The 56,256-nt window shown below is 75.1% G+C and carries 51 protein-coding genes and 1 pseudogene (2 of these 52 running past the window's edge); 33 read left to right on the forward strand and 19 right to left on the reverse strand.

All coding sequences use genetic code 11. The annotated features are described in order from the left end of the window. A protein-coding gene (locus tag AB0953_RS17645; RefSeq protein WP_366860382.1) for a helicase crosses the window boundary here: on the forward strand, positions 1-1,522 show its 3' portion. It extends 812 nt beyond the left edge of the window; 1,522 of the gene's 2,334 nt are visible here — the last part of the coding sequence; its start codon lies off the left edge, out of view; it ends in the stop codon at positions 1,520-1,522. Positions 1,523-1,586: 64 nt separating this feature from the next. On the opposite strand, the gene AB0953_RS17650 is transcribed toward AB0953_RS17645, so the two are convergent. After that, positions 1,587-2,444: a helix-turn-helix transcriptional regulator gene (locus AB0953_RS17650; protein ID WP_366860383.1), complete on the reverse strand. Its 858-nt coding sequence runs from the start codon at positions 2,442-2,444 to the stop codon at positions 1,587-1,589. Between the two features lie 203 nt (positions 2,445-2,647). Here AB0953_RS17650 and AB0953_RS17655 point away from each other — a divergent pair, with 203 nt between their 5' ends. The 4 genes and pseudogenes from AB0953_RS17655 to AB0953_RS17670 all read left to right on the forward strand — a co-directional run bounded on the left by AB0953_RS17655 (position 2,648) and on the right by AB0953_RS17670 (position 6,858). Continuing rightward, positions 2,648-4,027, forward strand: a complete 1,380-nt coding sequence (locus AB0953_RS17655; protein WP_366860440.1) for an MFS transporter — start codon at positions 2,648-2,650, stop codon at positions 4,025-4,027. 328 nt (positions 4,028-4,355) lie between these two features. Then, positions 4,356-4,563: pseudogene (locus tag AB0953_RS17660) on the forward strand (cytochrome P450); the annotation flags it as partial. A gap of 56 nt (positions 4,564-4,619) precedes the next feature. Then, positions 4,620-5,234, forward strand: a complete 615-nt coding sequence (locus AB0953_RS17665; RefSeq protein ID WP_366860384.1) for a TetR family transcriptional regulator — start codon at positions 4,620-4,622, stop codon at positions 5,232-5,234. Continuing rightward, the gene (locus tag AB0953_RS17670; protein ID WP_366860385.1) at positions 5,218-6,858 is read left to right on the forward strand and encodes an isovaleryl-CoA dehydrogenase; all 1,641 of its coding nucleotides are present in this window, start codon (positions 5,218-5,220) and stop codon (positions 6,856-6,858) included. The genes AB0953_RS17665 and AB0953_RS17670 overlap by 17 nt, the downstream gene beginning before the upstream one ends. A gap of 79 nt (positions 6,859-6,937) precedes the next feature. Here the strand turns inward: AB0953_RS17670 and AB0953_RS17675 are convergent, their stop codons facing one another. Continuing rightward, complete coding sequence (locus AB0953_RS17675) at positions 6,938-7,519, reverse strand: hypothetical protein (protein ID WP_366860386.1); 582 nt, start codon at positions 7,517-7,519, stop codon at positions 6,938-6,940. A 112-nt stretch (positions 7,520-7,631) separates the two neighbouring features. After that, complete coding sequence (locus AB0953_RS17680) at positions 7,632-8,543, reverse strand: trypsin-like peptidase domain-containing protein (RefSeq protein WP_366860387.1); 912 nt, start codon at positions 8,541-8,543, stop codon at positions 7,632-7,634. Positions 8,544-8,578: 35 nt separating this feature from the next. Here AB0953_RS17680 and AB0953_RS17685 point away from each other — a divergent pair, with 35 nt between their 5' ends. Next, positions 8,579-9,841, forward strand: a complete 1,263-nt coding sequence (locus tag AB0953_RS17685) for a S8 family peptidase (RefSeq protein WP_366860388.1) — start codon at positions 8,579-8,581, stop codon at positions 9,839-9,841. Positions 9,842-9,853: 12 nt separating this feature from the next. Here AB0953_RS17685 and rox read toward each other — a convergent pair whose 3' ends face one another. Continuing rightward, positions 9,854-11,317, reverse strand: coding sequence for a rifampin monooxygenase (gene rox, locus AB0953_RS17690; RefSeq protein ID WP_366860390.1), 1,464 nt, complete (start codon positions 11,315-11,317; stop codon positions 9,854-9,856). Positions 11,318-11,702: 385 nt separating this feature from the next. On the opposite strand from rox, the gene AB0953_RS17695 reads away from it, so the two are divergent. The 11 genes from AB0953_RS17695 (at position 11,703) to AB0953_RS17745 (ending at position 25,594) form a co-directional block, all read left to right on the forward strand. Beyond that, on the forward strand, positions 11,703-11,975 hold the full coding sequence (locus AB0953_RS17695; RefSeq protein WP_366860392.1) for a DUF6225 family protein: 273 nt from the start codon (positions 11,703-11,705) through the stop codon (positions 11,973-11,975). A 122-nt stretch (positions 11,976-12,097) separates the two neighbouring features. Further along, entirely contained in the window at positions 12,098-13,624 is a 1,527-nt protein-coding gene (locus tag AB0953_RS17700; protein WP_366860393.1) for a glutamate synthase subunit beta, read from the forward strand. A 56-nt stretch (positions 13,625-13,680) separates the two neighbouring features. Next, positions 13,681-15,696, forward strand: coding sequence for a prolyl oligopeptidase family serine peptidase (locus tag AB0953_RS17705; RefSeq protein ID WP_366860394.1), 2,016 nt, complete (start codon positions 13,681-13,683; stop codon positions 15,694-15,696). Positions 15,697-15,760: 64 nt separating this feature from the next. Further along, on the forward strand, positions 15,761-17,101 hold the full coding sequence (locus tag AB0953_RS17710) for an MFS transporter (RefSeq protein ID WP_366860395.1): 1,341 nt from the start codon (positions 15,761-15,763) through the stop codon (positions 17,099-17,101). Positions 17,102-17,478: 377 nt separating this feature from the next. After that, complete coding sequence (locus tag AB0953_RS17715) at positions 17,479-18,066, forward strand: sigma-70 family RNA polymerase sigma factor (protein ID WP_366860396.1); 588 nt, start codon at positions 17,479-17,481, stop codon at positions 18,064-18,066. A 917-nt stretch (positions 18,067-18,983) separates the two neighbouring features. Then, complete coding sequence (locus tag AB0953_RS17720) at positions 18,984-19,745, forward strand: IclR family transcriptional regulator C-terminal domain-containing protein (protein WP_366860441.1); 762 nt, start codon at positions 18,984-18,986, stop codon at positions 19,743-19,745. A gap of 212 nt (positions 19,746-19,957) precedes the next feature. Continuing rightward, positions 19,958-20,902: a calcium-binding protein gene (locus AB0953_RS17725; RefSeq protein ID WP_366860397.1), complete on the forward strand. Its 945-nt coding sequence runs from the start codon at positions 19,958-19,960 to the stop codon at positions 20,900-20,902. A gap of 231 nt (positions 20,903-21,133) precedes the next feature. After that, on the forward strand, positions 21,134-22,288 hold the full coding sequence (locus AB0953_RS17730) for a type III polyketide synthase (protein WP_366860398.1): 1,155 nt from the start codon (positions 21,134-21,136) through the stop codon (positions 22,286-22,288). A gap of 108 nt (positions 22,289-22,396) precedes the next feature. Further along, complete coding sequence (locus tag AB0953_RS17735) at positions 22,397-23,650, forward strand: cytochrome P450 (RefSeq protein ID WP_366860399.1); 1,254 nt, start codon at positions 22,397-22,399, stop codon at positions 23,648-23,650. A 67-nt stretch (positions 23,651-23,717) separates the two neighbouring features. Beyond that, positions 23,718-24,281, forward strand: a complete 564-nt coding sequence (locus AB0953_RS17740; protein WP_366860400.1) for a cupin domain-containing protein — start codon at positions 23,718-23,720, stop codon at positions 24,279-24,281. Next, positions 24,278-25,594: a cytochrome P450 gene (locus AB0953_RS17745; RefSeq protein WP_366860401.1), complete on the forward strand. Its 1,317-nt coding sequence runs from the start codon at positions 24,278-24,280 to the stop codon at positions 25,592-25,594. The genes AB0953_RS17740 and AB0953_RS17745 overlap by 4 nt, the downstream gene beginning before the upstream one ends. A gap of 68 nt (positions 25,595-25,662) precedes the next feature. Here the strand turns inward: AB0953_RS17745 and AB0953_RS17750 are convergent, their stop codons facing one another. Both AB0953_RS17750 and AB0953_RS17755 read right to left on the reverse strand, forming a co-directional pair. Further along, complete coding sequence (locus tag AB0953_RS17750; protein ID WP_366860402.1) at positions 25,663-28,065, reverse strand: Orn/Lys/Arg decarboxylase N-terminal domain-containing protein; 2,403 nt, start codon at positions 28,063-28,065, stop codon at positions 25,663-25,665. 205 nt (positions 28,066-28,270) lie between these two features. After that, positions 28,271-29,587 carry a pyroglutamyl peptidase gene (locus tag AB0953_RS17755; protein WP_366860403.1) on the reverse strand — a complete coding sequence of 439 codons (1,317 nt, stop codon included), beginning with the start codon at positions 29,585-29,587 and terminating at the stop codon, positions 28,271-28,273. Between the two features lie 174 nt (positions 29,588-29,761). Here AB0953_RS17755 and AB0953_RS17760 point away from each other — a divergent pair, with 174 nt between their 5' ends. Next, on the forward strand, positions 29,762-29,983 hold the full coding sequence (locus AB0953_RS17760) for a chaplin (protein ID WP_366860442.1): 222 nt from the start codon (positions 29,762-29,764) through the stop codon (positions 29,981-29,983). A gap of 126 nt (positions 29,984-30,109) precedes the next feature. Here the strand turns inward: AB0953_RS17760 and AB0953_RS17765 are convergent, their stop codons facing one another. The 4 genes from AB0953_RS17765 to AB0953_RS17780 all read right to left on the reverse strand — a co-directional run bounded on the left by AB0953_RS17765 (position 30,110) and on the right by AB0953_RS17780 (position 35,101). After that, positions 30,110-31,411, reverse strand: a complete 1,302-nt coding sequence (locus AB0953_RS17765; protein WP_366860404.1) for an MFS transporter — start codon at positions 31,409-31,411, stop codon at positions 30,110-30,112. Next, on the reverse strand, positions 31,408-32,799 hold the full coding sequence (locus AB0953_RS17770) for a GH1 family beta-glucosidase (protein ID WP_366860405.1): 1,392 nt from the start codon (positions 32,797-32,799) through the stop codon (positions 31,408-31,410). The genes AB0953_RS17765 and AB0953_RS17770 overlap by 4 nt, the downstream gene beginning before the upstream one ends. Positions 32,800-32,957: 158 nt before the next feature. Further along, a complete protein-coding gene (locus AB0953_RS17775; RefSeq protein WP_366860406.1) occupies positions 32,958-33,782 on the reverse strand; it encodes a class I SAM-dependent methyltransferase in 825 nt (274 codons plus the stop codon). Positions 33,783-34,162: 380 nt separating this feature from the next. Continuing rightward, on the reverse strand, positions 34,163-35,101 hold the full coding sequence (locus AB0953_RS17780) for an amidohydrolase family protein (protein ID WP_366860407.1): 939 nt from the start codon (positions 35,099-35,101) through the stop codon (positions 34,163-34,165). Positions 35,102-35,383: 282 nt separating this feature from the next. On the opposite strand from AB0953_RS17780, the gene AB0953_RS17785 reads away from it, so the two are divergent. Further along, positions 35,384-36,292: an RNA polymerase sigma-70 factor gene (locus AB0953_RS17785; protein WP_366860408.1), complete on the forward strand. Its 909-nt coding sequence runs from the start codon at positions 35,384-35,386 to the stop codon at positions 36,290-36,292. Positions 36,293-36,782: 490 nt separating this feature from the next. Then, positions 36,783-38,753 (forward strand): choice-of-anchor R domain-containing protein, encoded by a 1,971-nt coding sequence (locus tag AB0953_RS17790; RefSeq protein WP_366860409.1) that lies wholly within the window; start codon positions 36,783-36,785, stop codon positions 38,751-38,753. 41 nt (positions 38,754-38,794) lie between these two features. Here AB0953_RS17790 and AB0953_RS17795 read toward each other — a convergent pair whose 3' ends face one another. Then, the gene (locus tag AB0953_RS17795; protein WP_366860410.1) at positions 38,795-39,556 is read right to left on the reverse strand and encodes an SDR family NAD(P)-dependent oxidoreductase; all 762 of its coding nucleotides are present in this window, start codon (positions 39,554-39,556) and stop codon (positions 38,795-38,797) included. 169 nt (positions 39,557-39,725) lie between these two features. Next, the gene (locus tag AB0953_RS17800) at positions 39,726-39,878 is read right to left on the reverse strand and encodes a DUF6126 family protein (protein ID WP_366860411.1); all 153 of its coding nucleotides are present in this window, start codon (positions 39,876-39,878) and stop codon (positions 39,726-39,728) included. 120 nt (positions 39,879-39,998) lie between these two features. Between AB0953_RS17800 and AB0953_RS17805 the strand changes: the two genes are divergently transcribed. The 5 genes from AB0953_RS17805 to AB0953_RS17825 all read left to right on the forward strand — a co-directional run bounded on the left by AB0953_RS17805 (position 39,999) and on the right by AB0953_RS17825 (position 44,323). Beyond that, positions 39,999-40,583 (forward strand): WHG domain-containing protein, encoded by a 585-nt coding sequence (locus tag AB0953_RS17805; RefSeq protein ID WP_366860412.1) that lies wholly within the window; start codon positions 39,999-40,001, stop codon positions 40,581-40,583. Positions 40,584-40,591: 8 nt separating this feature from the next. Further along, positions 40,592-41,497, forward strand: a complete 906-nt coding sequence (locus AB0953_RS17810) for an alpha/beta hydrolase (RefSeq protein WP_366860413.1) — start codon at positions 40,592-40,594, stop codon at positions 41,495-41,497. A 176-nt stretch (positions 41,498-41,673) separates the two neighbouring features. Then, positions 41,674-42,396 carry a DedA family protein gene (locus tag AB0953_RS17815; RefSeq protein ID WP_366860414.1) on the forward strand — a complete coding sequence of 241 codons (723 nt, stop codon included), beginning with the start codon at positions 41,674-41,676 and terminating at the stop codon, positions 42,394-42,396. After that, entirely contained in the window at positions 42,396-43,688 is a 1,293-nt protein-coding gene (locus tag AB0953_RS17820; protein ID WP_366860415.1) for a sensor histidine kinase, read from the forward strand. The genes AB0953_RS17815 and AB0953_RS17820 overlap by 1 nt, the downstream gene beginning before the upstream one ends. Continuing rightward, positions 43,688-44,323, forward strand: coding sequence for a response regulator transcription factor (locus tag AB0953_RS17825; RefSeq protein WP_366860443.1), 636 nt, complete (start codon positions 43,688-43,690; stop codon positions 44,321-44,323). Before AB0953_RS17820 ends, AB0953_RS17825 begins: the two co-directional genes overlap by 1 nt. Positions 44,324-44,345: 22 nt before the next feature. Here AB0953_RS17825 and AB0953_RS17830 read toward each other — a convergent pair whose 3' ends face one another. Then, entirely contained in the window at positions 44,346-45,029 is a 684-nt protein-coding gene (locus AB0953_RS17830; protein ID WP_366860416.1) for an HAD family acid phosphatase, read from the reverse strand. 128 nt (positions 45,030-45,157) lie between these two features. Continuing rightward, on the reverse strand, positions 45,158-45,916 hold the full coding sequence (locus AB0953_RS17835) for a 3-hydroxybutyrate dehydrogenase (RefSeq protein ID WP_366860417.1): 759 nt from the start codon (positions 45,914-45,916) through the stop codon (positions 45,158-45,160). Positions 45,917-46,063: 147 nt separating this feature from the next. Here AB0953_RS17835 and AB0953_RS17840 point away from each other — a divergent pair, with 147 nt between their 5' ends. From AB0953_RS17840 to AB0953_RS17865, 6 genes are all read left to right on the forward strand, one after another. Next, positions 46,064-46,549: a DUF2975 domain-containing protein gene (locus AB0953_RS17840; RefSeq protein WP_366860418.1), complete on the forward strand. Its 486-nt coding sequence runs from the start codon at positions 46,064-46,066 to the stop codon at positions 46,547-46,549. Continuing rightward, a complete protein-coding gene (locus AB0953_RS17845; protein WP_366860419.1) occupies positions 46,549-46,770 on the forward strand; it encodes a helix-turn-helix transcriptional regulator in 222 nt (73 codons plus the stop codon). The genes AB0953_RS17840 and AB0953_RS17845 overlap by 1 nt, the downstream gene beginning before the upstream one ends. A 334-nt stretch (positions 46,771-47,104) precedes the next feature. Next, the gene (locus AB0953_RS17850; RefSeq protein ID WP_366860420.1) at positions 47,105-48,331 is read left to right on the forward strand and encodes a sensor histidine kinase; all 1,227 of its coding nucleotides are present in this window, start codon (positions 47,105-47,107) and stop codon (positions 48,329-48,331) included. Further along, a complete protein-coding gene (locus AB0953_RS17855; RefSeq protein ID WP_366860421.1) occupies positions 48,328-48,993 on the forward strand; it encodes a response regulator transcription factor in 666 nt (221 codons plus the stop codon). Before AB0953_RS17850 ends, AB0953_RS17855 begins: the two co-directional genes overlap by 4 nt. A gap of 176 nt (positions 48,994-49,169) precedes the next feature. Further along, positions 49,170-49,457, forward strand: coding sequence for an SHOCT domain-containing protein (locus tag AB0953_RS17860; RefSeq protein WP_366860422.1), 288 nt, complete (start codon positions 49,170-49,172; stop codon positions 49,455-49,457). 161 nt (positions 49,458-49,618) lie between these two features. After that, complete coding sequence (locus AB0953_RS17865; RefSeq protein WP_366860423.1) at positions 49,619-50,350, forward strand: carbonic anhydrase; 732 nt, start codon at positions 49,619-49,621, stop codon at positions 50,348-50,350. A 76-nt stretch (positions 50,351-50,426) separates the two neighbouring features. On the opposite strand, the gene AB0953_RS17870 is transcribed toward AB0953_RS17865, so the two are convergent. Beyond that, positions 50,427-51,113: a beta-glucanase gene (locus AB0953_RS17870; protein ID WP_366860424.1), complete on the reverse strand. Its 687-nt coding sequence runs from the start codon at positions 51,111-51,113 to the stop codon at positions 50,427-50,429. Between the two features lie 177 nt (positions 51,114-51,290). After that, entirely contained in the window at positions 51,291-51,725 is a 435-nt protein-coding gene (locus AB0953_RS17875) for a DUF5997 family protein (protein ID WP_366860425.1), read from the reverse strand. A gap of 37 nt (positions 51,726-51,762) precedes the next feature. Here AB0953_RS17875 and AB0953_RS17880 point away from each other — a divergent pair, with 37 nt between their 5' ends. Beyond that, positions 51,763-52,581, forward strand: a complete 819-nt coding sequence (locus tag AB0953_RS17880; RefSeq protein ID WP_366860426.1) for a LysR family transcriptional regulator substrate-binding protein — start codon at positions 51,763-51,765, stop codon at positions 52,579-52,581. An 84-nt stretch (positions 52,582-52,665) separates the two neighbouring features. Here the strand turns inward: AB0953_RS17880 and AB0953_RS17885 are convergent, their stop codons facing one another. From AB0953_RS17885 to AB0953_RS17895, 3 genes are all read right to left on the reverse strand, one after another. Beyond that, positions 52,666-53,406 carry a PP2C family serine/threonine-protein phosphatase gene (locus tag AB0953_RS17885; RefSeq protein ID WP_366860427.1) on the reverse strand — a complete coding sequence of 247 codons (741 nt, stop codon included), beginning with the start codon at positions 53,404-53,406 and terminating at the stop codon, positions 52,666-52,668. A gap of 42 nt (positions 53,407-53,448) precedes the next feature. Continuing rightward, on the reverse strand, positions 53,449-54,585 hold the full coding sequence (locus AB0953_RS17890) for a site-2 protease family protein (RefSeq protein WP_366860428.1): 1,137 nt from the start codon (positions 54,583-54,585) through the stop codon (positions 53,449-53,451). A gap of 110 nt (positions 54,586-54,695) precedes the next feature. Further along, positions 54,696-55,043, reverse strand: coding sequence for a hypothetical protein (locus tag AB0953_RS17895; protein ID WP_366860429.1), 348 nt, complete (start codon positions 55,041-55,043; stop codon positions 54,696-54,698). Positions 55,044-55,395: 352 nt separating this feature from the next. Between AB0953_RS17895 and AB0953_RS17900 the strand changes: the two genes are divergently transcribed. Continuing rightward, positions 55,396-56,256, forward strand: the 5' portion of a protein-coding gene (locus AB0953_RS17900; protein ID WP_366860430.1) for a hypothetical protein. 1,311 nt of this gene lie beyond the right edge of the window; 861 of the gene's 2,172 nt are visible here — the first part of the coding sequence; the start codon lies at positions 55,396-55,398; its stop codon lies beyond the right edge, outside the window.

A 56,256-nucleotide genomic window follows, 5' to 3' on the forward strand; every position in this document is an offset into this window, starting at 1 on the left:
CGTGCTGCTCGCCACCATGGGGGAGCTGTACCCGGGCATCCGCGCCACCGGCACCGACCGGCCCGGCGCCGCCGCCGTGAAGGGCCGCGCCGAGATGGCCGAGGTCCTCGCCCGGGTCGTAGGCGACCGGCAGACCCTGCCGGAGGACGTGCCCGCCGGCAGCGGAGAGGACAGCTCCGTGGTCCCCGAACCGGCCCTGGAGATTGACCACGACGAGTACGGGACCCTGCTGCTGGACCGCACCATGGCGCACGCGGCCCGGGACCGGGCGCGCGCCACCGGACTGCCCCACAACCTGGCCCGCCCCACCTTCGCGTTCGCCGTCATCGACGCCCTCACCGAACAGCTCGCCGACCGGCTCGGCGCAGACCCGTACGGCGGCCCCAACCTGCTCGGCCCGGACGACATCGCCCAGCTCGGAAAGGAGATCGCGACCAGCGCCGAGGTGCACTCCGCGATCGACTTCCTGTGGCCGCCGCTCACCCCGCAGGGCCTGGTCGCCGACTTCCTCGCCGATCCCACCCACCTCCCGGAGGCGGACGCCGAGTTGATCCGCCGCACCGGCGGCGACTGGACGCCCGCGGACATCCCGCTGCTCGACGAGGCCGCCGAACTGCTCGGCGTCGACGACAGCAGGCAGCGCATCGCCGAGGAGCGCGCCCGCCAGGAGCGCATCGCCTACGCGCAGGGCGTGCTGGACCTGTCGGCCGGCTCGGAGTCGTACGAGTTCGAGGACATGGAGAACGAGTTCCTCGCCGCGCACGACATCATCGACGCCGAGCGGATGGCGGAGCGCCACGAGGAGGCCGACCACCGCAGCACCGCGGAGCGGGCCGCCGCCGACCGCACCTGGGCCTTCGGGCACGTCATCGTCGACGAGGCGCAGGAGCTGTCCGCCATGGCCTGGCGGCTGCTCATGCGGCGCTGCCCGACCCGCTCCATGACCCTGGTGGGCGACCCCGCCCAGACGGGGGACGAGGCGGGCTGCGGCTCCTGGAAGGAGATCCTGGACCCGTACGTCGGCGACCGGTGGGAGCTCGTCCGGCTCGGCGTCAACTACCGCACGCCCGCCGAGATCATGGACGTCGCGGCCGCCGTGCTGCGGGCCCGCCACCCCGGGTTCGAGCCGCCGAGCTCCGTGCGCGCGACCGGGCGGCGGCCCTGGGTGCGGGCCGCGCAGGACGTCGCCGCCGCGGTCGCCGAGGCCGTCGGCGGCGGCGTGCCCGCCGAGGGCCGGCTCGCGGTGATCGCCCCGCGGGCCCTGCACGGGGCGCTGGCCGCCGTACTGCCGGACGTGCGGGCGGGCGCGGAGCCCGACCTGACCCGTGCGGTGGTCCTGCTGGACCCGCGCCAGGCCAAGGGCCTGGAGTTCGACTCCGTGGTCGTCGTCGAACCGGCGGACCTCCTGCCGAGCGACCTGTACGTCGCCCTGACCCGGGCCACCCAGTCCCTCGGGGTGGTGCACACCGGCCGGCTGCCCGAGGGCCTGGCGGACGGGGGCGGGCGGACCGAGCTCCGGTAAGCCCGGCGGACCGGGCAGGCCCGGCAGGCGGCCGTCGGGCAGGCGGCCCTCAGGCGGGGCCCCCTCAGGCGGGGGCCGGCGCCGCCGACGCCCGGAGCAGCTCCAGGCGCCGGCGGGTCTCCTCGTCCAGCGGTACGTACGTCACCAGGCGCGGTCCCGCCGCCGGGCCCAGCCACATGTTGGTGTGCTCCAGGTGCAGCAGCCCGACGTGCGCGTTGCGGATGTACTTCGCCCGCCCGCCCTGGCCGACCACCTCGTGCCGCGCCCAGAGCTCCCGGAACTCGGCCGACTCCGCCTCCAGCCGGGCCAGCAGGTGCTTCCAGGCGGGGTCGGCCAGGTGCTCGGCCATCGAGGCCCGGAACTTCGCCGCCATCGTGCGGACCAGCTCCTGGTGGTCGGCCACGGCCGCCCGCCAGTCCGCGTTGGTGAAGGACAGCCACAGGCAGTTGCGGTCCTCCGGCGCCAGGGCGTCCAGGTCGCACAACAGCCGCCCGTACGTCGCGTTGTAGGCGAGGATGTCGTACCGGCTGTTCTGCACGCAGGCCGGGAACGGCGCCAGCTGGTCCAGCATCGCCTGCACCGCCGGGGTCACGGTCGAGCAGACCGCGGGGACCGCCGGGTCGGTGCCGCCGGCCAGCGCGAACAGGTGCGCCCGTTCGCTGGAGTCCATCCGCAGGGCGCGCGCCAGGGCGTCCAGCACCTGCGCGGAGACCTGGATCTCGCGGGCCTGCTCCAGCCAGGTGTACCAGGTCACGCCGACCGCGGAGAGCTGCGCGACCTCCTCGCGGCGCAGCCCCGGGGTGCGACGGCGCCGGCCGCGCGGCAGTCCGACCTGCTCGGGGGTGATCCGCTCGCGGCGGCTGCGCAGGAAGTCGGCCAGCTCGTGCCGGCGTACGTCGCTATCGGGCGCCACAGTGGTCATGGAACCAGCCTGCCGCAGGGCTCATCCGGTTGCCAGGTACTCCTGGTACCAGGATAAGGAGACTCTGGTACCAGGCTGAGCGGGCGGTGATCGTTTCCTGTGTGAGTGAGACAACCATCCGCAGGACCCACCCCGCCACCGACCGCCCCGGCGCCGCGGCGCCAGCCGCCCCCGCCCCCTCTGCCCCTGCCTCTGCCGCCACCGTGCCGATCGGCCCGCTCGGGCTCTTCACCGTGCTGCTCGGCGCGGCCCTGCCGCTGATCGACTTCTTCATCGTCAACGTCGCGCTGCCCGCCATCGACCGGGACCTCGCCGCCGGCACCGCCGTGCTGGAGCTGATCGTCGCAGGCTACGGGGTCACGTACGCGGTGCTGCTCGTCCTCGGCGGCCGCCTCGGCGACACCGCCGGCCGCCGCCGGCTCTTCCTGACCGGCATGGCCGCCTTCGGCCTCACCTCGCTGGCCTGCGGCCTCGCCCCCACCGCCTGGACCCTCGTGGCCGCCCGGGTGGCCCAGGGCGCCGCGGCCGCGCTCATGCTGCCGCAGGTGCTCGCCACCATCCAGGCCACCACCCAAGGGGCCCGCCGGGCCCGGGCGATGAGCCTGTACGGGGCCACCGCCGGGCTGTCCATGGTCGCCGGACAGGTGCTGGGCGGCGTCCTGGTGGCCGCCGACGTGGCCGGCCTCGGCTGGCGCTCGGTGTTCCTCGTCAACGTGCCGGTGGCCGTCGCCGGCCTGCTCCTCGCCGTCCGCGGCGTGCCGGAGACCCGCTCGGACCGGCCCGCCGGCGTGGACGTCCCCGGCACGCTCCTCCTCGCCCTCTCGCTCGTCTCGCTGCTGCTGCCCCTGACCGAGGGGCGGGCCACGGGCTGGCCGCTGTGGACCTGGCTGCTGCTCGGCGCCTTCCCCTTCGCCGCCGCCGGGTTCTTCGTGGTCGAGCGGCGCGCCGACCGCCTCGGGCGGAGCCCGCTCGTCCCGCCGAGCCTGCTGCGGCTGCCCTCGCTGCGGCGGGGGCTGGTGATGCTGGTGCCGTTCTCGCTCGGCTTCAGCGGGTTCATGTTCGTCGTCGCCGTCGTCCTCCAGCAGGGCCTGCGCATGGGCCCGGTCGCGGCCGGGCTGGCCCTGGCGCCGATGGCCGTGGCCTTCTTCGCGGCCTCGCTCGCCGGACCGCGGCTGACCGGCCGGTTCGGCAGCCGGGTGGTGACCGCGGGCGGTGTCCTCCAGGCCGTCGGCATCGGCGCGCTGCTGCTCACGCTGCGGTACGGGTGGCCCGACCTCGGCCTCGCCGAACTCGCCCCCGGCGTGGCGGTCGCGGGGCTCGGACAGGGGCTCCAACTGCCGGTGCTGATGCGGCTGATGCTCTCCGATGTGCCGGCGGACCGGGCCGGGGTGGGCAGCGGGGTCGTCACCACCACCCAGCAGTCCGCGCTCGCCCTCGGTGTCGCCACCCTGGGCAGCCTCTTCCTCGCCGTGGCGGCCTCGGAGGACCTGCGCGATGCCGCGGTGATCACGGTGCTGGTCCAGCTGGGGCTGATCGCCCTGACCACCGCCCTGAGCCTCCGGCTCCCCCGCACCCTCCACTGACACCGCCGAGCCACCGCCGAACCTCCGGCCCCGCCGCCGCCCGAAACGAGGGCCCGGCACCCTACGGTCCTGCCGACACCTGAGGCGGCGGGGGCGGCGAATCAGCCTCGCCGGCGCTTGAGGCGCGGGTCCGGGCGGAGCCCGGCGTGCCCGGCGGAGCCGGGATCCTGCCTGTGCGGCCCCCCTTTCGGAGCCGCGGCGGCAGGAAGCGGCCACCGCCGCCGGGGCGGGGTGTCACGGAGCGGCCCCGGTCCCGTACAGTCCGTGAGGCCGATGGCTCCGCCGGGGCCCGTCGCGGGAACCGCGGCGCTTCACCGCCCCGCAGGGCCGGCCGGCGGAGCAGGGCGCCTACCTGCCCTTCGGGATGGGCCCGCGGGCTTGCCTCGGCCTGCAGTTCGCGCTGCGCGAGTCCACGCTCCTGCTCGAACGGCTCCTGCCCGCGCACACCCCCGACTTCGACTCCGTGCCGGACCGGACCGCGGCTCACCGTCCGGCCCGACGGGCCCGCCCGCGCCACCCTCGCGGCCCGCCGCTGAGCCCCGCCCCCGCCCCACCCTGGCATGAAGCAATGAATCAGTGCTTCAATCCTTCCATGCCCTACCGCCGCCCCCCTGCCGTGCAGGCCCGCCTCGACGCCCGCCGCGACCGGGTGCTGGAAGCCGCCGTCCGCCTGCTCTCCCGGGAGGGGTACGCCGGCTGCTCCGTCGCCGCCATCGCCGCCGAGGCCGGGATCTCCACCGGCAGCGTCTACCAGTCCTTCTCCGGCAAGTCCGAACTGGCCGCCGCCCTCTTCCGCACCCTCGTGGCCCGCGAACTGGAGGCGGTCGCCGCCGCGGCCGACCGCCCCGGCACCGCCGCCCGGCGCGTCGCCGCGGCCGTGGAGACCTTCGCCTCCCGGGCCCTGCAGGCGCCCCGGCGGGCCTTCGCCCTCCTGGCGGAGCCCGCGGACCCGGCCGTGGACACCGAGCGGCTCGTCTTCCGCCGCGCCTTCCGCGACGTGTACGCCCGGCGGATCGCCGAGGGCGTGGCCACCGGCGAACTGCCCCCGCAGACACCCGAGCTGACGGCCGCCGCCCTCGTCGGCGCCATCGCCGAAGCGCTCGTCGGACCGCTCGCCGACGGCGACGCCGCCCCCGGCGACGTCATCCCGGGCCTGACCGCCTTCACCCTGCGTGCCCTTGGAGGACACGATGCCGCAGACGCATGAGGTCACCAACCAGGTGCCGCCGCACCACGGCTACGACGCGGCCGCGGACCCGGCCCTGCTGGAGGCCCTCGTACGCGAGGGCGCCGGCTGGGCGGCGCCCGAGCTCCACCGCCTCGGGGTCCTCGCCGGATCCGAACAGGCGGCGGAATGGGGCCGCCTGGCCAACGAGAACCCGCCCGTGCTGCGCACCCACGACCGCTACGGCCACCGCATCGACGAGGTCGAGTTCCACCCGCACTGGCACGACCTGATGCGCACCGCCGTCACCCACGGCCTGCACGCCGCGCCCTGGGCGCAGGACCAGGACACCCCGGGCGCGCACGTCGCCCGCGCCGCGAAGTTCCTCGTGTGGAGCCAGGTCGAGGCCGGACACACCTGCCCCGTCTCCATGACGTACGCCGCCGTCCCGGCGCTGCGGGCCGCGCCCGACCTCGCCGCCCGGCTGGAGCCGCTGCTCGCCTCCCGCACGTACGACTTCGGGCTGCGCCGGCCCGACACCAAGCACGGCCTGATCGCCGGCATGTCGATGACCGAGAAGCAAGGCGGCTCGGACGTCCGCGCCAACACCACGACCGCCGTACCGGCCGGCGACGGCACGTACCGGCTGACCGGGCACAAGTGGTTCACCTCGGCCCCGATGTCGGACGTCTTCCTGACCCTGGCGCAGGCGCCGGGCGGGCTGTCCTGCTTCCTGCTGCCCCGGGTGCTGCCGGACGGCAGCCGCAACAGCCTGCTCCTGCAGCGGCTCAAGGACAAGCTGGGCAACAAGTCCAACGCCTCCGCCGAGATCGAGTACGACGGGGCCTTCGGCTGGCTGGTCGGCGAGGAGGGGCGCGGCGTCGCCACCATCATCGAGATGGTCAACATGACCCGCCTCGACTGCGTCCTCGGCGGCGCCTCCGGCATGCGCCTCGGGCTGATCCGGGCCGTCCACCACGCCACCCACCGGCGCGCCTTCGGCAAGGCCCTGGTCGACCAGCCGCTGATGCGCAACGTCCTGGCCGACCTGGCGCTCGAGTCCGAGGCCGCCACCGCCGTCGCCCTGCGCCTCGCGGGGGCCACGGACCGGGTCGCCCGCGGCGACGGCGACGAGGCGCTGCTGCGCCGGCTCGGGCTCGCCGTCACCAAGTACTGGGTCTGCAAGCGCGCCCCCGGGCACGCGGCCGAGGCCCTCGAATGCTTCGGCGGCAACGGCTACATCGAGGACTCGGGCATGCCCCGCCTCTACCGGGAGGCCCCGCTCTCCTCCATCTGGGAGGGATCGGGGAACGTGGCCGCCCTCGACTCGCTGCGGGCCATGGCCCGCCAGCCGGAGACCGTCGAGGCCTTCTTCGCCGAGGTGGGCCGGGCGGCGGGCGCCGACCGGCACCTGGACACCGCCGTGGCCGGCCTGCGCAAGCAGCTCGCCGACCCGGCCGAGGCCGAGTACCGGGCCCGGCAGCTCACCGAGACGATGGCGCTCGTTCTGCAGGCCGCGCTGCTCCAGCAGCACGCCCCGGCGGCGGTCGCCGACGCCTTCTGCGCCTCCCGGCTGGGCGGTGAGCACGGCGGCGCGTACGGGACCCTGCCGACCGGGGTGGACACCGACGCGATCCTCGCGCGGGCCCGTACGGTCTCCGTCTGACGCTGCAACAGCAGGCCGCAGCCTGACGCCGGTTGTCCGACGGCGGGCCGCGGCCGCCACGCTGCGGGCCGAGCCCGGATCAGGGGTGCCAGACCTCCTTGATGGTCTTGATCTTGCCCTCGCCGTCGACCGTGATGTCGTAGATGTTGCCGGAACAGCTGTACGGGGCCTTCACCGCGGCCTGGTTCGTCATGCAGTCGCCGGCGTGCATCCACAGCTCGCCCACCGGGACCGACTTGGTGGAGCCGGATCCGGTGGCCAGCTCGGCCTTCACCTCCTCGGCGAAGAGGTAGTACTTGGCCTCGCCCTTGCCGTGGTAGATCCAGTCGTTGGGGGTGCAGGTGGGCTGCGCGTCCTTGGCGGACATCGAGCCCTTCGACGGCGGCACCGCGGGCTCCACCATCTTGTGGCCCGCCGGGAGCTTCGGCGGCTGCCCGCAGTCGCTGCCGGGCTCGCCCGTGGAGCCGCCGCCCGGCTTCGCCGAGGGCTTGGCCGACGGCTGGGCGGCAGAGCCGGCGGAGGCGCCCGCGGAGGCGCCCGCGGAGGCGCCGGAGGAGCTGCCGGAGCCGCCCGCCGAGGCCTCCTCGGGCCCGCAGGCCGCGATGGTGCCCAGCGCGGCGACGAGAGCAAGAGTGGCGCTGATGCGTCGAACTGATGGCATGTCACATCCCCCGATGACTGAAAAATGTCGTGATCATGGCCGATCGGGATGTGTTTCTACACCAGGTGGTGGTTGAAGATCCAATCGCCGGGCCGGCCCAGGGGAGGGGGCCTCAGGAGGCGAGGTGGAAGCCTGCGCCGATGCCGCCGGACGCGTTCAGCTCCTCGATGATGCTCAGGATCGGCGAGCTGTGCTGGGCGCCCCACGCGTTGCCGACCAGCGTCTGCCCGTCGACCACGGGGGAGCCGGAGTCCCCGCCGTCGGTCCAGATCAGGTGGGTGAACCACATGCCGTCGGTACCCAGTTTGATCCCGCAGGTGAGGCCGGTCCGGTGGCCCTGCTTGCACATGCGGGTGCCGTTGGCGGGCGGGGCGCCGATCGAGGTGATGGTCGTCGAGCCGACCGTGGCGGTGGGGGCGACCCGGCTCTCGTCCAGCGCGATCACCGCGTGGTCCAGGCCCTTGGGGCCGCTGGCCAGCAGGTTGTTCGGGGTGCCGACGTACGCGACGGTGCCGATCGGCCCCGTCGCCAGGTCGGGCCGGCTGGCGGGGACCGGCGCCGGGGCGAAGGCCGTACCGGCGGGCGAGGCGTCCCGGTAGACCGCGGCGCCGACCAGCTTGTTGCCCTGTTCGTCGATGAAGCAGTGGGCGTTGGTCAGGGCCACCAGCCGCCCCTCGCGGTCGCGGCCGACGGCGGTGAGCGTGCAGATGTGGTAGCTCGTCGGCGCCTCGGGAGAGGGGCTCAGCCGGAAGATGATCCCGGTGCCGCCGCCGACGGGCGTGAGCGGTCCGGCCGCGGCGGGGACCGCGGGTGCCGGAGCGCCGCCCGGTGCCGCGGTGGCGGCCGGGGCCGCCGCGAACGTCAGGCCGGCCAGGAGCGCGGCGAGGCCGAGGGTGCGGAAGGTGGTGCCGAGCGTACGTAACATGCGGTCACTTCCCTTGTAGGAGCGGGCGGCCCGCAGCCGCCACGGCCCGGGCCGGTCGCCGTCGTCGGCGACCATGCCCAGGGGAGCACAGCCGCGCATCCGGTCAGGGCGGAACCCGTACGGACCGGGCGAACATGGCCGGACTCCGCCTGCTGCGGCCGGCGGTCCGGCAGCCGGATCCCTGCAACCGGTACCCCACCGTCCGCGTCTGTGCCTTCGACGGCAGGAAGCCGCAGCAGCGACGGGGGACGGACATGGGACGGGCGCGCAGCAACCCGGTGCTGGCCACGGCGGTGGCGCTGGCGGCCCTGGGCCTCTCGGCATGCTCCCCGACCGAGGACCCGGGCCCCGCATCGCCGGGACACCCCTCGGCCGGATCCGCGCACCCCGCCCCGTCCGGCCCGTCCGGCCCGTCCGCCCCGTCCGGGGCCCCGCATCCGGGCGGCGGCCCCGCGGGCGGCCCGGCACCCTCCGGGCCGGCCGCCCCCGGCCCGGTGTCCCGCACCGGGGCCCCGTGGAACCTGGACCGCATCGACCAGCGCACCCTGCCCCTCGACGGCACGTACACGGCGGCCGCCGACGGCAGCGGGGTATACGTGTACGTCCTGGACACCGGCATGGAGGTCAAGCACGCGGAGTTCGGCGACCGCGCCTCCCTCGGCGCCGACTTCGTCGGGGACCCCGACGCCGGGGACTGCCTCGACGGCGGCGGGCTGGGCCACGGCACCTTCGTCGCCGGCATCATCGGCGGCCGCACCCAGGGCGTCGCCCCAAAGGCCCGGCTCGTCCGCGTCCAGGCCATCGCCTGTGAGGAGGGCGGCAGTTCGGCGGGGGCCCGGGACACCGCAGCGGGCGCCGACGCCTCCGTCATCCAGGCCGTCGAGTGGGTGACCGCCCACGCCCGCCGCCCCGCCGTGGTCAACATGTCCCTCAACCTCAAGACCCGCTCCGCCGCCCTCGACGCCGCCGTCCAGCACATGGTGGAGTCGGGGATCACCACCGTCGTCGCCGCCGGCAACTTCGCCGACGACGCCTGCGGGCACTCGCCGGCCGGGGCGCACGGCGCGATCGTCGTCGCCGCGGCCACCGACGGCGACCGGCACTGGAGCGACACCGACACCTTCGGCTCCGGGCACGGGCCCTGCGTGGACCTCTACGCACCGGCCGGGAGGATCACCTCCGCGGCGGTGGGCGGGGGCACGGTCACCAGCGACGAGACCGCCACCTCGTGGGCCGCCCCGCACGTCGCCGGGGCGGCGGCCCTCTACCTCTCGGCGCACCCGGCCGCCACGCCCGCCCAGGTCCGCGCCTGGGTCACCGGCCAGGCCTCGCGGGACGTCCTGACGGGAGTCCCGGCGAAGACCCCGAACCGCCTGCTGAACGTGGGCGGGCTGTGACGGGCCGGGCGCTCAGCCGGCGGCGGCGCCGAACCACTCCCGCAGGCGGCCGAGCAGCTCCTGCTGGTCCTCGCCCACCCACGCCACATGGCCGTCCGGCCGCAGCAGCACCGACGGCACGCCCAGATCCCGCAGTTCCGCGCTGACGCCGACGACGTGGTCGACCCGGTCCGCCCAGCCCTCCACCGAGAGTCCGCCGGCCTGGTCGAGCAGCAGCCCGCGCCCGCCGTGCATCAGGCCGTACAGGCGGCCCTGCCCGAGCTGCACGTCCCGCAGCCGCCGGCCGAGCAGCCCGTGGCCCTCGCCGAGGTCGTAGCGGACGTCCACCGCCGTGATCATGCCGGTGACGTACCGGTTCACCTCCTCGAAGTCCATCAGCTCCGACAGCAGCTCCCGCAGCGCGGTCGGCCCCGGCTCGGTTCCCAGCAGCGTCATCTGCGCGCGCGTGTTCCGCAGCACGCGGGCGCCCACCGGGTGGCGTTCGGCGTGATAGCTGTCGAGCAGCCCTTCCGGCGCCCAGCCGGCCACCGCGCCGGCCAGCTTCCAGCCGAGGTTGAAGGCGTCCTGCACGCCGAGGTTGAGGCCCTGCCCGCCGGTCGGCGGGTGGACGTGCGCCGCGTCGCCGGCCAGCAGCACCCGGCCGACCCGGTAGCGCTCGGCCTGCCGGGTGGCGTCCCCGAACCGGGAGAGCCAGCGCGGCGAGTGCACGCCGAAGTCGGTGCCGCCCAGCTTCCGCAACTGCCGCCGGAACTCCTCCAGGGTCGGTGCGGCCGCACGGTCCTCGGCCACTCCCGCGGCGGGTACGACGATCCGGTGCAGCCCGTCGCCGAGGGGGATGACGCCGAACCGCAGCTGGGTCCTGCGGACCTCCTCGACGACGGCGGCGACCGTCTGCGGGTCCGCGGTCAGCTCCATGTCGCCCAGCAGCGTCTCGACCGTGGAGGGCTCGCCGGGGAATCCGACGCCGAGCTGGCCGCGCACCGTGCTGCGGCCGCCGTCGCACCCGACGAGGTAGCGCGAGCGCAGCCGGGTGCCGTCCGCCAGCAAGACGTCCACGCCGTCCTCGTCCTGGCCCAGCCCGACCACCTCGCTGCCGCGCCGGATCCGGGCGCCGAGTTCGAGGGCGCGCTCCTCGAGCAGCCGCTCGGTGGCCGGCTGCGGGACGGAGAGGCCGTACCGGTGCGCCGTGTCCAGCCGCTCCGGCCACGGTGTGACGATGCCGCCGAAGAACCCGCCGACCTCGAACTTCCCGCCCTCCGCGAGGAACCGGTCCAACAGGCCGCGCTGGTCCATGATCTCCACGCTGCGCGCGTGCAGGCCGCGACCGCGGGACTGCCCGCTGCGCTCGGCCAGCCGCTCCAGCACGACCACGTCCACCCCGTGCAGCCGCAGCTCCGCGGCCAGCATCAGGCCGGTCGGTCCCGCGCCGACCACGACCACGTCCACGACGTCCACCCCGTTCCCCACGCTTCCCATATCCCCCACGCTCCCCATGCGACGCCCCCGGATGGTCCGATTCCCGCGGGCCGCAACCGGCGCAAACACGCCGATATACCGTGAACCACGGATTCCCGCAGTTTCCGGCTGCGGCTGAAGATTCTGCGACACCGAGGGGGCCTTGCCGCAAGACCCCCCGTGCGCTATATGTTGAAAAGGGCCAGGAGCGGACCGCTCCTCGCCTTTTCTTTTTGTCGCCTTTTCCTTATGTGCCGCCCGCAGCGCCGCCCTGCCGCCCGCTGCCCGGCGCGCGCGGCTGCCGCCGGATATCCCCTAACCCGCCCGGAAAAGGCACCTATGCCCGGGAAAAAGAGTTTCGGCGCGGCGCGGCCCCACCGGTCCCGCCTGCCTCTACTGTCTCCGCATGGCTGAGATGTTCGATCACAACCCGCAGGTATGGACCGCCGGCCGGCTGCGTGAGGTGCTGGCCGGGCTGCCCGAGGAGACCCCGATCCACATCGGCGTCGCCGATGGCCCCGGGGACTTCGAGAGCTACGGCGAGTACGTGCTCGTGGACGCCGAGCCGGTGGAGCTCGACGTGGAGGGCGAGGGGGACGGGGCCGCGGGCGGGCCCCACGTGCAGTTCACGCTCTTCGCCGACGTCGCGGCCGGCGCCTACCACCTCGACCTGGACTGACGGTCCACCCACCGCAGCGGCCCCCGCAGACCGGGGGCCCGCCGTCCGCCGGGACGTCCCGGATCCCGCGGCGTAGCCTGGTCTGAACGCCGGATCCGCCCCGTGAGCCAGGGAGGCGGCGCATGACCGACCCGCACGGCTTCCTCCGCACTCCGCGAAGCCCCGTCCCGGCCCGCCCCGCCGACCAGCGGCTCGGCGACTGGCGCGAGGTGTACGCCGGGCAGGCGCTGCTGCCCCTGGTGTCCGCCCAGGCCAACCGGTGCATGGACTGCGGCGTCCCCTTCTGCCACAGCGGCTGCCCGCTCGGCAACCTCATACCCGAATGGAACGCGTACGCCGCCCACGGCGACTGGCGGGCGGCCTCGGACCGGCTGCACGCGACCAACAACTTCCCCGAGTTCACCGGCCGGCTCTGCCCCGCCCCCTGCGAGGACGCCTGCGTCCTGGCGATCAACGACGACCCGGTCACCATCAAGAACGTCGAGCAGGCCATCGCCGACCAGGCCTGGGAGCACGGGTGGACGCCGCCGCTGCCGCCCGTCCGGCACAGCGGCAGGGCCGTCGCCGTCATCGGCTCCGGCCCGGCGGGGCTCGCCGCCGCCCAGCAGCTGACCCGGGCCGGTCACACCGTCGTCGTCTACGAGCGCGACGACCGCATCGGCGGACTCCTGCGCTACGGCATCCCCGCGTTCAAGATGGAGAAGGTGCACCTGGACCGCCGCATAGCCCAGATGCAGGCCGAGGGCACCGTCTTCCGCACGGACTGCGACGTCGGCGGCCGCCTCGACGCGGCCGCCCTGCGCAGCCGCCACGACGCGGTCGTCGTCGCCGTCGGCGCCACCGAACCCCGCGAACTGCCCGTACCGGGCCGGGAACTGCACGGCATCCACCAGGCCATGGAGTACCTGACCTGCTCGAACCGGGCCGGGGAGGGCGACACCGAAGCCCCGGCGCTCACGGCGGCCGGACGGCACGTGGTGGTCGTCGGCGGCGGGGACACCGGCTCGGACTGCGTCGGCACCGCCCTGCGGCAGGGCGCCCTCTCGGTGGTCCAGCTCGACATCAACCCGGAGCCGGGGCCCGAGCGGCGCGACACCGAGCCCTGGCCGGTGCACCCCAAGGTGTACCGGATCTCCCACGCGCACGAGGAGGCGCGGGACCGCGACGGCGCCGACCCGAGGGTCTTCTCGAGCGCGACCGTGCACTTCGAGGGGGACGCGGCGGGCCGCGTCCGGGCCCTGCACCTGACCGCCGTGGAACCGGCCGCCCGCCGGCCCCTCCCGGGAACCGACCGCGTGCTGGAGGCCGGGCTGGTCCTCCTCGCCCTCGGCTTCTCCGGCCCGGCCCGGGCCTCGCACCTCGAGGAGCAGCTCGGACTCGTCCGCGACGCCCGCGGCGGCTTCGCCCGCACCCCTGACTTCGCCGCCCTCGCCCCCTGCGCCCAGGGCCCCCCGGCCCCGTCCGGCCCCGGACCCGCCCCCGCCCCCGGCGGGGTGTTCGTCGCCGGCGACGCCGGGCGCGGCCAGTCCCTCGTGGTGTGGGCCCTCGCGGAGGGCCGGGCCGCGGCCGCCGCCGTCGACCGCTACCTGACGGGCACGACCGCGCTCCCCGCCCCGGTCCGTGCCGACGACCGCCCGCTGACGGCCTGAGACCGGAACGCGGGGAGCCGCTGCAGGCCCGGTCCCGCGGACGGCACAATCGTGAGGTGACTGCTGAAGATCGTTTCCTGTGGCTGGAAGACGTGACGGGCGGGGCCGCACTGGCCTGGGTGGCCGAGCGCAACGCCGAGACCGCCGCCGCGCTGACCGGCGACCCCCTCTTCGAGACGCTGCGCGGCGAACTGCGCGAGGTCCTCGACGACGCCGACCGGATCCCCTACACCGTGCGCCGCGGCGCGTACCTCTACAACTTCTGGCGGGATGCGGACCGGCCCAAGGGCCTGTGGCGGCGCACCACGCCCGAGCAGTACCGCAAGGACGAGCCCGCCTGGGAGGTCCTCCTCGACGTCGACGCCCTCGCGGCCGCCGAGGGCGAGGAGTGGGTGTGGGCCGGAGCCGCCGTGCGCTACCCCGACCACCGGCGCGCCCTGGTCATGCTGTCCCGGGACGGCTCGGACGCGGTCGTGGTGCGCGAGTTCGACGTCGACGCCCACGCCTTCGTCGAGGGCGGCTTCACGGTGCCGGAGGCCAAGACCCGCATCGCCTGGCTCGACGAGGACACCGTGTTCGTCGGCACCGACACCGGGCCCGGCTCGCTGACCGCCTCCGGCTACCCCCGCACGGTCCTGCGCTGGCGCCGCGGCACCGCCCTCGCGGACGCCGAGCCCGTCTTCGAGGCCGAGCACGGCGACGTCTCCGCCGTCGGCTGGCACGACGCCACGCCCGGCCACGAGCGCTCCTTCGTCTCCCGCAGCACCGACTTCTTCCACGACGAGCTCCACCTGCTGGCCGACGGCGACCGGCTGGTCAGGATCGACGTGCCGGACGACGCCGGCAAGTACGCGTACCGCCGGTGGCTGATCGTCACCCCGAAGAGCCCGTGGCTCGGCCACCCCGCGGGCTCGCTCCTCGCGTTCGACTTCGAGGCCTTCCTCGCCGGCGACCGCACGGCGCACGCGCTGTTCACCCCGGACGGGCGCACCGCCCTCGCCGGGCACGCCTGGACCCGCCACCACCTGATCGTGGAGTCCCTCGCCGACGTCGCCACCCGGATCGAGGTCCTCACGCCCGGCCCGGACGGCTGGAGCCGCCGGCCGCTGGCAGAGGTCCCGCCGCTGTCCTCGGCGTGCATCACCGACACCGACCCGGACAGCAGCGACGAGTACTTCCTCGACGTCTCCGGCTTCCTCCAGCCCTCCACCCTCAGCTTCGGCCGCATCGGCGCCGACGCGGAGGTCCTCAAGCAGGCCCCGACCCGCTTCGACGCCGCGGGCCTGGCCGTCCGGCAGCACTTCGCCCGGTCCGCGGACGGCACCGCCGTGCCCTACTTCGTCGTCGGCCCCGCCGAACGGGACCGCCCGGGGCCCGCCCTGCTCTACGGGTACGGCGGCTTCCGGGACCAGGAGACCCCCGGCTACGACGCGCTCACCGGCCGCGCCTGGCTCGCCCGCGGCGGCACGTACGTGGTCGCGAACATCCGCGGCGGCGCCGAGTACGGCCCCGCCTGGCACCAGGCCGCCCTCGGCGCCCACCGGGTCCGGGCCTTCGAGGACTTCGCCGCCGTCGCCGCCGACCTCGTCGCACGGGGCATCACCACGCCCGACCGGCTCGGCATCACCGGCGCGAGCAACGGCGGACTGCTGATGGGCGCCATGCTCGTGCGCCACCCCGAGCTCTTCGGGGCGGTCGTCGCCCGGGTCCCGCTCCTCGACATGCTCCGCTACCACCGCCTGCTCGCCGGCGCGTCCTGGATCGCCGAGTACGGGGACCCCGACAGCGAGGCCGACCGCCCCCACCTGGAGGCCCTGTCCCCCTACCACAACCTCGCCGCCGACCGGCCCTACCCGCCCGTGCTGCTGATGACCTCCACCCGCGACGACCGGGTCCACCCCGGCCACGCCCGCAAGGCCGCCGCCCGGCTGCGCGAGCTCGGCCACCGGGTGCTGTTCCACGAGAACACCGGCGGCGGCCACGGCGGGGCCTCCGACAACGAGCAGGCCGCGCACAACGAGGCCCTCGCCCACACCTTCCTGTGGCAGCACCTCGCCGGCGAAGCGGAGTGACGCCGGCGGCAGGCAGGGAAAATGCTTTGCCGCGCGCCGGCGCGGTCACCCACGATGAACCGCTGTGAGTACCGCCCGACGCCTTCGCGACCTGCTGCCCGACCTCTCCCCGTGGCGCTCCTCCCGCGACTTCCGCACGCTCTTCTTCCAGGGCGCGGTGACGTTCTTCGCCTCCTTCATGGCGATGATCGCGCTGCCGCTCCAGATCAAGGAGCTGACGCAATCGCCGCTCGCGGTCGGCGCGATGGGCGCGGTGGAACTCGTACCGCTCGTGGTCTTCGGGCTGTACGGCGGCGCGCTGGCCGACGCCCTCGACCGGCGGCGCCTGATCCTGCTGAGCGAGGCCGGGCTCGGCGTCCTCGCCCTGCTCCTGCTGGTCAACGCGCTGCTCCCGGACCCGCTGCTGTGGCCCCTGTACGTGGTCGCGGCCGGCGTCTCGGCGCTGTCCGGGCTGCAGCGCCCGGCCCTGGACTCGCTGATGGCGCGGATCGTGCCGCACGACCAGATGACCGCGGCCGCCGCACTCAACGCCCTGCGCTACCAGATCGGCGCGATCGCCGGACCGGCCCTCGCCGGACTCGTGGTCGCCTACGCCGGCTACGCCGCGGCCTACGCGGCCACCGTGGCCGGCTTCGCCGTGTCCGTGGCCCTGTGCGCACGGCTGTCCCCGGCGCCGCCCTCGCCCGGCGCGGAGCGGCCCTCGCTGCGCGGGATCGCAGAGGGGGCCCGCTACGCGTGGAGCCGGCCGGTCCTGCTGGGGACCTACGCCGTGGACCTGGCGGCGATGTTCTTCGCCTTCCCGAACACGATCTTCCCCTTCCTCGCGGACGAGCTCGACGCCGTGTGGGCGCTGGGCCTGATGTACTCCGCGGGCGCGGTGGGCTCCCTGCTCCTCGGCGTCACCAGCGGGTGGACCTCCCGGGTCCGCCGCCACGGCCTGTTCGTGGTGTGCGGGGCGGCGGTCTGGGGCCTGGCCGTGGCGGGGGCGGGCTGGTCGGCGAACATCTGGGTCGTCCTCGCGTGCCTGGCGGCCGCGGGCGCCGGCGACATGCTCAGCGGATTGGGCCGGGCCACGATCTGGAACCAGACCATCCCCGAGGGGCTGCGCGGCCGGCTCGCCGGGATCGAGGTCCTCTCTTACAGCGTGGGCCCGCAGCTGGGCCAGGTCCGCGCCGGCGCCATGGCCGGCTGGACCGGCACCCGCCCGGCGTTCTGGGGCGGCGGCCTGATGTGCATGGCCGCGGTGGGCGCGCTCTGCGCACTCCTGCCGTCGCTGGTGACGTACGACGCGGAGACCGACCCGGACGCCCTGCGCCGCCGCGGGGAGCGCGAGGCGGCACAGGCGCAGGAGGCACAAGGGGCGCAGGGGGCGCAGGGGGCGCGGGAAGCGGGCACCGCCGCCTGATACGGCCCCGCCGCCCGAGCCGGCCGCGCCGACCGTTGCGCCCTGTCGGAGGGCACCGGCGCATGCCGGGTGCAAGGGGGCGCGTACGGGAGCGGATGCGCCATTTCCGAAGAGAAATCGCGAGGCCGCGTGCACAAACGGGCGCCCGGTGCGATGGGCTGGAATGGGGAGCCCTTGGTGCTCTCCGGGTGCCGGAGCGGGGGAAGGCACCCCGACCGTTGCCGCACCTCTCACCGGAAGGGTTCACGCCGACGTGAATGCCGCCCAGACAGTTGCCCTCGTGCTGATAAAGGCCGCCGCCGCAGAGCTGGTCGGCCCCGTCATCGTGAGGTACCCGCCGCACCCGTCCGCGGCGACGAGCAACCGTGGGGGAGTGCATGAACGAGGGTGACTTCGACCCATCCGGTGACCAGGCGGTCTCCAGCGAACTGGCCGGCGTGCTGCCGGTGGACTTCACGGCCTTCCATTCCCAGCACCACCGCGCCTACCTGCGCTACGCCCACCTCCAACTGGGCACCCGCAGAGACGCCGAGGACACCGTCGACGACGTGTTCACCTTCCTGCTGAAGGTCTGGCAGCACGCACTCAGACAGGAGAGCCTCCACGGCTTCGCCTGGGCCGTCCTGCGCGAGCACGTCGAGCGCCGCCTCGCCGTCCTCGGCCGCCCGGTGGCCATGGTCGAAACGGCCTGGTTCGCCGCCCTGCGCCGCGCGTCGCGCGAGCGCCTGGAGCTGTTGGAGTCCAAGCTCGGGCTGTACGCGGCGATCGCAGAACTGACCGAACGGCACTACGACGTGGTGCTCCTGGCCTTCCTGCTGGGAAACGACTACGACACCGTAGCCCGGATGATGGGGATCTCCCCGGCGACGGTCCGCTCGCACATCCGCGGCGCCCGCCGGACCCTGTCCCGCAAGCTCGGGCTGGACTGGGCCCCCGGAGAGGAGAAGAGCCAATGGGCGACATGATCCGAGACCGTGACGCCATGGGCTGCGCCCTGGACGCCGCCCTGCAGGACGCCCAGGTGCTGGCGGAGGAGTACGCCGGCTACGACGAGTACGCGGCCCGGCGAAGGATCGCCCGCCGCGTCGCGGCCGACCGCGCCCGCGCCCTGCCCCGGCGGGGCGCGGGCGCCGCGCCGGGGCAGGGCGTACCGGTGCCGGGTCCCGCCGGGCCGGCCGAGTCCGACCACCTCGTCCTGGACGCCGCCTGCCACGTACGGGCCGCCCGGGCACTGGACTGCCTGGCCGGGCACCTCGTGGACAGCCGGGCCTTCGCGGAGCTGGCCCTCGCCCCGAACTCCTGGCCGCACCACCCGCGCTCCGCGCTGCTGTTCGGCTGCCTGCTGCACCTGTCGGGCCGGTCCGAGGGCGCCCGGTTCTGGTTCCAGTACGCGGCGGGCGCCGACTCCCGGTCCGCCGCGCAGTGCCTGTACCTCTACCACCTGGCCCGCGCCGAGGTCGCCACCGCCCGGCACTGGAAGGAGCAGGCCGACGCCCTGGAGCCGGACCCCGGCCTGCCGGCGCTGCTGCCGCTGCCCGACAACCTGGAGGGCGCGCTGGCGGCCTCGGTCATCTGGACCTCGCCGCCCATCACCACGCAGGACCTCACGGCCCTGTCCGCGCCGGGGTGCCTCGGTGCGGACCGCTACCGGTTGGCCGCCCGGCTGCGGCGGGCCGTCACCGGCCTCGTGCCGGAGGAGGACCCGGACCTGGGGGAGGTGTTCGCGCCCGGCCCCCAGGTCGCGGTGGCCGTCGCCCGCCACGCCCGCCTCGACCCCTTGCACCTGACGGAGGAGGCGAACGCCTGGGCGCTGGCCCCGCCGCGGCCCGCACCGCTCCCGCCCGCCCCGCGCCGCCCGGTCCCGGAGCGGCCGACGGCGGCCGTGCTGGAATCGGCGCACCAGGCCCTGAGGGTCCTGGAGGTCGTCAACCGGTTCTCGGGCGGGGTCAGCCTCACCCAGATCGCCCGGCGCACGGGCCTGCCGCAGCTGGCGCTGGCGCGGGTGATGGAGCGGCTCGTGCGGGCGGAGCTCGCCACGCCGGTGGGGCCGGGCGCCTACGCCGCCGGCACGGCGTTAGCGTTGACCGGAGCCGTCGACGGCCCGGGCCGGCTGAGCCAGACCCTGGCCTGGGTCCGTGACGCGGTCGGCGCCGCCGTGTACGTCGCCCGCTACACCGACGGCGAGGTCTCCATCACCGAGTACGCGGACTCGCCCACGGCGCCGCCCGTGGAGGAATGGGTGGACTTCCGGGCGGCCGCGCACGCCTCCGCGGTCGGCAAGGCCCTGCTGACGCAGCTCGCGTACGAGGCGCGCAAGGACCATCTGGCCCGGCACCGGCTCGCCCGGCTCACGCCCCACACCCTCACCAGCGAACGGGAGCTGTTCCGGCAGCTCGACGACCGGCTGCCGGGCGAACCCCTGCTGGACCTGGAGGAGTACGCCCTCGGCACGGTGTGCGCGGCGGTACCGATCACGGCCGGCCCGAACGCCGAATGCCTGGCCCTGTCGATGCCGGCCGGTCCCGATCCGCAGCTGCTGCGCAGGGCGGCCCGGATCCTGCAGAGCGAGGCGGCCGCGGTGCTGCTCGCGCTGCTCGTCTCCGGAGGCGCCGACCGGTCCGAGAGGTGCGGAACGGGGGTGTAGCGCGGGCCCGTCCGAGGCGGCCACGGCCGGGCGTCCGCCCGTCCGCGGCCGCCTCGGCACGTGTGGGGCCTGCCGTGCGCCCCTGCCGCGCGCCCCCGCCTTTGGGGGCCAATCGAAGGTAATGGGCGTCAACATCCAGGCATTTGATTGATTCGGTCGCATATGTCCCCATATGGTCCCCAGGCGTTCACCGTCGACGACCGGAGGTCCCCATGCCTGGCCGAAAATCCCTCACGCTGCTGGCAGCAGCCGCGCTGTTCTCCCTCGGCTTCCCGAGCCTGGCCGCGGACGCGGCCGAGGAGGCGACCTGTTTCGGGCGCCCCGCCACGATCTCCGGATCGGGAAAGATCACCGGCACCGAGGGCAATGACGTCATCGTCGGATCGGCCGGCGTCGACACCATCGACGCCCTGGGCGGCGACGACCTGGTCTGCGGTCTGGGCGGCGACGACACCATCGCCGGCGGCCTGGGCAACGACCAGGTCGACGGCGGCGAGGGCGGGGACATGGTGCGCGGTGACCTGATCAGCACCAGGGCCAACGTGGACGGCGGCGGCAACGACATCGTCTTCGGCGGACCGGGCAACGACCGCATCGGCGGCGACAGCATCGCCTTCGGCGGCACCGCCTCGGGCGGCGGCAACGACATGGTCTTCGGCGGCGACGGCGACGACCACATGGTGGGCGACAGCCGGGGCGGCATCAACGCCTCCGGCGGCGGCAACGACATCCTCGACGGCGGCAACGGCGACGACGCCATCACCGGCGACTCCTCCGCCGAGGTCACGGCGACCGGCCAGGGCAACGACGTCCTCGTCGGCGCCGCGGGCACGGACACCATCATCGGCGACAGCAACTCGGGCCACGCCTCCCACGGCCGCGACGACGGCGGCCGCCAGTCCTCGTCCTCCTCCCCGGCGTCCGCCTCCCGGCCCGACTCCTCCCGCCCGTCCAACACGCGTCCCGACTCGCCCCGTCCCTCCGCGGACCCCGCGGCTCCGGCCGCCCCCGCCGCGGCGCCCGGCCAGAGCCCGACCGCCGCGACGGACGGCGGCAACGACGTCATGGACGGCGGCGAGGGCGTGACCGACAACTGCGACGGCTCGGGCGGCTCCGACGTCGGCCTCGGCTGCGAGACCCTGGCCAACGTCCCGTAACCGGCCGAGAACCTCCCGGTCCTCCGTGGGCCCCGGACTCCGGTCCGGGGCCCTTCCGTCGAGCGGCCCCGGGGGCCGCGCCCCCGCCGTCAACCTCCGTACAACAACACCAATGTGAAAGTAGTACCGGTTTGCTCAAATGATCGCGATCGGTGACGATCCTCCCGGGCTGCCCAGCGCCCCGCTCGGCCGGTCGGCCGGGCGTCCCCTCCACCACTCGGGATGTCCCCCATGGCCACCCTGTGCCGACCGGCCGTCGCCGTCCCCGAACACGTCATCACGCTCGACCAGACCCTCGCCCTGGCGCGCACCCTCCACGCCGGACACCCACAACTCCCCCTCGCCCTACGGCTGATCGAGAACACCGGCGTCCTCACGCGCCACCTGGTCCGGCCGATCGAGGAGGTCCTGCACCACGAGGGCTTCGAGGCCCGCAACAGGGTGTACGAGACCGAGGCCAAGCGGCGCGTCCCCCATGTGGTCCAACAGGCCCTGGCCGCCGCGGAGCTGGCGGCGCCGGACATCGACCTGATCGTCTACGTCTCCTGCACCGGCTTCATGATGCCCTCGCTCACCGCCTGGCTGATCAACACCCTCGGCTTCCGGCCCGGCACCCGGCAGCTCCCCATCGCCCAGCTCGGCTGCGCCGCGGGCGGCAGCGCCATCAACCGCGCCCACGACTTCTGCACCGCCTACCCCGGTGCCAACGCCCTCATCGTCGCCTGCGAGTTCTGCTCGCTCTGCTACCAGCCCACCGACCTCGGCATCGGCACCCTCCTGTCCAACGGCCTGTTCGGCGACGCCGTCGCCGCCGCCGTGGTGCGGGGCACGGGCGGCACCGGTATCCGGCTGGAGGCCAACGCCTCCCACCTCGTGCCGGACACAGAGGACTGGATCGCGTACAGCGTCCGCGAGACCGGCTTCCACTTCCTGCTGGACAAAAGAGTCCCCGGCACCATGGAGCCGCTCGCACCCGTCCTCGCCGGACTCGCCGGCGCCCACGGCTGGGACGCCTCCGACCTGGACTTCTACCTGGTTCACGCAGGCGGCCCGCGCATCCTGGACGACCTGGGCACCTTCCTCGGGGTCCGGCCGGAGGCCTTCCGCTTCAGCCGGGCCACGCTCGCCCAGTACGGAAACATCGCCAGCGCCGTCGTCCTGGACGCCGTCGCCCGCTTCTTCGACGAGGGCGGGGCCGCCGACCGGGCCAAGGGGCTGATCGCCGGATTCGGGCCGGGCATCACCGCCGAGATGTCCCTCGGCCGCTGGACCGCGCGGACCTCCGCGGGCCCGGCAGGCGGGGCGGCTGCGGCGGGTACGGGCCGGGCCCCGGGCATCGGCCGGCAGCGGTCCGCCGGCCCGGCCCTCCTCGGCCCGGCCCGCTGACGTACCGCCATCCCGCTGACGTACCGCCACCCCGCCAGAACCTGCCCGCTCCGCCGGCCTTGCCCCCCGGATGCCGACCGCCCCCTTTCCCGACCGACCGAGGACCCCATGCCCACCACGCCCCGGACCGACGCCACGGTCCACTTCTGGAGCCCGCCCGACCTGCCCGGCCTCGATTTCGACCCCTTCCTCGCCCGCATGCTCCACGAGGAGCCGGTCGCCCGGATCCGGCTGCCGCACGGCGAGGGCCACGCCTGGCTGGTGACCCGGCACGCCGACGTCCGGTTCGTCTCCGCCGATCCCCGCTTCAGCCGGCGGGCGGTCATGGGCAACGACGTCACCCGGGTCGCCCCTCACTTCATCCCGATGGACGGCGCGGTGGGCGTGGCCGACCCGCCCGACCAGACGCGGATGCGCAAGGTCGTCGCGGGAGCGTTCACCGCACGCGCCATGCGCCGGCTGCGCGAGCGCGCCCAGCAGGTGATGGACGGGCTGCTCGACGCGATGGAGCGGCAGGGCCCGCCCGCCGACCTCATGGCCCTCGTCCACCGCCCGTTCCCCCTCGCCATGGTCGGTGAACTCCTGGGCGCCCCGGCCGAGGACCGGCCCCGACTGGCCCGCTGGTCGGACACCATCCTGTCCGCCGGCGCCGGACGGGAGGCGAGCGAGCAGGCCAAGGCCGAGATCGCCGAGTACTTCCGGGAGCTGATCGGCGGCCGCCGCGGCGGCGCCGCCCACCTGCCCCGACAGCTCGCACCCGGCGAGGAGGCGGCCCCCGAGGACCTGGCCGCCGTCCTCGCCGACGGCATCGACACCGGACGGATCACCTTCGACGAAGCCGTCGGCCTCGCGGTCCTGATCCTGCTCGGCGGCACCCACGCACCGGACAACAACAGCGCCAACATGGTCTTCGCCCTGCTCACCCACCCCGGGCACCTCGCCCGGCTGCGCGCCGAGCCCGAACTCCTCCCCCGGGCCGTCGAGGAGCTGCTGCGCTACATCCCGCACCGCAACGCCGTCGGCCTCTCCCGCATCGCCCTGGAGGACGTCGAGGTGGGCGGCGTCACCATCCCGGCCGGCGACGCCGTGTACGTCTCCTACCTCACCGCCAACCGCGATCCGGAGGTCTTCGCCGACCCCGGGAGCCTCGACTTCGACCGCCCTGCCTTCCCGCACGTCGCCTTCGGCTACGGACCGCACTACTGCCCCGGCGCCACCCTCGCCCGGATGGAGGCCGAGATCCTCCTCACCTCGCTGTGGGAGCGCTTCCCGGACCTGCGGCTCGCCGTCCCCCCGGCGGAGCTGCGCTGGCGGCGCGGCGCCCTCATCCGCGGGCCCGAGGCGCTCCCCGTCCAGTGGTGACCGCACCCCCGACCCCGCCGTGCGCCCGACCGCGCACGCTGCCCCGAGCAGGCAGGAGCCGCAGACCATGACCATGCTGTACCCGGGCGACGGCCTGGTGGTGCCGCCCGGCGGCGGGCGCACCGTCAAGACCGCCGCGCAAGAGGTGACGTTCAAGGTGACCGGCGCCCACTCGCGCGTGGCCTCCACCTTCGAGGTGGTCGTCCCGCCCGGCTTCGACGTCGGGGCGCACACCCACACCCGGGGCGAGGAGCTCTTCTACGTGATCGAGGGCGAGCTGGAGGTGCTCGCCTTCGAGCCGGCCGTGCGCACCCGCGACGACTGGCGCGGCTGGGAGTCGGCCTCCGGGCTGCGCCCCGTACGGGCCACCCCCGGCACCCTGATCCTGGTTCCGCCGGGCTGCCCGCACGCCTTCGCCAACCCCACCGGCAGGCCGGCCCGCATGCTGTTCCAGTCGGCGCCGCCCCCGGACCACGAACGGTACTTCGAAGAGCTGCTGGAGCTGATGGACGCGCACGGCGGCCCCGACCCGGCCGCCGTGGAGGAGCTCCGGGCCCGCTACGACATCCAGCAGCTGACCCCGCTGCGGCACACCGCCCTGCCCGGCCCCGGGACGGGGGCCGACCGATGACCGCGGGACGGCCGGCACCCGCCGGGCACCGCCCTGCCGAGGACCCCGCCGCCGCCCGAGGCGAGGCGGCACCCCGGACCGCGGCCGGCGCCATCCCCGCCCAGCAGGGTCCCGCCGACGCCGACGCCCCCGCGCACTTCTGGCCGGTGGACCACCTCCCCGCGCTCGACTTCGACCCCCTGCTGCACCGGCTGCTGCGCGAGGAGCCGGTCGCCCGTGTCCGCATGCGCCACGGCGAGGGCGAGGCCTGGCTCGTGACCTCGTACGACCTGGTCAAGGAGGTGACCTCGGACCCGCGGTTCAGCCGGGCCCTGACCGTCGACCGGCCGGTCACCTCCATGACCCCGCACACGATCGCCCCGGCCGGCGGCATCGGACGCACCGACCCGCCGGACCACACCCGCCTGCGGCGGCTGGTGTCCCAGGCCTTCGGCCGCAAACGGGTCGCCGCCCTGCGCGCCGAGGCCGAGCAGACCGCCGACCGCCTGGTCGCCGCCATGGCCGCCCAGGGCCCGCCCGCCGACCTGGCCGAAGCGGTGACCGGGCCGATGCCGGAGCACCTCCTCGGCAGCCTGCTGGGCCTGCCAGCCGACGACTTCGGCCGGCTCCAGCAGTGGCGGACCGCCCTCCTGTCCACCGACCGCTCCCGGCAGGAGGGCGACGGCGTCAAGGCCGAGATCGCCGCGTACGTCCGCGAACTGGCCGCCCACCGGGCCCGCTTCCCCGGCGACGACCTCTTCAGCGACCTGGTCGCCGCGCACGCGCGCGGCGAGCTCAGCCGGCCCGAACTGGTCTCCCTGACCGTGATGGTCGTGCTCAACGCACTCGACCAGATCCTCGGCCAGGCCACGGCCATGGTGTACGCCCTGCTCACCCACCCCCGGGAGCTGGAGCGGCTGCGCGCCGAACCGGCCCTGCTGCCGCGGGCGGTGGAGGAGCTGCTGCGCTTCCTCCCGCAGCGCAACGGGGTCGGCATGCCGCGCATCGCCACCGAGGACGTCGAGGTCGGCGGCCGCGTGATCCGGGCGGGCGAGGCCGTGTACGTCTCCTACCCGGCCGCCGACCGGGACCCGCGGGTCTTCGGCGATCCCGACCGGCTGGACCTGGCCCGCACCGAGGCCCCCCATCTCGCTTTCGGGCACGGCGCGCACTACTGCCTGGGGGCCGCGCTCGCCCGGATGGAGTGCGAGGTGGTCCTCGCGGCCCTGCTGCGGGAACTTCCCGGGCTGCGCCTCGCCGTGGCTCCCGAGGCCGTGCCCTGGCGGCGCGGCACGGTCAACCGCGGACCGGAGGCGCTGCCGCTGGCCTGGTGAGGCGTGCCCGCGTGCGGCGGCCCGGGCCGGGACGGTACTGCCGTTCCGGCCCGGGCCGCCGCGGTGGCTCAGCCCTGCGACTGCCGTACGCACTCGATGAGGTAGTCGCCGTTCTCCGGGTCCACGGTGACGCCGTGGGCCTCGCTGTGGAAGCCCGGGAAGGCCCGGTCGAACTCCTCCAGGTTGCCCAGGTAGCGCAGCAGCGGACCGCCGGGCTCCCCGATGGCCTCCCCGGGCATCAGCACCGGGATCCCCGGCGGGGTCACGGTCACCATGGCGGCGGCGACCCGCCCGGCGGCCTCGCTCAGCCGGATGCGCTCCGTGCCGCCGCGGATGAGCTGCTGGTAGCAGTGCTGCGGCGGTGCCACCGGCTCCGGGAGCTGCCGGAAGGCGGTGTCGAGGGCCGCGATGAAGTCGGAGCCGGTCAGGTGCTCGTGCATCGCACGGCACAGCTGCCGCAGCGAGGTGGCGGCGTAGCGCCGCGGGAACTGCCCGACGAGCTCGGGCAGGACCCGGTCCAGCGGCGCGTCCGCGTCGTACAGGGCCTTGAAGTCCATCAGGGCGTCCATCAGCGTGCCCCACTTGCCCTTGGTGATGCCCATGGAGAACAGGATCAGCGTCGTGTAGCTGTCGGTCTTCTCCACGACGATGCCGCGGGTGGCCAGGTACGCGGTCAGGATGCGTGCCGGGATGCCCCATTCGGCGGTCTCCCCGGTGGCCGTGACACCGGGGCAGGTCAGCGTGACCTTGATCGGGTCGAGCATGCAGTAGCCGTCGCCCAGGTCGCGGAAGCCGTGCCATGCGGCGCCGGGTTCGAGCTGCCAGCACGCCGGGTCGGAGGCCAGCAGGGCGGGCGGGGCGTCGGCGAACGGGATGCGTCCGCCGGTGGCCGGGTCGGTGACGGTGTCGGGCTGCCAGACGCCGAAGAACCACTCCGGCCGGTCCCCGGCTCCCGCGATGCGGCGTGCCGTGCGGACGACGGCCTGGCGGAAGCGGATCGCCTCCGTCACCGCCTCGTCGATCAGCCACTGCCCCTGCGGACCGTCCATCATCGCGGTCGCCACGTCCAGCGATGCGATCGCCGGGTACAGCGGCGAGGTGGTGCCGTGCATCATGAACGCCTCGTTGAACCGCTCGTGTTCGACGGGAGCCCGCGGCGAGGACTTGACGTGGACCATGGCGCACTGCGAGAGCGCGGCCAGCAGCTTGTGCGTGGACTGGGTGGCGAACACGGTCGGGCGTCCGGGCCCCTTCCCGGTACCGGCAGCACCGGCGGCGGCACCGGCACCGGCACCGGCACCGGCGTCCGGGAAGGTGTCGGGGCCGACGGCCATGCCGTAGCGCCCGGCGTACAAGGGGTGGAAGCGGGCGTACGCGAACCACGCCTCGTCGAAGTGCAGGCGCGGGGTGCTCGGGGCGAGCGCGCGGGCCGCGGCGAGGGTGTCGTAGCACAGGCCGTCGTACGTGGAGTTGGTGACGACCGCGTACTGGGCGTCGCGGGACACGGCGCCGGCGGCCAGCGGGTTGGCGGCGATCCTGGCCGCGACCGCCTCCGGGGCGATCTCGCCGGGCGGGAGCGGGCCGGCCAGGCCGTAGCCGTTGCGGGTGGGCACCAGGTAGACCGGGCGGGCGCCGGAGATCACCAGGCCGTGCAGCACGGACTTGTGGCAGTTGCGGTCCACGAGGGCGATCTCGTCGGAGGTGACGCTGTAGTGGCCCACCATGCGGTCGGCGGTGGAGTCGCCGTGCAGCACGAAGTACGTGCGGTCGGAGCCGAAGACGCGGGCGGCGTTGCGCTCGGCCTCGCCGATCGGGCCGTTGTGCTCGAAGAGGGAGCCCAGTTCGCCCACCGAGATCGACAGGTCGGTACGGAAGAGGCGTTCGCCGTAGTAGTCGAAGAAGGCCCGCCCGGCAGGGGACTTGAGGAAGGCCACGCCGCCGGAGTGGGCGGGTGTGTGCCAGGAGTACTCGTGCGCGCCGTCGAAGCGGCGCAGGGCCTTGAAGAACGGGGGCAGGACGTCCTTGTGGTAGTTGCGGGCGGCGGTGCCGACCCGTCCGGCGATGAAGGCGGGGGTGTCCTCCAGCGGCCAGATGTAGCCGACCACGGTCTCCGACACCCACAGCGGCAGCCGTTCCAGGTCCTGGTCGGACTCGTCCGCCATGACGAGGAAGACCGGCAGGTTCTTGAACCGGCGCCCGATGTGCCGCAGCACCTCGGCGCCGCCGCCCTCCTCGGCGCCGCCCTCCTCGGCGGCGCCGGAGGAGGTGTGCGGGAGGTCCCAGGCGACCACGGCCGCTGCGAGCCCGGCCTCGGTGCGCAGGGCGGCCCGGGCGTCGGCGGCACCGGCCGCCCAGCGCAGCTCCAGGCCCTCGTTCTCCAATTCCTTTCCGATGCGCCGGAGCTGGTCGGCGCTCGCGCCGCCGCCCAGGGGGTTTTCGCGCAGTGCCAGCAGAACCGTGCCGTTGCCCATGGAGCCCGCTTTCCGAGGTCGGGTGTGTGCCGAAGCCCTGTCTGCGGGGCAGTTTCGCGCCTCGCCGGGGACCGCCGTCGACCGTCGGCGCGCGCTTCACCCGCAGGGAGAAGCGGCGGCGACCGCCCTTGACGGGGCGATCGCCGTGCGTCAAGACCGGGCCGGGGCGGGGGTCAGCGGCGGAACGGGCGAGCGGCGGAACGGGTCAGCGGCGCAACGGGTCAGCGACGGCGGCCTGTTCGAGGACCGCACGGACCTCGGCGGCGATCGCGCTCTCGTTGTCCTCGAACTCGGGGCCCGTCAGCAGCTGCGGATCGGCGGGCAGGCCGGTGAGCACGGGGGTGTGCAGGTGGCCGCCGGGCACGTCGGCGCGGCCGAGCTCGGTGCGCAGCCGGTTGGAGCGGTACGCGACCTCGTTGGACAGGTAGCCGCCTCCGCCGCCCGCGACGGCCCGCGAGCCGGGAGTCGGCCCGTCGGAGCGGTCCACGGGTGCGGTGGCGCCCGCCGGTATCTCGGTGACCGCACTGTTGAGCCGCACCGGATACGGCGCCCGGACGGCAGCGGTGACGCGGTCGGCGGGCAGCGTGGTGCGGATGAACTCCGCTCCGGGGCCGAGGCCCGGGGCCGTCACCGGGTGCTCGCGCGTACCGCCCGAGAGGGCGCCGGTGTTGTCGGGGTAGGGGTCCCCCGACCGCGATCGGCCCGCCCAGTCCTCGAGGGTGAACAGGCCGGGGTAGCCCTGGCTGACGGTGGTGATGACGTCCGCCGCGTCGGGGCTGCCGGCGGACAGGCGGGGGGAGAAGGCCCGCTCGACGATGCCGGAGTCGAAGTCCCCGTACCGCACCGGGAGTACGACGGCGCGGATCTCGGCGCGGCTGCCGTCGGCGAGGGTGATGCGCAGGCCGTTGAGGCGGAGCGCGGCGGATCCGGAGGGGTTGCCGCGCCGGAGCTCCGCGTCGAGCCCGAAGGGGTCGAAACCGCTGATGAAGACGCGCCGGACACCGGGAGTGCCGCGGAAGGAGTTGTCGGCCAGGCCACGCGAGGCGTCCTCGAACCGGGTGCGCAGGGTGGCGCGGTCGACGGCGTACGCGGGCTCCCAGCGCGCGAGGGCGGCCGTCATGGCCAACCGCGCCCAGTACAGGGGCCGGTCGTCGCCGGGGGCGAGATCACCGCCGGGCTGCCGGCCCTGGGCGCGGCGTACGGCCGTCTGCCACAGGGCGCTTCCCCAGGCGTCGAGCAGCCGGCCCGCGTCGGCGGGCCGGCGGGCCGTGCACAGGGCGGCGGGGAAGCGGCGTACGAAGTCGGCGAATCCGGCCCGCTCGACGAGCGCGGTGGTCCGGGCGTCGCCGAGGCGGGCCTGCTCGGCGTCGAGGGGCGCGGCGGCCGAGGTGCGGCAGGCCGCGCCGTCGTCGGCGGGGCGCCCGGCGGCGTGCGCGGGGGCGGCGAGGGCCGTGGACAGGGCGGTGGCGAGGAGGGCCGATACGGACGCGGCACGCCGTAAGGGCATCATGCGAGACGACATGCGATGTGACATTACATAGGCCTCGCCACCCCCACCAGACACCCGCGACCCGGCCGCGTGCGATCCGGACACGGCCCACGACTGGGTGAATCGCCCGAGTTTGCTCGCGACTGGTATGGGATGGGCCCCGCACACCCCTCAGTCGATGGGAGACCCAACATGAAGATCCGTACCATGGCCGCCGCGGCGACCCTGGCGCTCTGCGCGACGCTCGGCGGGGTCGGATCCGCTGTTGCAGACAGCACCGCCAACGGCTACGCCATCGGTTCGCCGGGCGTCCTGTCGGGCAACGTGGTCCAGGTACCGATCCACATCCCGATCAACATCTGCGGGAACAGCATCAACATCATCGGCGTGCTGAACCCGACGGCGGGCAACGTCTGCGTCAACCACTGATCGGACCGGGGCGGGCCTGACCCGACCTGACCGACACCGTGCGGTGCCGCCGGAGCCCTCCGGCGGCACCGCACACGCATGTGAGCGACCGCTTTCGACCCCGTACCTGCTGCGCACGACCTGCCGCTACGGCACGGAGCGGATGCGGCGGACCAGGACGGAGCCGGCGAGGGCGAGGAGGGCGGCCAGGAGGTACAGGGCCGGGTAGCCGCCGAGGCGGGCGACGACCGGGGCGGCGATCACCGGGGCCAGCACCTGGGGCAGCGCGTTGGCGATGTTGATGATCCCGAGGTCGCGGCCGTGGTCCTCGGCGGTCGGCAGCACATCGGTGAGCAGGGCGAAGTCCACCGAGGTGTAGACCCCGAAGCCGGCGCCCAGGACCAGCGAGGCGACGATCGCACCGGTCCAGGTCTGCCACGCGGCGAGCAGCAGTGTGGCCGCGGAGATGACCAGCCCCGAGCCGATGACGTACGCCTTCCGCCGGCCCGTGCGGTCGGAGCGGATCCCGCCGAGGACCACCGTGGCGAGGAGGGTGCAGGCGTTGAGGGCCGTCAGGACCAGCACGCCCTCGTCGGCGTCGCCCCGGTAGTGCACGGCGTCGGTGAGGTAGTACAGCAGGTACATCGTGCTCACCGAGTACGAGAGGTTCATCAGGAACCGGGTCAGCCAGGCCCAGCCGAAGTCGGGGTTGCGGCGCGGGTCGATCCGGAGGCCGGCCGGGATGTCCCGCAGCCGGAACGCGGGCCGGTCCGCAGGGGCCAGGCGGGTGTCGCGCCGCATCAGCAGGTACGGGAGGGCGCACAGGACCGCGGAGGCGGCGCATGCCGCGTAGCCGGCCGCGACCGTGCCCGCGCCGGCGGCCAGCGCCGTGCCGAGCAGGATGCCGGCCACCTGGGACACGCCGAGCCAGCCGCCGACCAGGCCGCGCTGCCGCACGGGCACCTGGTCGGGCACGGCCGCCGTCAGCGCGGCGAAGGCGGCGTTCAGGGCCAGTTGCACCAGGCACCAGCCCGCCGTCACCGCCGCGGTGCTCGAAGCCCGCCCCAGGAGCAGCAGCCCGGCCGCGCCGCCCGCGACCCCGCCGGCCACCCACGGGATCCGGCGGCCGGCCCGCGCGGTCGTGCGGTCGGAGAGCGCGCCGAAGACCGGGTTGGACACCATCGACACGGCCGCTCCCGCCCCCGTCACCAGGGCGAGGACCGAGGCCTTGTGGTCGGGGGCGAGGAGCTCCGCCTGCCGGGCGAGCAGCAGTTGCAGCGGCCCGAACCAGCCCACCCACACGCCGAGGTTGGCCAGGGCCAGCGCGCCCACCCAGGCGGCCCCGACCGCCCGGCCCCCGACCGCCCGGCCCCCGGCGTCGCCGCAGCCTGAGCCGTCGCAGCCTGAGCCGCCGCCGGCCAGCGGCTCCGCCGGGCGGTCGGCGGTCATCCGCCGCTCTTGATCACGCCGCGGTACCAGGCGTAGGACTCCTTGGGCGTCCGGGCCAGCGTCTCGTAGTCGACGTGGACCAGCCCGAACCGCTGCCGGTAGCCCTCCGCCCACTCGAAGTTGTCCAGGATGGACCAGATGAAGTAGCCGCGGACGTCGACGCCCTCCTCCATCGCCCGGTGCAGGGCCCGCAGATGGCCGTCGTGGTACGCGATCCGCCGCGTGTCCGCGATGCGGCCCGTCGCGGGATCGGGCCCGTCGCCGTACGAGCAGCCGTTCTCGGTGATGTACACCGGCGGCAGCCGGTCGCCGTAGCGCCGGTGCATGCCCACGAGCAGTTCGCGCAGTCCGTCCGGCACCACCGGCCAGCCGAAGTCGGTCCGTTCGCGCGCCTCGATCTCCCGGATCGCGAACGGCAGGCCGGCCGGCAGCTCGATCCCGCCGAAGGCGCCGCCCGCAGCGGCGCCGGCCGGATCCGGGGCGCCGACGAGCATGGGGTTGTAGTAGTTGATCCCGTACCAGTCCAGCGGGGCGGAGATCGTCCGCAGGTCCTCGTCCACCGGGCCGGGCAGCAGGGCGGCCAGCCCTTCGTCCGGGTAGGCGCCGGTGAGGACCGGATCGGCGAACAGGCGGTTGGTGAGCAGGTCGTACAGCTCGGCGGCGCCCCGGTCGGCCTCGCTGTCGCCGGCGGTCCACACCGGGCTGTGCGAGGCGGCGATGCCGATCCGGCGGGCACCCGCGGCCCTCAGGGCCTGGACTCCCAGGCCGTGGGCGAGTAGTTGGTGGTGGGCCGCGGGCAGCGCGTCGAAGACGAGGCTCCTGCCCGGGGCGTGTTCGCCGAGCCCGTAGCCGAGGAGGGTGACCTCCGCGGGCTCGTTGATGGTGATCCACATCGGGATGCGGTCGGCGAGCCGCCCCGCCACCACGGCGGCGTACTCGGCGAAGTACCCGGCGGTGTCCCGGGAGAGCCAGCCGCCGCGCTCCTCCAGGGCGAGCGGGGTGTCCCAGTGGAAGAGGGTGGGCACCGGGGCGATCCCGCGGGCGCACAGCGCGTCGACGAGCCGGTCGTAGAAGTCCAGCCCCTGCGGGTTGACCCGGCCCCGGCCCTCCGGCAGGACCCGCGACCAGGAGAGGGAGAACCGGTAGGCGCCGACGCCGAGTCCGGCCATCAGCTCCACGTCCTCGCGGTAGCGGCGGTAGTGGTCCGTGGCCACCTCGGCGCGCGAGCCGTCCTTGATCCTGCCCGGTTCCGCGGTGAAGGCGTCCCAGGACGACGGCCCGCGGCCGTCGGCCGCCGGCGAGCCCTCGATCTGGAACGCGGAGGCGGAGACGCCCCACAGGAAGTCGGCGGGGAAGGCGGGCAGCGGCGCGGGGACGGGCGCAGTCATACGGGCTCACTTCGTTCGCGGGGGTGCGCGGCGCCGACGCGGCGGGGCGGCGCGCGCGTGCGGTCGGAGCGCGGTACTGACCGCACTGTTGGCCCCGGGAGCCCGTCCTGTCAATGGAAAGTGAACAATCCTCAAGTTTTGCCGGCCCCGCCGGCGGGTCACCCCGCCAGGGCGGTGGTGACCACCAGCGGGGGCCGGGCCCGCTCGGCGGTCCAGGCGTACGCCGCCACGAGGGCCGGGTCGGCGAGGGCGACCGCCTCGTCGACCGTCGGCCGCTCCTGGACCACCGCCCGGAAGCCCGAGTGCTCCAGCAGCTCCGGCAGCACGCTCACGGGCCAGGCGTGGTTGTGCACCTCCTGCCAGGAGCCGTCGGTGCGCCGCAGCCGTACGGTCAGCTCCCCACCCGGCCGGAGCGCCGCACCGCCCGTGCCGCCGATGCGCAGGGACACGTACTCCAGGCCCGCGCAGTCCGGGTCGGTCGTCAGCAGCACCAGCGGCCCCCCGGGCCGCAGCAGCCGCCGGATCTCGGTGAACACCGCGAGCACCGCCTCCTGCGTCGGCAGGGAGGCCAGGACGTGGTTGCACATCACCGCGTCGGCGCACTCGTCCGGCAGCCCGGTCACCCGGCCGTCCCGCACGAGGTGGTACTCGGCCACCGCGGGCGCACCGGAACGGGCCAGCGCCAGCATCTCGGGGGAGGTGTCCACCCCCACCACCCGCGCGCCGAGCACGCGCGCCGCCCGGTCGGCCACCCGGCCCGGCCCGCACCCGTAGTCCACCAGGGTCGCGGCCCCGGCGGCCCCGGCTGTCCCGGCGGTCCGTGCGATCCCGGGGGCCCGGCGGGTCAGCGCCGCGAACACGAAGGGGTAGCCCAGCAGCCAGTCCGTGGCCGCCTCCACCGCCGCGAAGGCCTGCGCCCCGTCCGCCCCGGACCAGGTCCCGCCTCCGGCCTGCCGCTCTCGATCCTCTGCACCGTTGCTCACACCTCCCCACTATCCGCCCGGCCGGACCGGCTGCCGGTACGGCACGCCCGGCCGGAGCGCGCTGTGCGAAGATCACCGCGACCCTGCAGTCGAGCCGGGCGTTCCCCCAGGCCTACGCGGACCGGACCGCGTCCGGTCGCTCCTGGCCCCGCGCGGCGCACCCACCGCCGACACGCCTGACCGCGCCCGCCCCGCGGCACCGGCGGCCCGACGTCCCACCGCCGGGCCGGGAGCAGGGCCCGTCCCAGGCGCCGGTGCGGTGGACCCCGCGGCCCTCGTGCCCGCTGTCCGCCCCCAGCACGGCGACCAGGGCCCACCGCGCCGCACGGCTGCTGACGGGCCACCAGCCCAAGCGGCCGCCGAGGGCCGTCCGGGCGGCTTCAGTGCCGGGCCAGACGGGGGATGAGGAGTTCGGCGTTGCCGCGGTGGACGGCGTGGAGCTGGCCGTCCCCCCAGTGCGGATAGCCGTCCAACCCGTCGTCGAAGCCGCTGCACCACTCCTCGGGAACCATGGGGAAGTCGCTGCCGTACAGGAGGTGACCGGGCGCGGCGAAGGCGAGGAGCGAGGGCAGCGAGGCAGGACCCGCGCAGAAGGCCGTGTCGAAGTAGAAGCGCCGCAGCTCGGCCAGGAGGTCCTCCGCAGTGGTGCCCGGACGCAGCCGGGCGGCGGCCGCGAAGCGGTGGGCGGCGTACGGCAGGAAGCCGCCCGCATGGGGGAGGATCAGCTTCAGCCGGGGGTACCGGCCCGGGACACCGGCGACCGCCAGGTGCAGGGCCGTGCGGGCGGTGTCGTACGGGAAGTCCACCAGCGGGCTGGGCAGGCCGGGGACCGTCGCGCCCGGCGGTGCGGTGGGGTGGACGAGGACCACCGCCGCACGCGCGTCCAGCTCGGCCCAGAGCGGCTCGAAATCCGGTTCGCCGAGATAGCGTCCGTGGGCGTTGGACAGGACCATCACCCCGTCGGCGCCCAGCTCGTCCAGGGCGTGGACGGCCTCGGCCAGCGCCCCGTCCACGTCCGGCAGGGGAAGGACGGCGAAGTGGCCGAACCGGTCGGGCCGGTCCTTGACCAGCTCGGCGGTGAACTCGTTGACGTCCCGGGCCGCGGCGCGGGCTCCCGCCCGGTCGTCGGGGCCCGCGAGCGGTGCGGCGTACGAGAGGACGCCGGTGGCGATCGAGCGGCGGTCCATCATCGCGAGCGCGCCCTGGGTGTCCCAGGCGGGCACCGGCCAGCCGAGGGCGGCGGCGCGGTCGGCGATCGCGCGGCTGCGCTCCGGCGGGATGACGTGCTGGTGCACGTCGATGCGTGAGCCTTCGTTCATGTTCGTTCGCTTCTCCTGCCTCCGCCCACCGGGCGGCCGGTCGGTGGGCGGCGGACGGGGTCGCGGCGGACGGGGCGCGGCGAGGGGGCTGCGGCGGGGCCGCCGCAGTCCATGACAGTCCACCGCGCCCCCGGCCGCCAGCGCACCGGGCGCCGCGGCCGCCGTTCCACCCGTACGACCCCTCGGAGGCGGCATCCTTTGATCGGCCGGCGTCGGTCTGCAGCGAGTGGGGCCGGCGCCCCGTCCTTGTGATCGGCCCGACCCGGCAGGCACGATACGTCGATGATCACCAGCGACACCGCACCGCAGGACGATCCCTTCCTCGCGCACCGGCGGCTGCTGTTCGCCACCGCCTACCGGATGACGGGCACCGTCAGCGACGCCGAGGACGTCCTCCAGGACGCCTGGCTGGCCTGGAGCAAGGAAGACCGGTCCGAGGTCCGCCACCCCAAGGCCTACCTCGTGCGGACCGTCACCCGCCTGGCCCTGGACCGCCTCACCTCGGCACGGGCCACCCGCGAGGAGTACGTGGGGCCGTGGCTGCCCGAACCCCTCCTCACCGCCCCCGACGTCGCCGAGGGTGCCGAACGGGCGGACAGCGTCTCGACCGCCGTGCTCGTCGTCCTGGAGACGCTCACCCCCGTCGAGCGTGCCGTCTTCGTCCTGCGCGAGGTCTTCGGCTACTCCCATGCCGAGGTCGGCGAGGTCCTGGACCGGCCGGAGGCGACGGTCCGGCAGATCGCGCACCGCGCCCGCCACCACGTCCGGGCCCGCCGCCCGCGGTTCGACACCGACCCGGCGCAGCGCGAGGAGATCACCGCCCGCTTCCTGCGCGCCTGCGCGGGCGGCGACCTGAACGCCGTGATGGAACTGCTCGCCCCCGAGGTCACCGCCTGGTCCGACGGCGGAGGCAAGGTCACGGCCGCGCGCCGTCCGCTCCACGGCGCCTCCAACGTCGCCCGCTGGCTGCTGGGCGTGCAGACCAAGCCCCAGACGGCCGGCACCACCGCCGAGACCGCCGTCGTCAACGGCGAGCTGGGCGTCCTCTACCTCCAGGGCGGCGAGCCCGTCGGCGCCCTCACCTTCGACATCGAGGACGGCCTCCTGCGCAACCTCCGCTTCCAGGTCAACCCCGACAAGCTCGGCGGCCTGCGCGGGCCGCGCGGCCACGGCGTCAGCGCGCGCCCCTGATCGTGGCGTTCGAGCCCCGTGGCCGGGGTGCTCGACGTAGCCGGCCCGCCGCCCCGATACCACGTCGCCTGTCGGGTCGACGCCAGAGGAGGACACCGACGCGATGGTCTGGGGCACGTCGTCGCCCGCGACGGGCAGGGCACGGCGACGGCCGCGCACGCGATGAGGCGGTACCGCGGCGGCCGAGCCGGATCAGGTCCGGCCGCGCCGCCTGCGGGGTCCGGGTGCGGCCGGGTCGCCCGGACCCCGGCCGGCCTCGGTGTCGAACCCCGAGGTCCTCGGCCACCTGCGCGGCGTCGCCGAGCGCCTGCTGCACGCCGCCGGGCCGCCCGAACGGGTCGGCGCGCAGCCTTTCCTGACGGCGTGGTGTCACACCATCGGATGGAATCACCACCCCCCGCGGGTGGGACACGCCCGCCCGGCGCCCCGGCGGGGTACGCGGCAGGCACAGTGGGGAGCCCACTCCCCGCCAGAGGAAGGGCCGCACCACATGCCGTACCCGACGGGCGTGCTCCCTGCCGTGCTCCCCGCCCTGCTCCCCGGTGTGCTGTCCGCGACGCTGCTGGCGCCGCCCGCCGCGCCCGGCGTACCCGCCGCACCGCCCGCCCCCGCCGCAGCCGCCGTGGCCGCCCCCGCCGCCCCCGGAGCGGCCGCCCCGTACGACGGCCAGTCCCAGCACGGGACCGCCCTGTTCAGCGTGAGGTCCGCGAACAACGCGGCCGCGCAGGAGTTCACCGTCGGCAGCAGCCGCATCTCCCGCATCAGCGTCTACCTCGCCAGCGCCGCCGCCACCGGCACCGTGACCGCGCAGATCCGCCGTGACAAGGCCGACCCCGCGACCGCCCTCGCCACCCGGACCCTCACTCTGGCCTCCCTCGGCGGGGCCGGAGCGGGCTGGCTGGAATTCCCGCTGACCGCCGACGTCACCCCCGGCGCCTCCTACTACCTCCACCTCCAGGCCACCACCACCGAGAACAAGGCGATCGCCTGGTACGGCACGAAGAACCCCGTCCCCGCCTCCCTGACCAGCTGGAACTACGACAGGGCGTACTGGGGCGGCTGGCACGCCGAGACCAACCGGCTCGCCTTCCACGTCAACCCGGCCGGCAGCGCGCGCTGCGGCGAGAGCGAACCGTGCTACGTGCCCGCCACCGCCCTCGCCGCCCGCACCGCCGGGCTGCTCACCAACGGCACCGCCGTCGAGGCCGTCGCGCCCTCCTTCGCGGTCGGCGCCTCGTACGTCGACGGCAGCAACGTCCTGCGCCTGCCGTCCGGCCGCTGGCGCTACCTGCCCCCCGGTGCCTCCGCTTCGGCCGTCGTCCCCGCCGACGACCCCGGCGCCCTCGCCCGGATCGAGGAGAGCCGCGCCTGGCTGGCCGCAGGCCGCGTACCCGGTACGGACCCGGTCCGGCGGGCCGCCGTCCAGCGGGCGCTGCTGTCGATGCGGGCCCTGCTGCGCCCCAACGGGGCCTTCGCCGCAGGCTGGTCGCCCGCCTGGGAGTACTCCTGGCCGCGGGACGGCGCCTTCGCCGCGGTGGCCTTCGCGGCCACCGGCCACGACGAGGAGGCGTACCGCATCCTCGCGTACGACGCCGCCACGCAGCGCGCCGACGGGACCTGGGAAGCCCGTACGAAACTCGACGGCAGCGGCCCCCCCGACAACCGGGCGTGGCAGCTCGACGGCAACGGCTGGGTGCCCTGGGCCACCTGGCAGTGGTACCGCCAGGCACCCGGCGCCGACCGGGACGAACGGCTGCGCGCGCTCTACCCCATGGTCGCCAGGGCGGCCGACCGCGCCGCCGGCTCCCTCACCGCGGACGGACTGCCGCCGGCCTCCCCGGACTACTGGGAACTGCCCACCGACGCCCCCAACATCGGCACCGCCGCACCGCTGCTCGCCGGTCTCGACGCGGCCGCCGACCTCGCCGCCGGCCTCGGCCGCACCGAGGACGCGGACCGCTGGGCCGCGGCGGCCCGGAAGCTCGCCGGCGGGATCGCCGCCGCCTTCGCCCCGCGCGGCTATCCGCGCACCGCAGACGGGGCCCACGGCCGCGACAGCGCGGCCGCGTTCATGGCGCCCCCGTTCAACCCCGCCCCGGCAGGGCTGCGGGCCGCGCTGGACTCCACGTACCAGGCGCTGCTGCTGCCGAACGGTGGGCTCTCGCCCGGCAACGACCCCGGCTTCAGCTGGGGTTCGTACGCCTGGACCGCCAGCACCACCTTCTTCGCGCTGGCCTGGGCGCACCTGGGCGGCAGCGCCGACACGGCGAAGGCGGACCGGGTGCTGGACTGGGTGCTGTCGAAGCGCAACGGCCTCGGCGAACTCCCCGAAACCGTCAACGGGTCCGGCTACCCTTCCTCCGTGGCCCCGCTCGGCTGGACCGACGCCCTGCTGGTGATGACCGCCGCCGCCCGCGACGGCAACCCGCTGCCCACCCCGCCGCTGCGGCCGGCCCCGTAGCGGGGGAGGGCGGGGCCAGGGCGGGGGCCCTGCCGGGGGCGTCAGACCTGTTCGGTCGGGCGGATCAGCAGCTCGGCCACGGCGACGTGCCGGGGGCGGGTCACGATGTAGCCGATCGCCTCGGCGACGTCCTCGCTGCCGAGGCGCTCGATCCTGCCGAGGTGCGAGGCGAGCAGCTCCTGCACCGCCTGCGGGTTGTGGCCGCGCAGCTCGGTGTCGACGCTTCCCGGCTCCACCACGGACACGCGCACGTGCTGCAGCGCCAGCTCCTGGCGCAGCGCCTCGCTGAAGGCGCCGACGGCGAACTTGGTGGCGCAGTACACCGCGGACATGCCGTAGGCCGCCCGGCCCGACAGCGAGCCGACGTTGACCACGTCGGCGACCTGCCGCGGCCCGGCCGCAGCGGCCTTGACCAGGTGCGGCACCGCCGCGTGCGTGCAGAACATCAGGCCCATGAGGTTGGTGTCGACCATGCGCCGCCAGTCCGCCAGATCCGCCCCCGGAGCCGGGCCGAGCAGCATCAGGCCCGCGTTGTTCACCAGGGTGTCCAGCCGCCCGAGCGCCTCGACGGTGCGGCGCACCGCCTCGGCCGCGCCCGTCTCGTCGCCGACGTCGACCGCCACGACCAGGCTCGTGCCGCCCGCGCCGTCGATCTCGGCCGCCAGGTCCATCAGCCGGTCCTCGCGCCGCCCCACCAGCGCCACCGCGGCGCCCTCGCGCGCGAGTCCCAGGGCCGTGGCGCGTCCGATGCCGCTGGACGCCCCGGTCACCAGGGCGACGGTGTCCTCGAGTTTCCCGACCATCCAGCAGACTCCCTCGCACAGAGCAGGACCGGCCCCTGCGCACCGGCCCCGCGGACCGGGGGGACCGGGCCACCGGGATCCATTCCAGCCTCGCCGCCCCTCTCACCCCCGTTCCTGCGCGCTGTGACGCGGATGGCCCAGCTGCTGCCGGGGGCAAGGAGCACAGGGCTCACTTCTGGGCGTGACCGCCCAGGTAGAACAGCAGCCAGACGAATCCGGCGAAAAGGTGCGTGCCGAAGATGTAGAAGAAGGCGCGCAGGGCGACGCCCTTGCCCTTCCAGCTCTCGTTGTCCGCTGCCGTTGCGGACTCGGGCCGACTCATCGCGACTCCCTTTCGTGGGCGGCCGCAAGTTTAGCCGCCGCCCGCCGAGGCGGAGGGGTGTGTGCTTGGTGTGCTAGGTTAAAACCTAGGGATCCTAGGAAGTGGGAAGGGGGCGGCCGCATGGTGCGCGCAGGGATCACCGTGGCCCGGCTGGCGGAGGCCGCCGCGGCCATGGCGGACGAGGTGGGCCTGGACAAGGTCACCGTCTCGGCGCTCGCACGCCACTTCGGCGTCAAGGACGCGAGCCTGTACTCGCACGTGCGGAACCTGCGCGAGCTGCGCGTCCGGATCGCCCTGCTGGCGTCCGAGGAGATGACCGAGCGCATCGCCGCCGCGGTAGCGGGCCGCGCCGGCAAGGACGCGCTCGTCGCGTTCGCCGACGCCTACCGCGACTACGCCCTCGCCCACCCGGGCCGCTACGCGGCCACGCAGATGCAGCTCGCCCCGGAGGAGGTCGCCGACTCCGCCGGCTTCCGCCGCAGCGTCGAGCTGACCTACGGCATGCTGCGTGCCTACGGCCTGGCCGAGCCGGACCTCACCGATGCGGGCCGCCTGCTGCGCAGCACGTTCCACGGCTACGTCCACCTCGAACTCGCGGGCGGGTTCGGGTACGCGCGCCCCGTGGCGCAGTCCTGGGCCCGCTCGCTCGACGCCCTGCACCAGCTGCTGGAGAACTGGCCTTCAGGGGCCTTCAACGGGGAGTAGTGAAACACGTGACCTACACGCAGACCGCCGGAACCCTCGACGTGCCCGGTGCCACCCTCTACTACGAGAGCCAGGGCAGTGGACCGCTCCTGCTGCTCATACCCGGCGGCGCGGGCGACGCCGGGATGTACGCGGCCCTGGCCGCGGAACTCGCCGACCGCTACACCGTGGTCTCCTACGACCAGCGCTGCATGTCCCGCAGCCGGCTCGACGGCCCGCTCGCCGACCAGGAGGTGCGGGTCTGGGGCGATGACGCCCGCCGGCTCCTCGACCACCTCTCGCCCGGCGAAGAGGCGTTCGTCATGGGCTGCAGCTCCGGTGCCGTCACCGCGGTGGAGCTGCTGGCCCGGCACCCCGAGCGGGTGCGCCGCCTCGTCGCCCACGAGCCGCCGCTCCTGGAGCTCCTGGACGACCCGGCCCCGCACCGCGCGCTCTTCGCCGACGTACGCGACACCGCCCGGGCGGAGGGCGTCGCCGCGGCCATGGCCCGGTTCAGCGAGGGCCTCGACGCCGGACACGAGCCGGGCGCCGGCCGCGCAGAAGAGGGGAAGCGGCCCGCCGAGCCCGCCGAGCCCGCCGAACCGGCCGAGCCCGCCGAGCCCGAACTCGCCGGACTTCCCCCGGAGGTCCGGGCGATGGCGCACCGGATGCACGCCAACATGCCGGTCTTCCTGGAGCACGTCCTGTGCCCGTTCTCGTCGAGCCTCCCGGACCTGCCCGCCCTCCGCGCGGCCGCCGGCAAGCTCGTGCCGGCCGCGGGGCGCGACTCGCGCCGCCAACTGCCGCTGTACGGCCCCGCCGCCCGCCTCGCGGATCTCCTGGGCCGCCCCTTGGCCGAGTTCCCCGGCGGGCACCTCGGAGCCGTCGAGGCGCCGCGGGACTTCGCCCGGCGCCTCGCGGCCCTGCTCGACTGAGCCGAACGCGGGCGGGTGCCCTGTCCGCAGGTGCGGATTCCCGCAGGGTACGGGGTGCGGGGAGCACCACCCTGCCGGACGGGAACCCCCATACCGCCTCTGAGCTGCGGTTTCTAGCGTGGAGGGAGTCCGGGGCAGCCGCCCCGGACGGTCATCCCGCCCCTTTGGAGACGCGCATGCACCCCGTTCCCCTGTCGTCGGTGTCCTCGCTGTCGCGGTGGTCCGCTGCCGTGGCGGCACCGCTCCCGGAGCAGCCCGCGGACGGCATCGCCGGCTGGGCCGCCGGGCTCGTGGACACCCTCGGCGGGGCCGGAGCCGGCCTCGCCATCGCGCTGGAGAACCTGTTCCCGCCCCTGCCGAGCGAGGTGATCCTGCCGCTCACCGGCTTCGCCGCGGGCCAGGGCGTCCTGACCCTCGCCTCGGCCCTGTTCTGGACCACTCTCGGCTCCGTCGCGGGGGCCGTCGTCCTGTACTGGACCGGCATGCTGTTCGGCCGCGAGCGCATGCACGCGCTCTGGGCGAGGCTGCCGCTGGTGAAGGCCTCCGACCTCGAGCGCACCGAGGCCTGGTTCGCCCGCCACGGCACCAAGGCGGTGTTCCTGGGCCGCATGGTGCCCGTCTTCCGCAGCCTCGTCTCCGTCCCCGCCGGGGTGGAACGCATGCCCCTGCCCCTCTTCGTCATGCTGACCACCCTCGGCAGCCTCCTGTGGAACTCCGTCCTCGTCCTGGCCGGCTACTGGCTGGGGGAGCAGTGGGAGGTGGTGGGCACCTACGTCGGGATCCTGTCCAAGGCCGTGCTCGCCGTGGTCGCCGCGGCCCTCGCGGCGTACGCGTGGGTGCGGCTGCGGGACCGCGGGAAGTCCCCGGCCCAGCACCGCCGTTCGTCACGCCGGCGCTGATGCGGTCGATCTTGTCCATGCCGTACGGGCGAACTAGGCTCGGCCCGGTGAAGGCGGGCGGGACGTCGGACGAGACGTCGTACGGGACACCCGGCGGGGCGTCGGCGACGCCGGCCGGCCCGGTCGCCCCCACCGCACCCTCCCGCTCCGCAGCCTCGGCACGCCTGCGCCGCGCCCTGGGCACCCTGATCGGCTGCGCCACGGCCCTGCTCGGCGTGGCCCACCTGCTGCTCGCGGGCGCCGCACTCGGCCCCTTCCTGCTCTGGCCGGCCACCCGCCCCCACGCCCTGCGCCCCCTCATGGCGGGCGCCCGCCGGCTCACCGCCCTCGAACGGTCCCGCAGGTCGGCGTTCTTCGGCGACCGCTTCCCCGACCACTACACCGCCTCGGACCGCAAGATCCTGCGCTACCTGGCCGCCCGAAGCCACGCGGGCCTGCTGTGCGGCGTCGTGATCGGGCTCCTCGGCTTCGGCGCCGCCCTGGCCGCCCTGCTGCTGCGCTCGCTGGCGCAGGGCACCCTCCCCTGGGACGAGCTGCTGATGCAGTGCCTCCTCGGCGGCGTCCTGCTCTTCCTCGACCTCCAGGGCCTGTACTCGCTCGCCGCCTTCGACGCCCGCCTCGCCCGGGCCTGCTTCGGCCCGTCCGAGCGGGAGCTCCTGCGGCGGCGCATCGACGAACTCGCCACCAGCCGCGCGGCGGTGGTCCACGCGGTCGACGCCGAGCGCCGGCGCATCGAGCGCGATCTGCACGACGGGATCCAGCAGCGCCTCGTCGCCCTCGGCATGCTGCTCGGCCGGGCCCGCCGGGGCCGCGACCGGGATCCGCAGCAGGCCGAAACCCTGCTGCGCCAGGCGCACCGGGAATCCCGGGAACTCCTGACGGAGCTGCGCGAGGTGGCCTGGCGGGTCTACCCGGCCGCCCTGGACAGCCTGGGCCTGGAGGAGGCGCTGGGCGGCGTGGCCGCACGCTGCGCCATCCCGGTGCGCACCGAGTTCGAGACCGGTGGCCGCGCGCTGCCCCCACCCGTCGCCACAGCGGCCTACTTCGTGGTCTCGGAGTCCGTGACGAACGCGGCCAAGCACTCCGGGGCCTCCGCCGTCGCCGTACGGGTCGTCCGCAGCGGCGGCGTCCTGACCGTCCGCATCGAGGACGACGGGAGCGGCGGCGCCGACCCCGCGGGCAGCGGCCTCGGCGGCCTGCGCAGCCGGGTGGCCGCGCTGGACGGCAGCCTGCACATCGACAGCCCCCCGGGGGGACCGACCACCGTGACCGCGGAGCTGCCGTGCGCGTGATGATCGCCGAGGACTCGGCCCTGCTCCGGGAGGGCCTCGTCCGACTGCTCGTCGAGGAAGGGCACGAAGTCCCGGCGGCATGCGCGGACGCGGTGTCCCTGCTGGAGGAGATGGGGGAGCGGCAGCCGGACGTCGTCGTGCTGGACATCCGGATGCCCCCGACCCACACCGACGAGGGGCTGCGGGCGGCCCTGGAGATCCGCGAGCGCTGGCCCCGCGTCGGCGTCCTGCTGCTCTCCCAGCACATCGAGCACACGTACGCGGCCCGGCTGCTGGCCGCCGGCGCGGACCGGGTCGGCTACCTGCTCAAGGACCGCGTCGCGCAGGTCGACGAGTTCCTCGACGCCCTGGAGCGGGTCCGGGCCGGCGGCACGGCCGTCGACCCCGAGGTGGTGCGCCGCCTGCTGGTGCGCACCACCCACGCGGACCCGCTGGCCCGCCTCACGCCGCGCGAACGCAGCGTTCTCGAAGCCCTGGCCGAGGGGCACACCAACGCGGCCATCGCGCACCGGCTGCACATCTCGCTGAGCGCCGTCGAGAAGAACCTGAATGCGGTCTTCGACAAGCTGGACCTGAGGCAGGGGCCCGACTACAACCGGCGCGTCCTGGCCGTCCTGCGCTACCTGGAGTCGTAGCCGGGGAGGCGGCCGGCGGCGGTCAGGACAGCTTGCCGTTGTAGTCCGGGAGCTTGAAGGTGCGCTCGGCGTGGCCGCCGACCAGATCGCTCTGGTTGTTGCCGATGTTGGCGATGATCGTGTATCCGCGGGCCTCGATCTCGGCGCGCTTGGCCGCCTTGTACGCGCTGACCTCCTGGAAGAGGTCCGGGAGGTCCCGTACGTACAGCCCCGAGACCGGGTAGCCGACCTGCTTGAGGTTGCGCTCGGTGAGGGAGGCGATGATCCCGGGGCGGGCGGTGACGAAGAAGACGGCGACGCCGTGCGCGTCCGCGTACTGCGTCAGATCGCGGACCTCGGCGATCGCCGGCGTCGGGACGGTCCAGAACCAGTGGAAGTCCGTCTCCAGCGAGGAGTTGTCGATGTCGAGCACGATGGCGGGCTTCTCGCCGGCCGGGGACTGGGCGAGGCGCTGCTCCACGTACGGGCGGGCCGGGGCCATGACGGCGGCGACATCGCGCTTCCAGGCGGCGTAGTCGATGCCGAGGAGGAGGGCGTTGCCGCCGGGCGCCGAAGCGGTCGCGGTGGGGGCGACGGGGGCCGCCTCCGCCGTGGCGGCGGGACCGAGCACCAGCACCGCGGTGGCGGCGGCCGTGCCGGCGGCGGCGCCGAGACTGCGGATCCGGTAACGGGTACGGGGGCGGTGGGCAGGGCGGTGGCTGCGCATGTGGGGGCGCTCCTCGTGGCGGGCTTTGGCATGTACGCGGCCAGAATCCGCAAGATCACGCGCCATGTCTACCGGTCGGTAGGTAATTTCTCGAGGCGCGGAGGTGAACGCGCGGCGCCGGCCGGCCGTCAGGCGGCCGCCCACCCGCCGTCCAGCGACACCGAGGCGCCGGTCACGTGCCCCGTGTGCGGCCCGCACAGCCACAGCGCGGTGGCCGCCACCTCCTCGGGCTCGATCAGCCGCCGGATCGCGGACCGGGTCAGCAGGACGTCGTTCACCACGTCGCCGGGGCTGATGCCGTGGGCGGCCGCCTGCTGCCCGATCTGGGCCTCGACCAGCGGGGTGCGGACGTAGCCGGGGCTGATGCAGTTGCTGGTCACCCCGTACGGTGCGCCCTCCAGCGCGGCCACCTTGCTCAGCCCCTCCAGGGCGTGCTTGGCGGCCACGTAGGCCGATTTGTAGGCGCTGGCGCGCAGTCCGTGGACGCTGGAGATGTTCACCACCCGGCCCCAGCCGGCCGCGTACATGTGCGGGAGCGTACGGCGCATCAGCAGGAACGGCGCGGTCACCATGACCTGCTGGATGAGGGTGAAGCGGTCCGGGGGGAAGTCGACGAGCGGGGCGACGTGCTGCAGGCCGGCGCTGTTGACGAGGACGTCGACGGCGGCGGGCAGGCGCTCGGCGGCGGCCGGGTCGGAAAGGTCCGCCACGTGGGCCCGCCCGCCCACGAGGGCGGCCACGGCCCGCGCGGAGTCCGCGTCGACGTCGACCACGTGGACCTCGGCGCCTGCCCCGGCCAAGGCGAGCGCACAGGCCCGCCCGATGCCGCTGCCGCCGCCGGTCACCAGTGCGGCGCGTCCCCGCAGAGAAGCAAGTTGGCTGTCCATGGCCGAACAGTAGGGAGGCCGGCCGCCCGCGGCCCATGGCGCGGCGCACCACTGTCCGGGCCGGAGACATGGCCCGCTCCGCCACCCCCTTGCCTGCCCTATCGAAAATCGATAGATTCCCATCGTGAGTCGATGGAAGGACGGGTCGTGGGAAAGCTGACAGTGGGCGCGCTGCGCGCCGTGCTCGCGGTGGTGCTGGCCGGCACCGTGTTCGTACAGGCCTTGATGGTGTGGGCCTTGGCCACCGACCCCGAGGACGGGTCGCTGCCGCTGACGCCGCTGCGCGTGATCACGATCCTGGGGATGGTGTCGGCCCAGGTCGCACTGGTCTGCGTGTGGCGGCTGGTGACGATGGTGCGACGCGGGACGGTGTTCTCCCACGCCGCCTTCCGGTACGTGGACGGCGTGATCGGCGCGATCACGGCGGCCGCCCTGGCATGGTTCGCGGTCACGGCCGTCAACGCGCCGGGCCAGCGGGAGGACCCCGGCGTCACCGTCATCATGGGCGGGATCGGCCTGGCCATCCTGGGGGTCGCGCTCATCGTGCTCGTCCTGCGGATGCTGCTCGCCCAGGCCGTCGCGCGGGACGCCGAAGCGGCGCAGATGCAGGCCGAGCTGGACGAGGTGATCTGATGCCGATCGCCGTCGACATCGACGTGATGCTGGCCAGGCGGAAGATGTCCGTGGGCGAGCTCGCGGACCGGGTGGGGATCACGCCCGCCAACCTGGCGGTGCTCAAGAACGGCCGCGCCAAGGCAGTGCGCTTCACGACGCTGGCCGCGCTCTGCGAGGTGCTCGAATGCCAGCCGGGCGACCTGCTGCGCTGGGAGTCCGAGGACGCCCCGAGCAGCTGACCCGCCCCTGCGCGGGCCGCACCCCACCCCGCGACCGTTCGCAGCCGGGTCCGGCAATCCCCCTCGCCACCGTGCGCAGCCAAAGTCGGGCACATCCGCCCCCGCGCCCTGCGCAGCCGCGGCCCGGCAGAATGCAGCCCCGCCGGCGTGTGAGGCGCGGGGTCTGGGGCGGCGCCCCAGGGGCACCGGGCTCCGCCCGAATCTGGGCGGGGCCGGCAGGGGGCCCGCTTCCCTACCCGCGGGGGAGGGCACCGGCCGGGTACTCCCGGGGGAGTACGCCGAGTTGCCCCGGGCGGGGGACGACGGGGGGTCCGCGGGCGTCTAGCGTGGCCGCATGGCGGAGTGGTGGCGGCAGCGGCGCTGGGCGGACCCGGCCGGCGCGGGCCGGGCGGTGCCCTGGCGGTCCTCCCTGGCCGTGGCGGTGCTCGCGCAGGCCGGCACCGGCTGGGCGCAGCAACTCCAGCCGGAGCGGGAGCCGCTCGACGCCCTCGGGCGGTGCCTGCTGCTGCTCGGGCCGGCGCTCCTGCTGCTGCGCCACCGGCACCCGGTGGCCGTGCTGTACGGCGTCTGCGCCGTCACCCTCGCCTACCTTGCCGGCGGCTACCCGTACGGCCCCGTGGTCCTCGCCGTCGCGGTGGCCTGCCTGGCCGCCGTCGCCGCCGGGCACCGCCGCGCCGCCTGGGCCGCGGTCGGGGCGCTGTGGGCCGGACACCTGCTGATCGCGCACCGGCTCTACCGAGGGCTGCCGCCCCCCGGCGACGCCCCGCTGCCGTGGAGCGCCGAGGCCGGTGTCACGGCCTGGGCGATCGCCGTGCTGGCCGCCTGCGAGCTGGTGCGCGTACGCCGCGAGCAGTGGGCCCGGGACCGGGCCGAGCGGGCCGCGGCGCAGCGGCGGCGGGCGGACGAGGAGCGGCTGCGGATCGCGCGCGAGCTGCACGACGTACTGGCCCACAGCATCGCCGTCATCAACGTGCAGGCGGGCGTGGGGCTTGCCCTCCTCGACACCGACCCCGAGCAGGCCCGCACCGCCCTGACCGTCATCAAGGCGGCCGGCCGGGAGGCCCTCGCCGAGGTCCGGCAGGTCCTGGACACCCTGCGCGCCCCCGGCGAGGCGCCCCGTGCGCCCGCGCCCGGGCTGGACCGCCTGCCCGAACTGGTCGAACAGGCGGCCGCGGCCGGGCTCGCGGTCCGCGTCGAGGGGGAGGGGGCCGGCCGCGGACTGCCGCCGGGTGCGGACCTCGCCGCCTTCCGGATCCTCCAGGAAGCCCTGACGAACGTCGTGCGCCACTCGGGGGCGCGGACCGCCCGGATCCGCATCAGCCGCCCGCCGGGCCCGCCCGCGCTCGAACTGCGGGTGGACGACGACGGCCCCGCCACCGGCGGCGACGCCGGCGGCAGCGGCACCGGCCTGACCGGGATGCGGGAGCGCGCGGCGGCCCAGGGCGGCACCGTCGAGGCCGGACCCCGCCCGGACGGCGGCTTCCGCGTGCTGGCCCGGCTCCCGCTCCCCGGGCCGGAGCCCGGCGCCCCACCCGTACCGCCCGAGGAGGAGGAACGGTGATCCGCGTACTGCTCGCCGACGACCAGCAGCTCGTCCGGGCCGGATTCCGCGCCCTGCTGGACGCGCAGCCGGACATCGAGGTCGCGGGCGAGGCCGCCGACGGCGCCGAGGCGGTGCGCCGGGCCCGCGAACTGCGCCCGGACGTCGCCCTGATGGACATCCGGATGCCCGTCCGCGACGGCCTGGCCGCCACCCGCGAGATCACCGGCGACCCCGCACTGGCCGCCGTGAAGGTGGTCGTGCTGACCACCTTCGAGCTCGACGAGTACGTCTTCGAGGCGATCCGCGCAGGCGCCTGCGGGTTCCTCGTCAAGGACACCGAACCCGCGGAACTGCTGCGCGCCGTACGGGCGGTGGTGGCGGGCGACGCGCTGCTCTCGCCCGGGGTGACGCGCCGGCTCATCGCGGAGTTCGCGGCGCGCTCCAGGGGTCCCGGCGCGCCGCAGGGGCTGGAGCGGCTGACCGAGCGGGAGCGGGAGGTGATGGCCCTGGTGGGCATGGGACTGTCCAACGAGGAGATCGCCCGCCGCCTGGTGGTCAGCCCGCTGACCGCGAAGACGCACGTCAGCCGGACCATGGTCAAGCTGGGCGCGCGGGACCGGGCGCAGCTGGTGGTGCTGGCGTACGAGTCGGGGCTGGTGCGCCCCGGCTGGCTGGGCTGACCCGGGCCGGTGGCCGTCCCCCAGGGCCGTCTCACGGGGCCGTCTCCAGGTGCCCGCGGCCGGCGGCTGCTCCCCGCGGGGTACGGGCAGTGCCGCCCGCCGTACGACGACCCGGGCACCCTCGGAGCGCCAGGCTCGGAGGTGACAGGCAACCACGTCCGAGGAGTTGAACCGAGATGAACACCCTGGCACACGGCGGGCCCGGCCCGTGGATCCTCTTCTTCCCGCTGGTCTGGGCGGTCGTCGCCATCGGCGTCGTCACGGTCCTGCGCCGCACGGTGTGGCGCGGCGGCCGCGGACCGCGCGCCCCGTGGGCCGCGACGGCGCCCGGCGCGTACGGCGTGAACTCGCCGATCGCCATCCTGGGACGGCGCTTCGCGGCAGGCGAGATGGACGAGGACGAGTACTGGCGCCGGCTGTCCGTCCTGGACGAGCAGTTCGGCCGCCGGGGCAAGGGCGACTGACCGCGACCGCCTTTCGATCGCCCGCATCCTGAGACGGACGTCTCGTTCCGGCCCGATCCCGGCCGCTTTCCCGCCATTCCCCGGCCCTCCGCCCGAGGCGGGCCGGGGATGCGGGATACCGTCCCGCGATGCATTCGAACACCCGGACAGATTCCGTATCCATGACCAGTCGCCGCGGTCTGCTGCGCGCCGCCGTCGCCGGCTCGGCGACCGCGGGCTCCCTCCTCGTCTCCGGCTCCGTCTTCCCGGCCACCGCCGCCCCGGCCGGTCCGCGCCCCCCGGCCGCCGAGGAGGCCGGCGACCGGCCCACCACCCCCGAACAGGCGCTGCGCCGGCTGACCGAGGGCAACCGGCGCTGGCGCGCGTACCGCCAGCAGCACCCGGACGAGTCGCCGGCCGTGCGCAGCCGGCTCGCCCGGGGCCAGCACCCCTTCGCGATCGTGCTCGGCTGCGTGGACTCCCGGGTGCCGCCGGAGCTCGTCTTCGACCAGGGGCTCGGCGACCTGCTGACCGTGCGCTCGGCGGGCGAGGTGCTGGACGAGGCGGTGCTCGGCAGCGTCGCGTACGGGGTCCTGGAACTGCACATACCCCTCGTGCTGGTCCTGGGCCACCAGTCCTGCGGGGCGGTCGGCGCCGCCGTCCACGCCGACGAGACCGGGGAGCGGCTCCCGGCCCACATCCAGTACCTCGCCGACCAGATCCGGCCTTCCATCGACCGCGGCGCGCACGGCGAGGCCCGTGTCGCCGCCACGATCGACGCGCACGCCCGCCGCACCCGCGAGCGGCTCGCGGCCGAGCCGGACCTCGCCGGGGCGGTCGCGGCCGGCCGGCTGGCGGTCGTCGCCGCCCGCTACGACCTGCGCGACCAGAGGGTGCGCATCCTGACCTCGTAAGCCCTGCGAGGCCCGCGGGCCGGGGCCCGGGACCGCGTTCCCGGCGCCGGGCCGTCCCCTGATCCGCGGGCCGTCGTCAGGGCCGGTACACCCGCAGCTCCGACACCTCGTACGACATTTCCGAGACGTCGGGATCCGGCGCCGGGTGGTAGCGGCCCGCGCACACGGACAGGTTGACGATGATGTAGGCCCGCCAGCGCCGCCCGACGCCGCTGCGGTCGGCGTACACGCGGGCCCCGTTGACCCACCAGACGACCGACTTGGCCCCGAACCTCACCTTGAGGTCGACCCAGGCGCCGGGCTGCACCGCGCTGTCGCGGAAGTAGTGCGAGCCGCCGCCGCGCACGTGGTTGGAGAGTTCCAGCAGATCCGGGTTGTCGGGGTGGTACTCGAAGACGTCGACCTCCTGGCCGCCGTCCCGCCAGGTCCAGATCGCCGGCCAGGCGCCGAGCTCCTCGGGCAGCCGGACGCGGGCCTCGAGGGTGTCCTCCGCGCGCAGCAGGAAGCCCTGTTCGCTGCCCTCGGTGGTCAGGAGCCCGGCGTCCCAGTTGCCGTCGGGCCGGCGGGTGGCGCGGAACGTTCCGCTGCGGCTGTAGGAGGGATCGGCGACGAGGTGATCGAGCTTGTTGTCGCCGGGGTTGACCGGGCCGCCGTCGGGATAGGCCCAGGACCGCCCGGCCACCCATTGCGTTGTCGAAGCGAAATCGGCCGTGAACACGGGCTCGGCCGTACGCCGCAGCCGTGCGAGGAGTTGCGAGATCACACAGAAGGCCTGCCCAGGCGGCAGGCCGCCCATTCGGCGGATCCCGCCGGGGCCGCCCTGAACGGGGGCACGTGCACCGGTGCGCGGGCGCTTGCCCCGGCGCATGCGGTGCCCCGGTCGTACGGGGGGCGGGAAAGGCCCGGGCGGGCCCGTCCCGCCGTCAGGACGCGGCGCGGGTCAGGAGCCGTCCTGCCGGCGGCGCTCCGCGCGCTCGGCCCGCTCGGCGTTGCGCTCCTTGATGCGGGCTGCTTCCTTGCGGACCTCGGCCTGCGTGGCGCGCTCCTTCTGGAGCCACTCCGGGTTGTCCTGCTTCAGGGCATCGATCTGCTCGGTGGTCAGGGCCTCGGTGACCCCGCCGCGGGCGAGGCCGGCGATGGAGACCCCGAGCCGGGCCGCGACCACGGGGCGCGGGTGCGGGCCGTTGCGTCGCAGGTCCTGAAGCCACTGGGGCGGTTCGGCCTGCAGCGCGTTCAGCTCGCTGCGGGACACGACACCCTCCCGGAACTCCGCGGGGGTGGCCTCGAGGTACACACCCAGCTTCTTCGCCGCGGTGGCGGGCTTCATGGTCTGGGCGGTCTTGTGCGACGTCATGCCGATAAGAATATCGAGCATGTGCGCTGGTTCTGACCACGCCCGGTAACCTGGGCGGGTGACAGGCTCGGAAAGCTCTCCCTCGTTCCGGCTCGCGTACGTCCCCGGAGTGACGCCCAGCAAGTGGGTGCGGATCTGGAACGAGCGCCTGCCCGACGTCCCGTTGACCCTCCTCCAGGTGTCCGCCGGCGAAGCGCCGGAAACGCTGCGTGACGGGGGTGCCGACGCGGGGTTCGTCCGGCTGCCCATGGACCGGACCGGCCTGTCCGCGATCCCGCTGTACACCGAGACGACCGTCGTGGTCGTCCCCAGGGACCACCTCGTCGCCGCGGTGGAGGAAGTGTCCACCGGGGACCTCGCGGACGAGATCGTGCTGCACCCGCTCGACGACACCCTCGGGTGGGACGAGGCGGAGCTGCCGGGCAAGCCGGCGTTCGAGCGGCCGGCGACGACCGCCGATGCGATCGAGCTCGTCGCGGCAGGGATCGGCGTCCTCGTGGTGCCGCAGTCGCTGGCGCGGCTGCACCACCGCAAGGACCTCACGTACCGGACGGTCACCGATGCCCCGGTGTCCCGCGTGGCCCTGTCCTGGGTGGAGGCCGAGCCGACCCCCGACCTGATCGAGCACTTCATCGGCATCGTGCGCGGCCGGACGGTGAACAGCACCCGCGGCCCGCAGCCGGCCGCCGCCGCGGCCCAGCCGAAGCAGCGCAAGCGGCCGGAGCCGGGCAAGGCCGCCGCGGGGAAGACCCCGCGCGGCGGAACGAAGGGCGGGGGCGCCAAGGGCGCCAAGGGCGCCGGATCCGGGAAGAACGCCCGCGGCGGCTCGACCGCCAAGCCGAACCGGGGCGGCGCCAAGCCCCGCCGCCGTCCTTAGGCTGCGCCGCACCGACCGGCTGCATCCTGCCGTCGCGGGCGAGGCTGAATGTGCCGGCCCACGGCTTCGAAGCGTCAGGCGGGGCTATGCGCCGATGCGGATCAGGGCCAGGGTGATGTTGTCCGGGCCGCCGGCCTCGATGGCGGCCCGCCACAGTTCGAACGCGGCCCTGCCGTCGTCGTGGACCCGCAGCAGCTCGTCCAGCTCCCCGTCCGGCACCGGGTCGGTCAGCCCGTCCGAGCAGACCAGGTAGCGGGCCCCCGCCCCGACCGGCTCGGTCGACACGTGCGGCGTGATGCCGGTGCTGCGGCGGGCGCCGCCGATGGCCTGGGTGAGCAGGGACGTCGTGCGCTGCCCGGGCGCGAGCGGCGGATTGTCGTCCACGCTCACCTGGCGCAGCTCCTCCCGCGTGGCGTCCAGCACCCGGCTGTCGCCCACGTTGAACGAGATCAGCGACTCCTCCAGCACCACGGTTCCCGCGACCGTGGTCCCCATGGCGGTGAGCCCCGGATCGCTGTCGGCGGCCGCGTACAGCGCCCGATCGCACAGCGTGAGCGCCTCCCGCACGGCCTCCTCGCTGTCCAGGGCGGGCCCGAGCGCCGCGAGTTGGCGTACCACCAGCGCGCTGGCCACCTCGCCGGCCGGCTGCCCGCCGATCCCGTCGGCGACCGCGACGACGAGGGGGTCGCCGAGGGGGAACACGAACGTCTGCGGGGTGCGGGTGACGGTGGCGCACAGGGTCCACGGTCCCACCACGAGGCTGTCCTCGTTGTGGTCGCGCATCAGCCCCGCATGGCTCAGGGCGCTCACGGCTACGTACGGCATCGCATCCCCATTGTCGCGCCGCCGGCGGCGGCCCGCCGCCCCTCAGCCCGGCTCCCGGCCCCCGACCAGCGCGTGCCGCCGCACCAGCCGGGCGATGTCCGACGCCGTGACGATCCCGACCAGCCGGTCCGCGTCCACCACCAGCACGGGCAGGGACCTGCCCGGCCGGAGCCCGTCGAGCACCCCGGCCAGCGGATCGCCCGGCGCGGCCACCGCGTACCGCTCCAGCGGGACGGCCACGTCGCGGGCCCGCAGCTCCTCCCGCTGCGCCGCCGGGACCGCGGCGAGCCGGCGCACGTCCACGACTCCGCTCGGACGGCCGTCGAAGTCCAGCAGCGGCACCAGCGAGTGCCGGGATTCCGCGGCCACCTCCGCGATGAACCGGGAGAGGTCCAGCCAGTCGGGGCCCGTGGCGACGGGCCCGGACATCGCATCGCAGGCCCGTACGCCCTCCAGGGCGCTGCGGACCTCGGTCGTACGGCGTTCGGCGGCCGCGACGACCGCGATGAACAGGCCGACGAAGACCAGCCACAGCCCGTCCGGCGTCCCGCGCAGGAAGGAGAACCACCCGGCGGCCGCGAGCAGCATGCCCACGGCCTGCCCGCTGCGCGCGGCGGCCCGCTCGGCACGCTCCCGGTCGCCGGTGCGCCACCACAGCAGGGCCTGCAGGACGCGCCCGCCGTCGAGGGGCGCGGCCGGCAGCAGGTTGAACGCGCCCAGGAAGAGGTTCGACCAGCCCAGCCACACCAGGACGGCCGCCGGCACCGCCGCCCAGCCGGACAGCCCGCGCAGGCCGAGACCCGCGCCGAGGGCGGCGCCGCCGATGACCAGGCTGGTGAGCGGCCCGCTGACCGCGACCGCGAACGCCACCGCGGCGCTCTGCGGCCGGCCCATCCGCGTCATCCCGCCCAGCGCCCACAGGGTGACGTCCTGCACGGAGATGTCCTTGCGGCGGGCCGTCGCGGCGTGCGCCGCCTCGTGCAGCAGCAGGCTGCCCAGCAGCAGCAGGGCGCCCGCGGCCGCGGCGGCGGTGTACACGGCCAAGGAGCGCCCCGGGGTCCACAGGGGCAGGGTCTGGCGGCCCAGCCCGTACCCGAACAGCACGACCAGCAGCGGCACGCTCCAGTGCATCCGCAGCGGCACGCCCACAACACGTCCGATGGGGACCGAGCCGTTCATCGTCCACTCCCGCCGGCCCGACGGCCGGCACACACCCCATTGTCGCTCCGGGGTGCGGGCGTGCAGCCGGGACGCGGGGGCGGCGGCCGGCTCAGCCCTCGGCGGGGGCCTCAGCCCTCCGCCGGGGCCAGGGCCGCGTCGAGCTCCCACGCGTGCCGCTTGAACTCGCGCCGGAAGTCGCCGTGGTCCTCCCACTGCCGGGCGATGCCGCGCAGCACGTCCCAGTGGTGCTCCACGGACTGGTCGATGACCCGGCGCAGGGCCGCGTCGGCCGTCGCCCGCTTCTCGATCAGACCCTTGACCGCCGAGGCCTCCAGCACCGCGTTGCGCAGGGCGCGCAGCGCGCGCGAGGTGTCGTCCATCGCGAAGCCGCGCTCGCTGCCGGTCGACTCCTCGAACAGCGGGGTGAGCCGCGCCTCGATGAAGGCGGTGATCCGCTCGAAGTGCTGCACGTCCATCGGGGCTCCATCTCCTGCCGCGCGCGGCGGCCCGGTACATCGGGTCTCTCTGCTGCGCGCCGGCCCGTTCCGCTGCGGCCGGCGCGGTTGCAGAATATCGGCTGAAGATCCGCAGGAGAGCGGCGGCGGTGCCGCGGAGGCCTGCACCGGACCTGCCCGTGCCGGCGCCGCCGGCCCGTGCGCGGCCGGTGCAGCCGGCGGGATCGGCGGCAATTCCCGTCGCTCCTCGTCCTCCCGGTGTTACCTTCCGTGTCGTCGACGCGTGCGTCTCATGAAGAGTCGGGGGGCGGAAATGGGGAGCGGGGCGGCGGAGCTCGGCCGCGCGGACGGGGCGGATGCCTTTCTGCGGCACATGATCTGGCGGTACCCGGACCAGCGGCAGCCCGTGGTGGCCCTGCTCGGTCCGCGCCGCTCGGGCAAGACCAGCATGCTGCGGTCGCTGTCCCAGGGGTGTGGCTCGACGGTGGTGCACGCGCACCTCGACTTCCACGAGACACCGCTCGACCCGGTGTCCGCGGCGGCCCTGGCGGCCTTCCAGATGATGCGCGGCTGGGACACGCTGCGCCGCAGCCCGGTCTTCCACCGCTTCGCGCTCGGGCTGCTGGCCCTGAACGAGGACCTGGAACCGGACCGGGCCCGCGCCACCGACCAGATACGCGGCCTGATCCAGCAGTACACGCGCAACACCCGGCGCGGCCGCTTCGCCTCGCGGGTGGAGGAGGCGGTGGACGCCACGATGGACGTCGTGGCCACGGGCGTCCTCAGCCCGCTCGTGCAGGGTCCGCGCGAGGTGGTCTCCGCCGTACGCGACGGTGCCCGGCCGGTGATCGGATCGCTGCTGCAGAGCACCGCCCGGTGGGGCCTGCGCGACGCGCTGCGCTGGCACGTCGGCATTCCGGAGGCGGAGGCGGCGGGCTCCCTGGACGCGCTGATCCGGCTCGGCTCCGCCTCGAGGACGGCGGCGGTGGCGCAGCTGCTGTCGGCCTTCCTCGCCGACGTCAAGGACCAGGCCGAGCGGCATCCGGCCCTGCGCTCGGCCTGCTCCTGCGAGATACCCGCGGCCGAGGCGGCCCGCGGCCGGCACGACCACGCCTGGGTCCTCCTCGTCGACGGCGCCCAGACCCAGGCCGGCCGCCGGTTCCTGTCCGCGCTGGTCTCCGCGCGCATCCGCAACGAGCAGAACGGGCCGGGCGGGACGGCCGCCGCCGACCCC

It is taken from the genome of Streptomyces sp. NPDC046866, assembly GCF_040704625.1.
Taxonomy (GTDB): domain Bacteria; phylum Actinomycetota; class Actinomycetes; order Streptomycetales; family Streptomycetaceae; genus Streptomyces.

Coding starts and splice junctions, on each gene's coding strand:
- AB0953_RS17650 (WP_366860383.1), bottom strand. CDS start 2,444: ATGACCACTGTGGCGCCCGATAGCGACGTACGCCGGCACGAGCTGGCC.
- AB0953_RS17665 (WP_366860384.1), top strand. CDS start 4,620: ATGCCCTACCGCCGCCCCCCTGCCGTGCAGGCCCGCCTCGACGCCCGC.
- AB0953_RS17670 (WP_366860385.1), top strand. CDS start 5,218: ATGCCGCAGACGCATGAGGTCACCAACCAGGTGCCGCCGCACCACGGC.
- AB0953_RS17675 (WP_366860386.1), bottom strand. CDS start 7,519: ATGCCATCAGTTCGACGCATCAGCGCCACTCTTGCTCTCGTCGCCGCG.
- AB0953_RS17680 (WP_366860387.1), bottom strand. CDS start 8,543: ATGCGCGGCTGTGCTCCCCTGGGCATGGTCGCCGACGACGGCGACCGG.
- AB0953_RS17685 (WP_366860388.1), top strand. CDS start 8,579: ATGGCCGGACTCCGCCTGCTGCGGCCGGCGGTCCGGCAGCCGGATCCC.
- rox (WP_366860390.1), bottom strand. CDS start 11,317: ATGGGAAGCGTGGGGAACGGGGTGGACGTCGTGGACGTGGTCGTGGTC.
- AB0953_RS17695 (WP_366860392.1), top strand. CDS start 11,703: ATGGCTGAGATGTTCGATCACAACCCGCAGGTATGGACCGCCGGCCGG.
- AB0953_RS17700 (WP_366860393.1), top strand. CDS start 12,098: ATGACCGACCCGCACGGCTTCCTCCGCACTCCGCGAAGCCCCGTCCCG.
- AB0953_RS17715 (WP_366860396.1), top strand. CDS start 17,479: ATGAACGAGGGTGACTTCGACCCATCCGGTGACCAGGCGGTCTCCAGC.
- AB0953_RS17725 (WP_366860397.1), top strand. CDS start 19,958: ATGCCTGGCCGAAAATCCCTCACGCTGCTGGCAGCAGCCGCGCTGTTC.
- AB0953_RS17730 (WP_366860398.1), top strand. CDS start 21,134: ATGGCCACCCTGTGCCGACCGGCCGTCGCCGTCCCCGAACACGTCATC.
- AB0953_RS17735 (WP_366860399.1), top strand. CDS start 22,397: ATGCCCACCACGCCCCGGACCGACGCCACGGTCCACTTCTGGAGCCCG.
- AB0953_RS17740 (WP_366860400.1), top strand. CDS start 23,718: ATGACCATGCTGTACCCGGGCGACGGCCTGGTGGTGCCGCCCGGCGGC.
- AB0953_RS17745 (WP_366860401.1), top strand. CDS start 24,278: ATGACCGCGGGACGGCCGGCACCCGCCGGGCACCGCCCTGCCGAGGAC.
- AB0953_RS17750 (WP_366860402.1), bottom strand. CDS start 28,065: ATGGGCAACGGCACGGTTCTGCTGGCACTGCGCGAAAACCCCCTGGGC.
- AB0953_RS17755 (WP_366860403.1), bottom strand. CDS start 29,587: ATGTCGTCTCGCATGATGCCCTTACGGCGTGCCGCGTCCGTATCGGCC.
- AB0953_RS17760 (WP_366860442.1), top strand. CDS start 29,762: ATGGCCGCCGCGGCGACCCTGGCGCTCTGCGCGACGCTCGGCGGGGTC.
- AB0953_RS17765 (WP_366860404.1), bottom strand. CDS start 31,411: ATGACCGCCGACCGCCCGGCGGAGCCGCTGGCCGGCGGCGGCTCAGGC.
- AB0953_RS17770 (WP_366860405.1), bottom strand. CDS start 32,799: ATGACTGCGCCCGTCCCCGCGCCGCTGCCCGCCTTCCCCGCCGACTTC.
- AB0953_RS17780 (WP_366860407.1), bottom strand. CDS start 35,101: ATGAACGAAGGCTCACGCATCGACGTGCACCAGCACGTCATCCCGCCG.
- AB0953_RS17785 (WP_366860408.1), top strand. CDS start 35,384: ATGATCACCAGCGACACCGCACCGCAGGACGATCCCTTCCTCGCGCAC.
- AB0953_RS17790 (WP_366860409.1), top strand. CDS start 36,783: ATGCCGTACCCGACGGGCGTGCTCCCTGCCGTGCTCCCCGCCCTGCTC.
- AB0953_RS17795 (WP_366860410.1), bottom strand. CDS start 39,556: ATGGTCGGGAAACTCGAGGACACCGTCGCCCTGGTGACCGGGGCGTCC.
- AB0953_RS17800 (WP_366860411.1), bottom strand. CDS start 39,878: ATGAGTCGGCCCGAGTCCGCAACGGCAGCGGACAACGAGAGCTGGAAG.
- AB0953_RS17805 (WP_366860412.1), top strand. CDS start 39,999: ATGGTGCGCGCAGGGATCACCGTGGCCCGGCTGGCGGAGGCCGCCGCG.
- AB0953_RS17815 (WP_366860414.1), top strand. CDS start 41,674: ATGCACCCCGTTCCCCTGTCGTCGGTGTCCTCGCTGTCGCGGTGGTCC.
- AB0953_RS17820 (WP_366860415.1), top strand. CDS start 42,396: ATGCGGTCGATCTTGTCCATGCCGTACGGGCGAACTAGGCTCGGCCCG.
- AB0953_RS17825 (WP_366860443.1), top strand. CDS start 43,688: ATGATCGCCGAGGACTCGGCCCTGCTCCGGGAGGGCCTCGTCCGACTG.
- AB0953_RS17830 (WP_366860416.1), bottom strand. CDS start 45,029: ATGCGCAGCCACCGCCCTGCCCACCGCCCCCGTACCCGTTACCGGATC.
- AB0953_RS17835 (WP_366860417.1), bottom strand. CDS start 45,916: ATGGACAGCCAACTTGCTTCTCTGCGGGGACGCGCCGCACTGGTGACC.
- AB0953_RS17845 (WP_366860419.1), top strand. CDS start 46,549: ATGCCGATCGCCGTCGACATCGACGTGATGCTGGCCAGGCGGAAGATG.
- AB0953_RS17850 (WP_366860420.1), top strand. CDS start 47,105: ATGGCGGAGTGGTGGCGGCAGCGGCGCTGGGCGGACCCGGCCGGCGCG.
- AB0953_RS17860 (WP_366860422.1), top strand. CDS start 49,170: ATGAACACCCTGGCACACGGCGGGCCCGGCCCGTGGATCCTCTTCTTC.
- AB0953_RS17865 (WP_366860423.1), top strand. CDS start 49,619: ATGACCAGTCGCCGCGGTCTGCTGCGCGCCGCCGTCGCCGGCTCGGCG.
- AB0953_RS17875 (WP_366860425.1), bottom strand. CDS start 51,725: ATGCTCGATATTCTTATCGGCATGACGTCGCACAAGACCGCCCAGACC.
- AB0953_RS17885 (WP_366860427.1), bottom strand. CDS start 53,406: ATGCCGTACGTAGCCGTGAGCGCCCTGAGCCATGCGGGGCTGATGCGC.
- AB0953_RS17890 (WP_366860428.1), bottom strand. CDS start 54,585: ATGAACGGCTCGGTCCCCATCGGACGTGTTGTGGGCGTGCCGCTGCGG.
- AB0953_RS17895 (WP_366860429.1), bottom strand. CDS start 55,043: ATGGACGTGCAGCACTTCGAGCGGATCACCGCCTTCATCGAGGCGCGG.